Raw genomic sequence first — 52,686 nt, 5'->3', positions numbered from 1 at the left:
CGCCGATCACCGTCCACACCAGTCCGCACAACGAGGGCGGGCTGATCGCCCAGCAGGTGCTGCGGGAGGAGGGCGTCAACCTGACGAAGGTGGTCATCGGCCACTCCGGTGACACCACCGACCTCGCCTACCTCACCAAGCTGGCCGACGCCGGCTCGCTGCTCGGGATGGACCGGTTCGGCCTCGACGTGCTGCTGCCGTTCGAGCAGCGGGTCGACACGATCGTCGAGCTGGTGCGGCGTGGGTACGTCGACAAGGTGGTGATCGCGCACGACGCGGCCTGTTTCATCGACTGGTTCGACCCGGTCGCCAAGGAGCAGGTCCAGCCGCGGTGGAACTACCGCCACATCAGCGAGGACGTCATCCCGGCACTGCTCGAGAAGGGGGTCACCGAGCAGGACCTGCACACGATCCTGGTCGACAACCCTCGCCGCTGCTTCGAGTAGGCGTCAGATCCCGAGGAAGCGGCCGATGATCTCCTTCTGGATCTCCGTGGTGCCGCCGTAGATCGTCTGGATCCGGCTGTCGACGTACGCCTTGGCGATCGGGTACTCGTTCATGTAGCCGTAGCCGCCGTGGAGCTGCACGCCCTGGTCGGTGACCTTCTTCTGCAGCTCCGTGCACCACCACTTGGCCATCGAGGCGAGGGAGGTGTCGACCTGGCCTGCGTTGAGCTTGAGGATGCAGTCGTTGATGAAGACCCGGGCGATGTGGGCCTCGGTCGCCATCTCGGCGAGCAGGAACCGCGTGTTCTGGAACTTCCCGATCGGCCGGCCGAAGGCCTCGCGCTCCTTGGCGTAGTCCAGGCAGAGCTCGAGCACCCGCTCCACGCCGGCGACGCCGATCGTCGCGACCGAGACGCGCTCGCGCGGCAGCTCGGTCATGAGGTGGATGAAGCCGCCGTTCAGCTCACCGAGGAGGTTCTCCTTCGGGACGCGGACGTTGTCGAAGAAGAGCTCGGCGGTGTCCTGGGCCTTCATGCCCATCTTGTCGAGGTTGCGGCCCCGCTCGAAGCCCTCCATGCCGCGCTCGACGACGATCAGCGAGATGCCGTGGGCGCCGGCCTCGGGGTTCGTCTTGGCGACCACGATGACCAGGTCGGACAGGATCCCGTTGGAGATGAACGTCTTCGAGCCGTTGAGGACGAAGTGGTCGCCCTCCTCGACGGCGGTGGTCCGGATGCCCTGCAGGTCGCTGCCCGCGCCCGGCTCGGTCATGGCGATCGACGAGATCAGGTCGCCGCTGGCGAGGCCCGGGAGCCAGCGCTGCTTCTGCTCCTCGGTGCCCAGGTGGGTGATGTAGGGGACGATGATGTCGGTGTGGACCGGGAAGCCGAGGCCGCTCGCGCCGACCCGGGTGATCTCCTCCGCGAGGACCGCGTTGAAGCGGAAGTCGTCGATGCCCGGCCCGCCGTACTCCTCCGGCACGTCGAAGCAGAGCAGGCCGGCCTCGCCGGCCCTCTTCCAGATCTCCCGGTCGACCTGGCCGTCCTTCTCCCACTGGTCGTGGAAGGGGACGACCTCCTTCTCCAGGAAGGCCCGCGCGGTGGCGCGGAAGTCCTCATGCTCTGCTTCGCAGATCGACGGCCTCTCGGGCATGACACTCCTTGGCACCTCGGCATTCGGATGACAGCGTCACTGTGACAGCATGACTGGCACAGTGCAAGGTCGTCGGCTGCTAGCCTCCGCCCCATGACCCAGGACGTCGAGCAGGCAGGCCTGACGATCGACGAGCTGTCGGCGGTCACCGGGCTCTCGGTCCGGACGACGCGCTACTACGCCAGTCTCGGCCTCATCCCGCCGCCCGAGCGGCGTGGCCGGATCGCGGTGTACGGCGCCGCCCACCGCGCTCGCCTGGAGCTGGTCACTGCGCTGCAGGACCACGGCTTCACCCTGAACGCCATCGAGCGCTTCCTGGCGCGCATCCCGGTCGACGCCACGCCCGAGGACCTCGCCGTCCAGCGCACGTTGATCACGTCCTGGACCTCCGAGGCGCCGGAGGACACCGATGCCCGGCTGCGCTCGGAACTGCTCGACCTCGGGCTGCGGCCAGATGCGCTGGACACCGCGGCCGACGCCGTACACCGCCACATGGGCGCCCTCGCCGACGACCTCACCGCGATCCTGCTCTCCGACATCATCGAGCCGTTCCGGCGCACGCCCCACACGCCCGAGGAGGCCGCCCGGCTGCAGGAGGCGCTCCCGCGGATCCGTCAGCTCGTCCTCGAAGGCATCGTCGCCGGCTTCCAGGCCTCGGCGAACGCGATCATCACGCGGTCCCTCGAAGGCGAGTGAGCAAAATAAGTGACCCGCTGGTAACCGTGACAGTTCTAGTGTCACAATCGGCTCATGGCTGAAGCATTCATCTACGACCACCTGCGCACTCCGCGCGGACGTGGCAAGAAGACCGGGGCGCTGCACGAGGTCAAGCCCGTCGACCTGGTCGTCGGTCTGCTCGACGAGGCGCAGAAGCGCAACCCCGCGCTCGACACCGACCGGATCGACGACGTCGTGCTGGGCGTCGTGTCGCCGATCGGCGACCAGGGCATGGACATCGCTCGCACCGCCTCCCTCGTCTCCGGGCTCCCCGAGACCGTCGCCGGCGTCCAGCTCAACCGGTTCTGCGCCTCCGGCCTGGAGGCGGTCAACCAGGCGGCCGGCCGCGTCCGGTCCGGCTGGGAGGACCTCATCATCGCCGGCGGCGTGGAGTCGATGAGCCGCGTCCCGCTGGGTGCCGACGGCGGTGCCTGGGCGATGGACCCGATGACCTCCTTCGACACCAGCTTCGTCCCGCAGGGCATCAGCGCCGACCTGATCGCGACGATGGAGGGCTTCAGCCGCACCGACGTCGACGACCTGGCCGCCGAGTCGCACGCCCGGGCGCACCACGCCTGGGAGTCCGGCTACTTCAAGGACGCCGTCATCCCGGTGCACGACCGCAACGGTCAGGTCGTGCTCGACCACGACGAGCTGATCCGTCCTGGCACCACGGTCGAGTCGCTCGCCGGCCTGAAGCCGTCCTTCGCCGACCAGGGCCGCGACGCCGGCTTCGACGACGTCGCGCTGGCGAAGTACCACTGGATCGAGAAGATCAACCACGTCCACCACGCCGGCAACTCCTCCGGCATCGTCGACGGCGCCGCGATCATGCTGATCGGCAACGAGCAGGTCGGCAAGGACTACGGACTGACCCCGAAGGCCAAGATCACCTCCGCCGCCGTCATCGGCTCCGAGCCGACGATCATGCTCACCGGTCCGGCGCCGGCCGCCCGCAAGGCCCTCGCCAAGGCCGGCCTGACCCCTGCGGACATCGACCTGTGGGAGATCAACGAGGCCTTCGCCGCGGTGGCGCTGCGCTTCATGAAGGACATGGGCATCTCCCGCGACGTCACCAACGTCAACGGCGGCGCGATGGCGATGGGTCACCCGCTGGGCGCCACCGGCGCGATCATCCTCGGCACCCTCGTCGACGAGCTCCAGCGGCAGGGCAAGCGCCGCGGCCTCGCCACGCTCTGCGTCGGCGCCGGCATGGGCATCGCCACGGTCGTCGAGATCGTCTGAGCCACGCGAGAGCGACCGAGAGAGCGACAGAGAGCACTGACATGACTGACGTTGTGAACTACGACATCGACGCCGACGGGATCGTCACCCTCACGATCGACGACCCCAACCAGGGCGCCAACACGATGAACGACGACTACGCCGCCTCCATGGCGGCGGCCGTCGAGAGGCTGTACGCCGAGGCCGCCAAGGATGAGCAGAGCGTCACCGGCGTGGTCGTCGCCTCCGGCAAGAAGACCTTCTTCGCCGGCGGTGACCTCAAGAACATGATGAAGGCGACGCCGGCCGACGCCGGTGAGATCTTCGCGCAGGTCGAGGGCATCAAGGCCACGCTGCGCAAGCTGGAGACCTTCCCGAAGCCCGTCGTGGCCGCCATCAACGGCGCGGCCCTCGGTGGCGGCCTCGAGATCGCGCTCGCGACCAACCACCGCATCGCGGTCGACGACCGCTACGACATCGGTCTGCCCGAGGTCTCCCTCGGTCTGCTGCCCGGTGGTGGCGGCGTGACGCGCACGGTCCGGATGTTCGGCATCATGACCGCGCTCATGGACATCCTCGGCCAGGGCACGCGCTTCAAGCCGGCCGCCGCGAAGGAGAAGGGCCTGGTCGACGAGCTCGTCGGCAGCCAGGAGGAGCTGCTCCCGGCCGCCAAGGCTTGGATCAAGGCCAACCCCGACGCGTCGGCCCAGCCGTGGGACCAGCCGGGCTACAAGCTGCCGGGCGGTGCGCCGTCGTCGCCGAGGCTCGCCGCCTTCCTGCCGGCGTTCGCGCCGATCCTGCGCAAGCAGATGAAGCAGGCCGACTACAAGGCGCCCAAGGCGATCCTCGCCGCGGCCGTCGAGGGCGCGCAGGTCGACTTCGACACCGCGCTCCGCATCGAGTCGCGCTACTTCACCTCGCTCGTCACCGGCCAGCAGGCGAAGAACATGATCCAGGCGTTCTTCTTCGACCTGAACTCGATCAACTCCGGGGCGCTGCGTCCGGACGGCTTCGACAAGTACGTCCCGACCAAGGCGGTCGTGCTCGGCGCGGGCATGATGGGCGCCGGCATCGCCTACGTCCTGGCCCGGGCCGGCGTCGAGGTCGTCCTCAAGGACGTCTCCGTCGAGGCTGCCGAGAAGGGCAGGTCCTACACCGCCGGCCTTAACGAGAAGGGCGTCTCCCGCGGCAAGATCACGCAGGAGCTGGCCGACGAGATCCTGGGCCGGATCACCGCGACCGCCGATCCGGCCGATGCGGCGGGAGCCGACCTCGTCGTCGAGGCGGTCTTCGAGGACGTCGCGCTCAAGCAGAAGGTGTTCGCCGAGATCGCGCCGTACCTCGCCGACGGCGCTCTGCTCTGCTCCAACACCTCGACGCTGCCGATCACCGACCTCGCCAAGGGCATCGACCGGCCGGCCGACTTCATCGGCCTGCACTTCTTCAGCCCGGTCGACAAGATGCCGCTGGTCGAGATCATCTGTGGCGCCGAGACCTCCGACGAGGCGCTGGCGAAGGCCTACGACGTCGTCCAGGTCATCAAGAAGACCCCGATCGTCGTCCAGGACGCCCGTGGCTTCTACACCTCGCGCGTCATCGGCACCCAGATCGAGGAGGGCCTGGCCCTGCTCAAGGAGGGCATGGAGCCGTACTCGCTCGAGCGTGCCGCTACCTCCGCCGGCTACCCGGTCGGCCCGCTCCAGATCGCCGACGAGCTCAACCTGGAGCTGATGGTCAAGATCGCCAAGACCACCCGTGAGGCGGCCGGCGAGGAGACCCTCACCACGACCGAGCAGGTCTGCGGCGCGATGATCGAGGCCGGCCGGCCGAGCAAGCTCAAGGGCGCCGGCTTCTACGAGTACGTCGACGGCAAGCGCACCTCGATCTGGACCGGTCTCGGTGAGCTGTTCCCGGTCGCCGACGACCAAGTCCCGTTCGTCGACGCGAAGGAGCGCATGCTCGTTCGGGAGGCGATCGAGACGGCGAAGTGCTTCGAGGAGGGCGTGCTCACCTCGGCGGCTCACGCCAACATCGGCTCCATCTTCGGCATCGGCTTCCCGCCGATGACCGGTGGTGCGGCGCAGTTCATGACCGGCTACGAGGCCGCCGACGGCTCGATCGGGCTTGACGCGTTCATCAAGCGCGCCGACGAGCTGGCCGACAAGTACGGCGAGCAGCTGCGGCCCACGCCGTACCTGCGCGACCTGGCGGCGAAGGGCGAGACCTTCCCCGCCTGATCCGGCGGTGGCGCGGCTGGTCCGAGCGGGCGGGGGGCCTCGTCCGTTCGGACCATTCCGCGCCGATCGGCTGCAGGGCCGTGGCGCGGCGGCGACGATGGGAGCGTGACCACCGAACCCGCCGTCGACGTCCGCGGCCTCCACGTCCGCTTCGCCGAGGTGGAGGCGGTGAACGGCGTCGACCTTGTCGCGTACGCCGGCCAGGCGACCGCCCTGCTCGGCCGCAACGGTGCCGGGAAGTCGACGACCATGCGCGTCCTCGCCGGCGTCGTGCCGCCGAGCGCCGGCTCGGTCCGGGTGGCGGGGCTCGACGTCCGGGCCGACGTCCTCGCGGTGAAGCGCCGGGTCGGCTACTGCCCCGATGTCGGCGGGCTCGTCCCCCGGGCGACCCCGTGGGAGCACCTCCAGCTCGCCGCCCGGCTGCGCCGGCTCGACGGCTGGGAGGGCCGGGCCCGGGACCTGCTCGAGCTCTTCGGGCTCGGCGACGTCGCGCACCGCGTCACCAGCGGCTTCTCCCACGGGATGGGACGACGGCTGTCGGTGTTGCTCGCGGCGTTCCACGAGCCGGAGGTGCTCCTCCTCGACGAGCCGTTCGACGGCGTCGACCCGGTCGGGGTCGAGGCCACCCTGGAGATCGTCAGCGACGCGCGTGCGCGGGGCGCCTGCGTCCTGGTCTCCACACACCTGCGCGAGCTCGCCATCGAGGCCTGCTCGTCGGTCACCGTGCTGCGCGGCGGCTCCCGGGTCGCGAGCGTCGCCGCCGGTGAGATGGCGGGGGAGGAGGGGGCGCGTGCCTATCGCAGCCTCCTCGACTGAGCGCCTGCGCCGTGAGGCGAGGGCGGTCGCCGACGTGGCGCACCTGCTGCGGTTCCGGACGACCACGCTCTCCGGCCGGCGCCGGGCGGTCCTGGTCGGGGCGTTCGCCGTCCTGACGGCCGCGGCCGTCGTCGTACCGCTGTCGCTGCCGGGCGCCGGTGACTCCGCTCGGGCGCTCGACGTGCTCACCCTCCTCCCGACCGCATACGCCGGCTTCGCGCTGCTCGCGATCGTCTCGGGCGTCGCCTCGGGCGGCGGTCGAGAGCTCGTCCCGCACGAGGAGCTCGTCGCCTATCCGGTCAGTCCGACGACCGACCACCTCGGTGCGCTCCTGCTGGCGCCGCTCAACGTCGCCTGGCTGCTCCAGAGCTGGACCCTGCTCGGCCTCGTCTCCTACGGCGTCGGGGGGATCCACCTGCTCGCCGCGCCCCTGCTCGGGGCGGTGCTCTGGATCGCCGCCGCCACCGCGATCGGCCAGGCGGTGGCCTGGCTCGTCGAGGGCGTACGCCGCCGGCGGCACGGCCTCGGCGTCGTACGCCTCCTCGCGGTCGGTCTGGTCGGCACCGGCGCGGTCCTCCAGGTCAGCCACCGGCTGGCGCCCATGCTCGACGCGCTGCCCACCCGATGGCTGGTCGTGGGTGGGCTACACGGGTTCGACCGCCGGTGGTGGTTGACGATCCTGGTGCAGCTCGTGCTGCTCGCCGGCGCGGTGGTCGCCGGCGGCATACCCGCCCATCTCGCCGCGCGCCTCGTGCCCCGTGACGAGCTGCGCGCGGAGAGCGGGTCGCACGCGCCGCGGCGTACGCCCCGCTCGGACCTCGGCGTCCTGCTCCGCATCGACCGTGCCTCGGTGTGGCGGGCGGTGCCGATGCGTCGCGGGCTCGCCGTCCTGGCGGTCGCGCCGGGGCTGATCGCGCTCGCGGGGGCGCTGGCGTGGGAGCAGCTGTTGCTCCTGCCGGGCCTGGTCGCGTCGGGCGGCGCGCTGCTGTTCGGCGTCAACGCCTGGTGCCTCGACGGGCGGGGCGGCCTGTGGCGCGAGTCGCTGCCAGTCGGGCCGGGCACGGTCTTCGCCGCGCGCGCGATCGTGCTCGCGGAGTTCCTGGTCGTCGCATCGGGCGTGACACTCGCCCTGGGCGCGCTCCGGGCCGGCGTCCCGACCATCACCGAGCTCAGCGCGACCGTCGCGGTCTGGCTGCTCGTGACGCTCCAGGTCGTCGGTGGTGCGCTGCGCTGGTCACAGCTGCGGCCCTACGCCGTCGACCTGCGCTCCGCCCGGGCGACGCCGGCACCGCCGCTGGCGATGCTGGGATACTCCACCCGGCTGGCCGTCACCACGACCTTCACGTCGGTGGTCTTCCAGCTCCTCGCGCGGACCGACGCGTGGGCGGCGCCGCTGCTACTCGCTGCCGCGTTGGGCTGTTGGTCGGGCCTGCGCCTGCTGCGGACCCGGGATGCCTGGGTCGACCCGGTCGTCCGCGCCCGGGTCGTCACGACCGTCGCGCTCTGAGCGGCGCCGGAACCGACCGGGCTAGTCCACGCAGAGGCAGAACGGGTGCCCGGCCGGGTCGAGGAACACCCGGAAGGACGTGCCGGGCTGGTGGCCGGCCTTGGTGGCGCCGAGCTCGAGGACGGCCTTCTCGCCGGTGTCGAGGTCGTCGACCATGACGTCGAGGTGGGTCTGCTGCGGGACCTCCTGGCCGGGCCACTGCGGGGCGCGGTAGTCCTCGACCCGCTGGAAGGCGATCGGCGGGTAGGGCTCCCGCGATGTCGCCTCGGCCCAGCCGCCGTCCTCGTCGACGCTCACCTCCCAGTCGAGGAGGGCGCCGTAGAAGGTCGCAAGGGCCCGGGCGTCGGGACAGTCGATGACGAGGGACGGGAATCGTGCGATAGCCATGACAACGACCGTAGGGCCGGTTCCGGACGGAATCCGTCCTCACGTGGTGATGGTCCCTCCTCGGCAGCTGGGGTCGGGAGACGTGGCATGCAATTAAAAGTCAGGCTTGACTGTTTGTTGGGGGGCCGACAGGCTGGCCGGGTGACCGCCAGCACTCGCGTCCCCCAGGAGGAGCGCACGCGCCTCATGCGCGCCCGGCTCCTCGACGCGACGGTGGAGCTGCTGGTGGAGCGTGGCTTCGCCGGCACGAGTACGACGCTGGTGTCGCAGCGGGCCGGGGTGTCGCGCGGAGCGCAGCTCCACCACTTCCCGACGAAGAACGACCTGGTGGTGGCCGCGGTCGCGCACGTGACCGAGGCCCGGGGCGCGGCGCTGGAGCAGGCCGCGGCGCGGATCGCCGACGGCGCCGGACGCACCCGGCGCGTCCTCGGCATGCTCGCCGACCATGTCACCTCACCGGTGTTCACCGCGGCGCTCGAGCTCTGGGTCGCGGCGCGCACCGACCCGCCACTGCTCGCCGCGGTCGGCCCGCTCGAGCAGCGCATCGGCCGCGAGCTCCACCAGCGCACGGTCGAGCTGCTCCACGCGGACGAGTCGCGGGCCGGCGTACGCGAGCTGCTGCAGGCGACCCTCGACCTCGTCCGCGGTCTCGGCCTGGCCGCGACGCTGTCCGACGACACTCGCCGCCGCGACCGCATCCTCGACGAGTGGGCCGAGGTGCTCGACCGTGAGCTGGCCTTGACGCAATCGCACGAACCCACGGAGTCCCACGAGCACCAGGAGACCGCATGACCCTGTTGGACGACCTGCTCGGCGACCTGGCCCTCGAGGGTCTCGAGCTGCGGGAGGTGGTGGCCGGCCTCGGCGAGGCCGGGTGGCGGACGCCGACACCCGCCGCGGGCTGGGACATCGCCACCCAGATCGCCCACCTGGCCTGGACCGACGAGGCGGCTGTTGCCGCCGCGGCGGCCGTGAGCGGCGACCCGAGCGCCTGGGACGAGCTGGTCACCGAGGGGCTCGACGACCCCGAGGGGTTCGTCGACACGGAGGCCAGGGCGCTCGCAACGCTGCCCTCGACCGACCTGCTGACCACCTGGGACGCGGGACGGCAGACGCTCGCCGAGGCGCTCCGCGCGGTGCCCGAGGGCCAGCGGCTGCCGTGGTTCGGCCCGGCGATGTCGCCGGCGTCGATGGCGACGGCGCGCTTCATGGAGACCTGGGCGCACGGGCTCGACGTCCGCGAGGCGCTCGGGCTGGACTACGCGCCGAGCGACCGGATCCGACACGTGTGCCACCTCGGCGTCCGCACCCGCGACTTCGCCTACGTCGTCCGCCGGCTCGACCCGCCCACCGAGGAGTTCCGGGTCGAGCTCACCGCGCCGTCCGGTGAGGCCTGGGCCTGGGGTGCGGAGGACGCGAGCCAGCGCATCCGCGGGTCGGCGTACGACTTCGCCCGGCTGGTCACCCAGCGCATCCACCGCGGCGACACCGACCTGGTGACGACCGGTGACGACGCCGAGCAGTGGCTCGGCATCGCCCAGGCGTTCGCCGGGCCGTCGGGAGAGGGGAGGGCCCCTCGTGACTGACCCGGTGCGGATCGGCAACTGCTCCGGCTTCTACGGCGACCGGCTCTCCGCCATGCGCGAGATGCTGCGGGGCGGACCGCTCGACTACCTCACCGGCGACTACCTCGCCGAGTTGACCATGCTCATCCTCGGCCGGGACGCGATGAAGGACCCCGCGGCCGGCTACGCCCGGACCTTCCTGCGTCAACTGCAGGACTGCCTGGACCTCGCGCTCGAGAAGGGCGTGCGGATCGTCGCCAACGCCGGCGGCCTCAACCCGCGCGGGCTCGCCGAGGCGGTCGAGGCGCTCGGGACGGGCGCGAGGATCGCCTACGTCGACGGCGACGACCTCCGCGGGCGGCTCGATGACCATCCGGGGGCGCTGACCGCGAACGCCTACCTCGGTGCCTTCGGAATCGCGCGTGCGCTCGAGGAGGGCGCGGACGTCGTGGTGACCGGCCGGGTGACCGACGCGTCGCTGGTCGTGGGTCCGGCGATCGCCCACCACGGCTGGACCCGCGAGGACCTGGACGCACTCGCCGGCGCGGTGGTCGCGGGGCACGTCGTCGAATGCGGCACGCAGGCGACGGGTGGCAACTTCTCCGGCTTCCTCGAGGCCGGGCTCGGTGGTCCTGCCGCCCTCGGCTTCCCGCTCGCCGAGGTTGCCGCCGACGGCAGCGTGGTCATCACCAAGCACCCCGGCACGGGCGGGGTGGTCACGGTCGACACCGTCACCGCGCAGCTGCTGTATGAGATCCAGGGACCCCGCTATCTCGGCCCCGACGTCACGGTCGACCTCGCCTCGGTCCGGCTCGAGCAGGCGGGCGAGGACCGGGTCGCGATCTCCGGCGTCCGTGGGGAGGCGCCGCCGGAGCGGCTGAAGGTCGCGGTCAACGAGCTCGGCGGCTTCCGCAACGCCGTCGAGTTCGTCCTCACCGGCCTCGACATCGACGCGAAGGCGGCCTGGCTGCGCGCCCAGCTCGAGCCGGCGCTGCCCGAGGGGCCGGACTACCACTGGTCCACTTCCCGGGTGCCGGCGCCGGACTCGCCGACCGAGGAGGGCGCCGCCTGCCTCCTCCGGCTGACCGCGCGGGCCGCCGACGCCGACCTCGTCGGCCGGGCCTTCACCGCACCCGCCATCGAGCTGGCGCTCGCTTCCTACCCGGGCTTCCACGTCACCGCGCCGCCGGGGCGGCCGTCGCCCTACGGCGTCTACCAGGCGGCGTACGTCGCCCGCGACCGCGTCACCGAGACCGTCCACCTCCCTGATGGCAGGGTCGAGGAGATTCCCCCTCCCGCCGAGACGTCAGTCCTTCCCGCCGAAGCGTCAGTCATGCCCGCCGAGGAGTCGATGATTCGGGAATCAGCGACTCCTCGCGCGGGACGGGTGACCTCTCGGCCGCTGGGGGAGCTGGTCTACGCGCGGTCGGGCGACAAGGGCGGCGATGCGAACCTCGGGCTGTGGATCCCACGGCACCGACCGGACGCGGCGGTCGACTGGCTGCTGGCGACGGCGAACCCTGACTGGATCCGGGCGCTGCTGCCGGAGACCGCGGCCCTCGAGGTCGAGGTCACGCCGCTGCCGAACCTGCGTGGCGTCAACGTCGTGATCCACGACCTGCTCGGGCGCGGGGTGGCGGAGTCCACCCGGTTCGACCCGCAGGCGAAGGCACTGGGCGAATGGGCGCGGAGCCGGTTCGTCGACATCCCGGAGGAGCTGCTCGATGACCGACCGTGACGACCTGTTCGCGCTGGGCGCGGAGTTCACCCGCCGGGAGGTCGTGCCGCATCTGCAGGAGTGGGAGGACGCCGGCGAGGTGCCCCGCAGCCTGCACGTGGCGGCCGCGAAGCAGGGACTGATCGGGCTCGGCTTCCGCGACGAGGTCGGGGGGCAGGGCGGCAACCTGGGTGACGTGGTCGCCCTCAACGAGGGGATGCTCGCCGAGGGGGCATCGTCGGGCCTGCTGGCGGCCCTCTTCACCTCCGGCATCGCGCTGCCCCACATCGCGGGCCACGGATCGCCCGCCCTGGTCGACCGCTACGTCCGCCCCACCCTCGCCGGTGAGGCCATCGGCAGCCTCGCGATCACCGAGCCCGACGGCGGCTCCGACGTCGCCCACCTGCGCACGACGGCGGTGCGGGACGGTGCCGACTACGTCGTCAACGGGGCGAAGACCTTCATCACCTCCGGCGTGCGCGCCGACTTCGTCACCACGGCGGTGCGCACGGGCGGCCCGGGCGCGGGCGGCATCAGCCTCCTGGTCATCGACAAGGACACCCCCGGCTTCACCGTCACCCGGAGCTTGCGCAAGATGGGCTGGCACTGCTCCGACACCGCGGAGCTCGCCTTCGTGGATGCGCGCGTCCCCGTCGCGAACCTCGTCGGCGCGGAGAACGCCGGCTTCGGCTACATCGCCGAGGCGTTCGTGACGGAGCGGATCGCCCTGGCCGTCCAGGCATACGGCATCGCCGCGCGCAGTCTCGCGCTCACGGCCGCCTACTGCCGGGATCGGACCACCTTCGGCACGCCGCTCATCGACCGCCAGGTGGTGCGCCACAGGCTCGTCGAGATGCACCGCCAGGTCGAGGTCGCGCGGACCTACACGCACGCCGTCGTGGACCGGTACGACGCCACCGGCGTCACCGCCGAGTCGATCGCAGAGGCGGCGCTCGCCAAGCAGACGGCCGTCGAGGCCGCGGCGTACGTCTGCGACCAGGCCGTCCAGCTGCACGGCGGGACGGGCTACATGCACGGGACCGAGGTCGAGCGCCACTATCGCGACGCCCGGATCCTGCCGATCGGAGGAGGAGCCACGGAAGTGATGACCGACCTGGTCGCCAAGCTGCTGGGGTACGCCGGATGACCGCCGCGACCGGGGCACCGAGCGAGCGTCGTACGGCCATGCTCGCCAAGATCGCCGAGCTTGAGGCCGAGCTGGCGAAGGCAGTGGCTGGCGGCGGTCAGAAGTACGTCGAGCGGCACCGTGCGCGGGGCAAGTTGCTGGCGCGCGAGCGGATCGAGCTGCTCATCGACGAGGGCAGCCCGTTCCTGGAGCTGCAGCCGCTCATCGGCTGGGGCTCGGACTTCGCGGTCGGCGGCTCGCTCGTCACGGGCATCGGCATCGTCGAGGGCGTCGCGTGCCTGATCGTCGCCAACGACCCGACGGTGAAGGGCGGCGCGCTCAACCCGTACTCGCTCAAGAAGTCGTTCCGCGCGGCCGAGATCGCCGAGCAGAACGGCCTTCCGACGATCAACCTCACCGAGTCCGGCGGCGCCGACCTGCCCACCCAGAAGGACATCTTCATCCCGGGCGGGCGCGGCTTTCGTGACCTCACCCGCGCCTCAGCGGCGAAGCGGCCCACCATCTCCGTGGTCTTCGGCAACTCCACCGCCGGCGGCGCCTACGTGCCGGGGATGAGCGACTACGTGATCATGGTCAAGGAGCAGGCGAAGGTGTTCCTCGCCGGTCCGCCGCTGGTCAAGATGGCCACCGGCGAGGAGACCGACGACGAGTCCCTCGGCGGCGCTGAGATGCATGCCCGGGTCTCGGGCTCGGCCGACTTCCTCGCCGTCGACGAGTACGACGCCCTCCGGCTCGCCCGCCGCGTCGTCGCCCGGCTCGACCGGCCGCGGATCCCCGCCCGCCCGTTCGCGGAGCCAGACCTCGATCCCGAGGGCCTGCTCGACCTGATCCCGACCGATCTCAAGGAGCCGTTCGACCCGCGTGAGGCGATCCTGCGGATCGTGGACGGGACCGGTCCCGGCAATGTCCCAGGAAGTCCGCAGAGCGCGTTCGACGAGTTCAAGCCGCTCTACGGCTCGGCGCTGTGCACCGGATGGGCGAGCCTCTTCGGCCACCAGATCGGGATCGTCGCCAACGCGCGCGGGGTGCTGATGAGCGAGGAGGCGCAGAAGGCCGCCCAGTTCATCCAGTTGGCCAACCAGAAGGACACGCCGCTGCTCTTCCTGCACAACACGACCGGCTACATGGTCGGTGCGGACTACGAGCAGGGCGGCATCATCAAGCACGGCGCGATGATGATCAACGCGGTCTCCAACTCGACGGTCCCGCACCTCACGGTGATCATGGGGGCGTCCTACGGCGCCGGCAACTACGGCATGAACGGCCGCGCCTACGACCCGCGCTTCCTCTTCACCTGGCCGTCGGCGAAGTCCGCGGTCATGGGGCCGCAGCAGCTCAGCGGCGTGATGGAGATCGTCGCCCGGCAGTCGGCCGAGTCGAAGGGCCAGCCGTTCGACGCCGAGGGCTTCCGGGGTGTGAAGGACATGGTCGAGACCATGGTCGAGGAGCAGTCGCTCCCGTTCTTCCTCTCCGGCATGGGGTACGACGACGGCGTGATCGACCCGCGCGACACCAGGACGGTCCTCGGGCTCTGCCTCTCCGTCATCCACACCCGACCGGTCGAGGGCGCCATGAGCTTCGGCGTCTTCCGGATGTAGAGAGAGGCGCCCCGTGATCACCCGACTCCTGGTCGCCAACCGCGGCGAGATCGCCAGCCGCGTCTTCCGCACTTGTCGCCGCCTCGGCATCGAGACCGTGGCGGTCCACTCCGACGTCGATGCCGAGCTGCCCTACGTGCGCGAGGCGGACCTCGCCGTACGCCTGGTGGGCAACGCTCCGGCGGAGACCTACCTGCGCATCGACCTGCTGGTCGACGCCGCCCGCAGGACCGGCGCCGACGCAGTCCACCCCGGCTACGGGTTCTTGTCGGAGAACGCCGACTTCGCGCGCGCCGTCCAGGCCGCCGGCCTCGTCTGGGTCGGCCCGGAGCCCGACTCGATCGAGCAGATGGGCTCCAAGATCGAGGCGAAGAAGCTGATGGAGGCGGCCGGCGTCCCGGTGCTCAGCGCGCCGGCGGAGCCGACCGCCGCCGACCTGCCGCTGCTCGTCAAGGCGAGCGCCGGGGGTGGCGGTCGAGGCATGCGGATCGTGCATGACCTCGCCGTACTCCCCGCGGAGATCGAGGCGGCCCGGGCCGAGGCCGCATCGGCGTTCGGCGACGGCACCGTCTTCGTCGAGCCCTACCTCGAGCGCGGCCGCCACGTCGAGGTCCAGGTGCTCGGGACGCCCACAGGCGTGCTCGTCCTCGGCGAGCGCGACTGCTCGGTCCAGCGCCGCCACCAGAAGGTCGTCGAGGAGGCCCCGGCGCCGGCGCTGCCGGAGGCGACCCGCGCGGCGCTCCACGCCGCGGCGCAGGCCGCCGCGGAGGCGATCGACTACCGCGGCGCGGGGACCGTCGAGTTCCTCTACGACGTCGCGTCCGACCGCTTCTTCTTCCTCGAGATGAACACCCGGCTCCAGGTGGAGCACCCCGTCACCGAGCTCGTCCACGGCGTCGACCTCGTCGAGCTGCAGCTCGCGGTGGCGGAGGGACGCGAGGTTGTGAGTGCCAGCGAGGCCCATAGCCCGCGCTGGCACTCACAAGGTCATGCGATCGAGGTGCGCCTCTACGCCGAGGACCCGAGCCGGGACTACCAGCCGCAGTCCGGCCTGCTCACCCGGCTCACCTGGCCGGACGGCGTCCGTGTCGACGCCGGATATGCGTCCGGGACGACGGTGAGCACCTACTACGACCCGATGATCGCGAAGGTGATCGCGCACGCGCCCACCCGTGACCAGGCGGTCCGCACCTTGGTGGCGGCGCTGCGGAGGGCGCGCATCCACGGCCTGGTCACCAACCGCGACCAACTCGTCGGGATCCTGACCTCCGCGGAGTTCACCGGCGGCCTGGTCAGCACGGACCTCCTGGCCGAACAGAACTTCGTTCAGCCGGTCGACGACCCCGGCGCTCCGGTCGCCGCGGTGCTCGCGCTCGCCGAGCGGGCCCGCCGCCCGGGCGTTCCGGTCGCGTGGCGCAACGTCACCAGCCAGCCGCAGCGCACGACCTTCACCGCGCTCGGCGCGGACGAGACGGTGGTCGAGTGGTACGGCACCCGCGACGGCTACACCGTCGAGGGGTGGCAGGTCGTCTCGGCCGCTGCTGACCGGGTCGTCCTCGAGCGCGACGGCGTGCGGGCGACGTACGAGGTCGCGGTCACCGGTGAGCCCGGGCAGGAGCGGTGCGACGTCGACGGCCCCCGTGGCCACAGCGCGCTGCGGCGTACGCCTCGCTTCGTCGACCCCGCCGACCAGGTCGCCGAGGGGTCGCTGCTCGCGCCGATGCCGGGCACGGTGGTCAGCGTCGCCGTCGCGGCCGGCGACCCGGTCCAAGCGGGCCAGCCGTTGCTGGTCGTGGAGGCGATGAAGATGCAGCACACCGTGAGCGCTCCGGTCGACGGGGTGGTCGCACAGATCGATGTCGAGCCGGGGGCGCAGGTCGCCGCCGGTCAGGTCCTGGCGGTCGTGGAGGAGCAGGGATGAGCGCGTTCAGTGAGTCCGAGGAGCGCCGGGCGCTCCGCCAGGCCGTCCGTGGCCTGGCCGGGAGGTATGGCCAGGACTACGTCCGGGAGAAGTCGCGCGCCGGGGAGAAGACCACCGAGCTGTGGGCCGACATGGGCAAGCACGGCTTCCTCGGGGTCAACATCCCCGAGGAGTACGGCGGCGGTGGTGGCGGCATCGGCGACCTCGCGGCGGTCCTCGAGGAGGCTGCCGCGGCGGGCGCACCGATGCTGCTCATGGTCGTCAGCCCGGCCATCTGCGGCTCGATCATCGGCCGCTACGGCACCGCCGAGCAGCGGCGCCGCTGGCTCCCGGGGATCGCCGACGGCTCCTTCACCATGGCGTTCGCGATCACCGAGGCCGACGCCGGCTCCAACTCCCACAAGATCACCACGACCGCACGGCGCCTCTCGGACGGGGGCGACGGCGACGGCTGGGTGCTCACCGGCCAGAAGCAGTTCATCTCCGGGGTCGACGAGGCCGCCGCCGTCCTCGTCGTCGCGCGGGCCACCGACGCCGAGACCGGGAGGCTCAAGCCGTGCCTGTTCGTCGTGCCGACGGACTCCGCCGGGCTCGAGGCGACCCCGATCCCGATGACCATGCAGATGCCGGAGAAGCAGTTCACCCTGTTCTTCGACGACGTCCGGCTGCCGGGCGACGCGCTCGTCGGGGACCCCGACGACGCCGACGCAGGCTTGGCCCAGCTCTTCGCCGGGCTCAACCCGGAGCGGATCATGGGGGCGGCGCTGTCCAACGGGATGGCGCGCTACGCCCTCGACAAGGCGGTCGCCTACGCCCGGGACCGGGCGGTCTGGAGGGACACCCCGATCGGTGCCCACCAAGGCATCGCGCACCCGTTGGCGAAGGTCAAGATCGAGCTCGAGCAGTCCCGGCTGCTGCAGCAGAAAGCGGCCGAACTCTACGACGCCGGCGACGACCTCGGCGCGGGGGAATACGCCAACATGGCGAAGTACGCCGCCGGCGAGGTCGCCTGCACGGCGACCGACGTCGCGGTGCACACGCACGGTGGCAACGGCCTGACCGAGGAGTACGGCCTGGCCAACATGCTCCTCGCCGCGCGCCTGGGGCGCATCGCGCCGGTGAGTCGGGAGATGATCCTCAACTTCGTCGCGATGCACACCCTCGGGCTGCCGAAGTCCTATTGAGCCCACGTACGCTTCAGTCGGCCTTCGGGCGCGGCCCAGACCGCTACTTCTTCTCGACGATGACCACCGTGCCGACCACCTTGTCGGCGAACGTCTGGCGCTTCTGGTCCCACAGCGGCCACAGGAAACCGAGGTAGCAGGGCAGCTCGTCGAGGATGTGCAGGATCTGGCGACCGAGGGCGAGCCAGGGGCCCACCGGCCGGCCGGTCGACTCCTTGACCAGCTTGATGCCGAGGACGCCCTTGCCGATCGAGTAGCCCGTGCGACCCTGCTTCAGCATGATGTTCCAGACGCCGAAGGCGAGGGACGTGAGGACGCCGAGGAGGATGAGCGCCAGCGCGGCGTGCCGCACCCCGTCGGGGACGTAGCTGTACTCATAGGTCTCCCCACCACCGAAGTCCATCGTCTCGGTCTTCTGGCCCGCGGCGATCATGATCTCGCCGATCCAGACCGGTGCCGCGGCGATCGCGCCGAGCAGCCCGTCGATGAGGAATGCCCCGAGGCGCTGTCCCCAGTGCGCGTAGCGCCCGGCGGCGACCGGCGGCGCCGGGTAGCCCGGCGGGGTGCCATAGCCCGGCGGCGGGGGCGGCGGGGCGCCGTACGGCTGGTTCTGGGCGGGCGTGGAGAACGGGTCCGGCGGCGTGCCGTAGTGCGACATCACAGGGCCTTTCAGGCAGAGGGCCCGAGCGGTGCGCTCGGGCGGCTGCCTGCGTCCTGCCCACGATGACGGGTTCCAAACCAGATCACGGGTAGCCTGAACCCGTGGCCGGCGTGGTGCAAGCGGTGGACCGGGCTCAGCGCCGGGTCCCTCTGATCGCGTTCCCGCTCGGCGTCATCTACAAGTTCTTCGACGACCAGGGCAACTACCTCGCCGCGATCGTCACCTACTACGCGTTCATCGCGATCTTCCCGCTGCTGCTGCTGGGCTCCTCGATCCTCGGCTTCTTCCTGCAGAGCAACCCGCACCTGCAGGACGAACTGCTCAACTCGGCGCTCAGCCAGTTCCCGATCATCGGCGACCAGCTCGGCCGCAAGGCGCTGCACGGCTCGACCGGCGGTGTGATCGTCGGGGCCGTCACCGCGCTCTACGGCGCGATGGGGCTGGGCCAGGCGATCCAGAACACCGTCAACACGGCCTGGTCGGTGCCGCGCAACAGCCGTCCCAACCCGTTCCTGCTGCGCCTGCGCAGCCTCGTCCTGCTCGCGACCGCGGGCGTCGCCGTTCTCGGCGTCTCGGTGCTCTCCACACTCTTCGGGCAGACCGAGGCGTTCGGCACCCGGGCCGACGAGGTGACCCGCTGGCTGGTCACCATCGGCACGGTCGCCATCGTCACCGCGATGCTGACCGTCCTGTTCCGGCTGGCGACCACCCGCGACCACTCCTTCCGCAACGCGTTGCCGGGCGCGCTCACCTTCGCGGTGCTGTGGCAGACGCTGCAGTTCTTCGGCACGATTTACGTCAGCCGGGTCATCGGCGCGACGGCGGGCATGAACAAGACCTTCGCCTTGGTCCTCGGTCTGGTCGGCTTCATCTACATCGCCGCGGTGATGGGAGTGCTGGCGATCGAGGTCAACGTCGTCATCGCCCGCCACCTGTGGCCACGCGCGCTTCTCACCCCGTTCACCGACCGGGTCGACCTGACCGAGGCCGACCGGCGCGCCTACGCCGGCTATGCGCTGATGCAGCGTCACAAGGGCTTCGAGACGGTGTCGGTCACCTTCGACCAGCGCGACGGCCACACCCACGAGATCGTCATGGACCCCTCGTGGCTGCAGAAGAACACCCGCAAGATCCGCACCCGGTCGATGGACGAGCTCAGCCGCCCGCCGGGCTATGCCACCGAGCCGGGCGTGGCGCCCGACCCCGGCAGCGGGCGGGCCGCCGGGCCGACGCCGTCGGGGCCCACCGGGCCGCCGCCCACTCGTCGCGCCCACCTCCGGCCGCTGCCCAAGCCGCCCGAGGACCCCGAAGACCCGCGCCTGCGCAAGCGCGGCTGACCGAGCCCGCATCGACCCCGGGTCAGCGCAGCGGCACGAAGCGATACCACCCGTGCTCGCTGGTGCGCACCTCGCCGCCCTCACGCTCGACGAGCAGCAGCCGCCCGTGGACCGGGACCACCATCCGGCCGGTCTCGCTCAGCTGGTCGACCAGCTCCTGCGGCAGCGTCGCGGTCTCGGCGGAGACGAGGATGCGGTCGTACGGCGCCCCGTCCGGCCACCCGAGCACGCCGCCACGGGCCTGCTCGATCCGCGCCCAGGGACGGCCGGAGGCGGCGAGGTTGGCCTGTCCGAACGCCACCAGGTCCGGCTCCAGCTCCACGCCCACGACGGACCCGTTCGGGCCGACCAGCTCCGCGGCGATCGCCGTCGTCCAGCCCGAGCCGGAGCCGACGTCGAGGACCCGCTGGCCGGGCTCGACCGCAAGCAGGCGGAGCGTGTCCGCGACGGTCCGCGGCTGGGAGTTCGTCTGGCCGTGGCCGATCGGCAGCGGTCCGTCGTACGACGCCCGCGACCGCTCGCTCGCCGGCAGGAAGCCCTCCCTCGGGACGGCCGCCATGGCCTTCTCCACGGCATCCATCCACCCAGTCAAGCACTGTGGCAAGGTGCAGGCCATGACCTCCGAAGCGACCGGCGAGCTCGTGCACTACGACGTGTCCGAGGGCGTCGCGACGATCACCCTCGACTCCCCGCACAACCGCAACGCGCTGTCGCAGCGGCTCGTCACGGAGCTCTTCACGGCGCTGCAGTCCGCCGACAAGGACACGGCCGTGAAGGTCGTCGTGCTGCAGGCGGCGGGGAAGGTCTTCTGTGCCGGCGCCGACCTGTCAGAGGCGGCGACCACCGGCATGGAGGAGGGCGCCCGCACGATCGTCCGGCTCCAGCGCACGATCGTCGCGCTGACGAAGCCGGTCGTCGCGAAGGTGCAGGGACCGGTCCGGGCCGGCGGCCTGGGGCTGGTGGCCGCCGCCGACATCGCGGTCGCCGCCGACACGGTCAGCTTCGCGCTCACGGAGGTGCGCCTCGGCCTCGCCCCGGCGGCCATCTCGCTCACGATCCTGCCGCGGGTCGACGCCCGCGCGGCGTCGTACGCGATGCTGACGGGGGAGCCCTTCGACGCCGCCAAGGCGGTCGAGATGGGCCTGCTGACGCAGGCCGTCCCCGCCGACGTCCTGGACGAGACCGTCGCGGGGATCGTCGCCGCCCTCGGCGCCGGCTCCCCGCAGGGGCTCCGCGAGACCAAGCGGCTCCTGGTCCGCGACCTGGTCCAGCACATCGACGCCCGGGGCGAGGACATGGCCCACCTCTCCGCCCGGCTCTTCGGCTCCGACGAGGCGCGCGAGGCGATGACCGCGTTCCTCACCCGGAAGAAGTAGGCCCCGCGGTCTCGTCCCTCGCTCGCGGTAGGCTTGAGCACTTGCCGCCCGCGCACGCGCGCGGGCGAGCGTCCGGTCCTGCGAGGTGGGGGAACAGTCGGCGTTGAGTGACGAGCTGATCGAGCGCGAGATCGCGCATGAGCAGGAGTTCGTGGATCGGGTCTACGCCCAGCTCGAGGAGTCGGCCAAGGCGGCGCAGCAGTTGGCCAAGGAGGGCCACGACCGCGGCCGCCTCGGTCACGAGGGCGGCTTGGTCGAGCGCGACGCGATGGTCTTCCAGGCCGCGCGCCGCATCGCCCAGCTCGACGCCGCCCACGAGGGGCTGGTCTTCGGCCGTCTCGACCTCGACCCGGAGGTCGACGGCGAGCCGCGCTACATCGGCCGGATCGGCCTCCGCGACGCCAACCGCGACTCCCTGCTCGTCGACTGGCGCGCGCCGGCCGCGGCGGTGTTCTACCAGGCCACCGCGGTAGAGCCGCGCAGCGTGGTCCGGCGCCGCGTGCTCCGCTCCGACGGCCAGCAGGTCGTCGGCGTCGAGGACGAGCTGCTCGACGCGGAGGCCGCCGAGCGCGCGGCCGAGCGCGGCGTGGAGCTGCCGATCGTCGGCGAGGGCGCGCTGATGGCGCAGCTGTCCCGGGCCCGCGACCGGCAGATGCACTCCATCGTCGCCACCATCCAGGCCGAGCAGGACAAGGCGATCCGGGCGCCCGGCAAGGGCGTCACGATGATCTCCGGCGGCCCGGGCGTCGGGAAGACCGTCGTCGCGCTCCACCGCGCGGCCTACCTGCTCTACACCGACCGGCGGCGCTACGAGTCCGGCGGCGTGCTCATCGTCGGCCCGAGCGGCGTCTTCATGCGCTATATCGAGCGCGTCCTGCCCTCGCTCGGTGAGACCGCGGTGGCGCTGCGCTCCCTGGGCGAGGTCGTCGACGGCGTACGCGCGACGCGGCACGACGAGTCCGCCGTCGCCGACGTCAAGGGCTCGGTCCGGATGGCCGAGGTGCTGCGGCGTACCTCCCGCCAGCAGGCCCCGGGGTCGCCCACGGAGTTCCGGATCTTCTACCGCGACGACGTCCTGCGGCTCGACCGCGGCCGGCTCGGGCAGCTGCGTCGCCAGCTCATGGGCCAGGGCCGCCGCAACCAGCAGATCCGGCGCGTCCCCGGCGCGCTCCTCGACATCCTGTGGCGTCAGGTCCGCAGCGACCGCGGCCGCGAGCGCGGCAAGGAGGCGTTCGTCGAGGAGATGCTCGACCAGGACGAGTTCGTCCAGTTCGCCGCCGCCTGGTGGCCGCCGCTCGAGGCCCGGGAGGTCCTCGGCTGGCTGCACGAGCCGGAGTTCCTCGCCCGCGTCGCCGACGGCGTCCTGTCGTACGACGAGCAGCAGCTGCTCCTCAAGAGCTGGTCGGGCCGCACCACCGCCGACGCGGACCTGGCGATCGAGGACGTCCCGCTGCTCGACGAGCTGCGCTACGCGATCGGCGACGTGCCGGAGCAGGCCGCCGACGAGCGCGACCGTGACGACAGCGGGATCGACATCGGCGAGCTGCTGACCGCGGCCGACCGGGAGTATTCCTCCGGTCGCGCCTGGACCCCGCCGACGTACCGCCTCGACGACGACCCGTTCGCCCACGTCCTCATCGACGAGGCGCAGGACCTGACGCCGATGCAGTGGCGCATGGTCGGTCGACGGGGCCGGACGGCGTCCTGGACGATCGTCGGCGACCCGGCGCAGTCGTCCTGGCCGGTGCCGGAGGAGGCTGCCGCTGCGCGCGACGCCGCGCTCGAGGGCAAGCCGATCCACCGGTTCCACCTCTCCACGAACTACCGCAACAGCGCGGAGATCTACGCCTTCGCCGCCGCCTACGCCGAGCGGGTCGGCCTCGACGCCGACCTGCCGACCGCCGTCCGGTCGACCGGCGTCGAGCCCGTCGCGCGCGAGGGCGTCCCGGACCTCGAGGCGGCCACCCGGGAGGCGGTCGCCGAGATCGCCGGGCAGGTCCCGGGCACCATCGGCATCGTCGTCCCGGTCGCCCGGCGCGCGGAGGTCAACGGCTGGCTCGCCTCCTGGCCGGAGTTCGCCGCCGACGCGCCCTCGGCCGCGGCCTCCGCCGCAGACGCGGCCTCCGTGCCCTCGGGCGAGGACCGCATCGTCGTCCTCACCGGCCTCGACACCAAGGGTCTGGAGTTCGACGGAATCGTCGTCTGCCGCCCGCAGGAGATCGAGGACGAGTCCGCCACCGGCCGTGCCACGCTCTACGTCGTCCTCACCCGCGCCACCCAGCTCCTCACGACGCTGTCCTGAGGCCGCTCCGCGCCCGCACGACGGAACACCTCGTCGCCCGATGGAGGCGGCCGATTACGCTCGTCCCATGACCGCCCAGAGTGATGTCCGCACCGCGATCGACGCGCTCCTGGGGCACGAGGCGTGGGCGATGGTGCGGCGCTCCACGCGCGCGGGCGACCGCGCGACGGTCGGGCTGCTGGGCGGGACGCGCTCGGTGGTGGAGTCGCTGCTCGACGTCCCCCTCGAGGACGGAGTGCCGCCGGAGGGTCGGCTCTGCGACCGCCTCCTGGCGGTGCCGTTCCGGCAGGTCGCCGAACGCGGGTTCGAGGCGCACGACGACGGCACACCGCTCGTGGTGGTCGACGTCGAGTCCGAGCAGGAGTTCTCCGTCGCCGAGATCGTCGAGGCGATCGACGACGTCGAGATCACGTTCGCCGACCGCGGCGGCTTCGAGACCGACGACGCGGCGTACGCCGATGTCGTGAAGTCGATCATCGAGGAGGAGATCGGCCAGGGCGAGGGCGCCAACCTCGTCATCGGCCGCCACTACCGTGCGCAGGTCGAGGACTGGGACCACACCAAGGCGCTCGCGGTCTTCAAGCGTCTGCTCGAGCGCGAGCGAGGTGCCTACTGGACCTACGTCTTCTTCACCGGCGACCGCTACCTGATCGGCGCGAGCCCGGAGCGCCACGTCAGCGTGCACGGCGGCGACGTCCGGATGAACCCGATCTCCGGCACCTTCCGGCTGCCGAAGGAGATCCCGGCCGAGGTGTCCACCGGCGCCACCGGCGACGCGACCGCGCTGAAGAGCCAGCTCCTCGACTTCCTGCGCGACGAGAAGGAGATCTACGAGCTCTTCATGGTCGTCGACGAGGAGCTCAAGATGATGTGCGACCTCTGCGACGAGGGCGGCCAGGTGCTCGGGCCGTTCCTCAAGCCGATGTCGCGCCTGATCCACACCGAGTATCTCCTCGCCGGGCGCACCACCAAGGACCCCCGCGAGGTCCTGCGCGACACGATGTACGCCGCCACCGTGACCGGCTCGCCGGTCGAGAACGCCTGCCGGCTGATCAAGAAGTACGAGCCCGAGGGCCGCGGCTACTACGGCGCCGCGCTCGCCGTCCTCGGTCGTGACACCGCCGGCGCGCCGGTGGTCGACAGCCCGATCGTCATCCGCACCGCCGACGTCTCGCTCGACGGGCGGCTCAAGGTGACCGCGGGGGCGACGCTGGTGCGCGACTCCGATCCGGCGTACGAGGTCGCCGAGACCCACGCCAAGGCCGGCGGCATCCTGAGCGCCTTCGGCCTCGTGCCGCCCGCGGCCGCGCTGGCCCAGGACGTCTCCGAGCTCGTCACCGACGACGACGTGCTCGTCGCGCTCAACGCCCGCAACCGCCGCCTCTCGACGTTCTGGCTCACCGACCAGGCCGAGGAGGACCACGACGAGCCGCCGTACGCCGGCAAGCGGGTCGTCATCCTCGACGGCGAGGACGACTTCGTGAAGATGCTGCGCCACATCCTGCGCGTGATCGGTCTGGAGAGCACGGTCGTGCGCCACGAGGAGTACGCCCCCGGCGCGTTCGACGACGCCGACCTGGTGATCGTCGGGCCGGGTCCCGGTGACCCCCGCGACGATGCCGACCCCAAGATGCGCCAGCTGCGCGCGGCCGTGGACGAGCTGCTCACGACGCGGAGGCCGTTCCTGGCCGTCTGCCTCGGCCACCAGGCGCTGTGCCACGAGCTCGGGATCGAGTTGCACTACAAGGACATCGTCTTCCAGGGCACCCAGTCGCCGGTGCGGCTCACCGCGACGACCGGCGCGGCGCGCACCGAGCGGGTCGGGTTCTACAACACCTTCGTCGGCCGGGTCGCCACCGACCGGCCGGACGGCGGCCTCCCCGACGGCGTCCTCGTCGACGCAGACCCGGCGAGCGGCGACATCCACGCGATCGCGGGTCCGCACTTCCGCGGGATCCAGTTCCACGCCGAGTCGATCCTCACCGAGCGCGGCTACGACCTGCTGCTCGGCCTGGTCAACGACGTCCTGTCGTCATGAGTTCGTCATGAGCACGCCCCGCGTCGTGGTCGTCGACCACCGCGACTCCTACGTCTGGAACCTCGTCCACCTCGTCGCCGAGGTCACCGGCGAGCTGCCGGACGTGGTCGAGCACGACGAGGTCACGCTCACCGACCTGGCGCGCTACACCCACGTCGTACTCTCGCCGGGCCCCGGCCACCCCGACGAGCCGCGCGACTTCGCGGTCGGTCGGGAGCTGCTCCGGCTCCAGACGTTGCCGACCCTCGGCGTCTGCCTCGGCATGCAGGGCCTGGTGACGGCGTACGGCGGCCGCGTCGACCGCGTCACGCCCGTCCACGGCGAGGTCGCCACCGTCACGCACGACGGCCGGGGCGTCTTCGCCGGGCTGCCGTCGCCGCTGGGCGCCGTGCGCTACCACTCGCTGGCGGCCACCGCGCTGCCGGACTGCCTCGAGGTCACCGCCCGGAGCGAGGACGGCGTCGTCATGGGCGTCCGTCACCGGACCCGTCCCCTCGAGGGCGTGCAGTTCCACCCCGAGTCGGTCCTGAGCGAGGCCGGCGCCCGGATGGTCGCCAACTTCCTCGCCGCCACGCCGGCGGCGCTGGCGTGACCTGGGCCGCGGGTGGCGCCCGAGGCGCGGCCAGCGCCGCCGGCGCGGCGCGCTACGCGATCGCCGCTGGTCGGCGCTTCGAGCTGGCCGACGACGACGTCTCGCTCACCTTCGACGCCGGTCGGCGCGAGGTGACCCGCCACACCGACGGTCGCTCCGAGGTCGTCGGCGACGACATCTGGGACGTCCTCCGCGACCACCTCACCGAAGGGGTCACCGCCGTCGGCTACCTCGGCTACGCCTGCCGGACCGACCTGCCCGCGCTCAGCGGCGGCGACGTGCCGGACGCGGTGCTGCTGCTCGCGACCGGGACGCCATCGCAGGTTGTGAGTGTGAGCGAGGCCTATGGACCGCGCTCACACTCACAACCTCCGCCCCCCGTTCCCGCCTGGTACGCCGCCGCGTTCGCCGAGGTCCAGGAGGCGCTCCACGCGGGCGACACCTACGAGACCAACCTGACCTACCGGCTGACGGTGGACGCCGACGTCGACCCCGCGGAGGCGTTCGCCCGGCTCAGTGCGGCCAACCCGGCGCCGTACGCCGGATTCCTGCAGCACGACATCCCCGGGGCGCGGGCCTGGCTGGTGGGCAGCAGCCCGGAGCGCTACGCCCGGATCGCCGACGGCTGGGTCGAGACCAAGCCGATCAAGGGGACGACGCCGCGCGACGCGGATCCGGAGCGGGACGAGCACCACGCCCGCCAGCTCCGGACGGACCCGAAGTTCCGCAGCGAGAACCTCATCGTCACCGACCTGCTGCGCAACGACCTCTCCATCGTCTGCGAGCCGGGGACGGTGACGGTCCCGATCCTGATGGGGGTGGAGTCCTATGCGAGCGTCCACCAGCTCGTCACGACGGTCCGCGGCCGCCTCCGGGCCGGCATCGGCCCGCTCGACGCCGTGCGTGCGCTCTTCCCGGCCGGCTCCATGACCGGCGCCCCGAAGGAGCGGACGATGGCGCTGATCGCCCGCGCCGAGCAGACGCCGCGCGGGGCCTACGCCGGCGCTTTCGGCACCATCTCGGCCGACGAGGCCGACCTGGGCGTCGTCATCCGGAGTACGACGACGGCCGGCGACGGGCGCTGGACCATCGGCACCGGGGGCGGGATCACGGTGCGCAGCGACGTCGCGGAGGAGTGGGCGGAGTCGTGTTGGAAGGCCGAGCGGATCGTCGGCGTACTGTCGTCGGGTCGCTCGCCGGTGTGAGCGACACCGGCCACCGACTGGTTGGCCGGTGGTTGAGGGAGGTAATACCGTGGACAGCACCATGGCAACCACTGACGAACGGTCCCAGGACCGGGCACAGCCCCACGTCATCGTGCTCTTCGGCGCGACCGGAGACCTCGCGCGCCGCAAGCTCCTGCCGGGGCTGCTCCGGCTCTTCGAGGCGGGGCTGCTGCGTGACGCGATGATCGTGGGCACCTCCCTGGAGACGATGGCGGACGAGGACTTCCTCAAGCTCGCCCGGCAGGCGTGCGAGGAGTTCGGCAAGGGCACGATCACCGACGCCCGGTGGGAGCCCTTCGCCCAGATGCTCACCTACGTCTCCACGGCCGAGGGCCCGCACGAGCTCGCCGACGCGGTCAAGGCCGCGGAGAAGAAGCTCGCGACGCTGGGCCGCGACGTGCGCCGGCTCCACTACCTCAGCGTGCCGCCGAAGGCCGCGCTCGACGTGATCCGCCAGCTCGAGGAGGCCGACCTCGTCGAGAACGCGCGGATCATCATGGAGAAGCCGTTCGGCACCGACCTGGAGTCGGCGAAGGTCCTCAACGCGAAGATCCACGAGGTCTTCGCCGAGGAGCAGATCTTCCGGATCGACCACTTCCTCGGCAAGGAGGCGGCGCAGAACATCCTGGCGTTCCGCTTCGCCAACGGGCTGTTCGAGCCGATCTGGAACCGCAACTTCATCGACCACGTCCAGATCGACGTCCCCGAGACGCTCGGCCTCGAGGGGCGTACGGCGTTCTACGAGTCGACCGGCGCCTACCGCGACATGGTCGTCACCCACCTCATGCAGATCCTCGCCTTCATGGCGATGGAGCCGCCGACCTCGCTGGCCCCCGGCCCGATCTCGGATGAGAAGAACAAGGTCTTCCGGTCGATCCGGCCGCTCGACCCGAAGAACGTCGTCCGCGGGCAGTACATGGGCTACCGCGGCAAGGAGGAAGTCGCCGACGACTCCGACACCGAGACGTTCGTGGCGCTCAAGGTCATCATCGACAACTGGCGCTGGGCCGGCGTGCCGTTCTTCCTCCGCACCGGGAAGAAGATGGCCGAAGGCGCGCGGATCATCTCGATCGCGTTCAAGGAGCCCCCGCTCACGATGTTCCCCGCCGGCTCCAACGCCGGCACCCAGGGCCCCGACCACCTCACCTTCGACCTCGCCGACCAGTCGAAGATGTCGCTGTCGTTCTATGGCAAGCGGCCCGGCCCCGGGATGAAGCTCGAGAAGCTCTCGATGCAGTTCGCCACCTCGGACACCTCCTCCGCGGGCAGCGTGCTGGAGGCCTACGAGCGGCTCATCCACGACGCGATGCGCGGCGACCACACCCTCTTCACCACCGCCGAGGGCATCGAGACGCTCTGGGAGATCTCCCAGCCGCTGCTCGACGCGCCGCCGCCGGTCCGGCTCTACGCCCCCGGCTCGTGGGGGCCCAACGCGATCCACCAACTCATCGCGCCGCATGCCTGGCGGCTGCCGTTCGAGCGGTCCTGGCGCGAGACCAACACGACCTCGCGCTGACGGGGCTCAGGCGGACGGCGAGGCGCTGGCCGACGCCCCCGGCGTCGGCTGGTCCTTCGGCGCGCCCGCGGACAGCTCGCCGAGGAGCACCAGCGCGGCCCGGCGCATGCGGGTGGCGTCGTACGGCGCCAGCGCGAGGCCGTTGAAGGACTGGATCAGCGACCCGTTCTGCACGAATCCGCTGACGTAGAACGCCTTCTTCGTCCGGTAGACGACCAGCCGGGTGGCGTCGGCGCCCTTGACGCGCGGGCGGGTGACGGCGCCCGGCGGCGCCTGGATGGTGTTCCAGGCGGCGTCGAGACCGCCGGGGAACCACAGATAGTTGAGCTCGTACGTCGGCCCGCCGTCCTTCGTGGGCAGCAGCGCACAGCGGGCGTTGGTGCTCGTGCCCTTGTCGACCTTGAGCGACCAGCCCAGCGCCTGCGCCACCGGCGCCGGGTCGAGCCCGTCGCACGGGTTGATCGTCGGCCACTGTGTCGACCCGGACGCCGACCCGGACGCCGCCCCGGACGCCGACGGGCTCGCCGAGGGCGACGACTCGGCGGACGGCGTCGCGCCGCCACAGGCGACCAGCGCGGGCAACAGGGGCAGCAGGGCGATCGCCGTCGTCGGCAGGGCGCGACGGATCAGGGCGGCGCGGCGTCGGGACGTCACGGGACGTGGACTCCCAAGGGTCGAGTGGTGGGCATCGGATGGGGTGAGCCGGGCAGCCGGAGGGCGAGCCGGGCTCCACCGTACGGCGAGCGCTCCGCCTCCACCGAGCCGCCGTTGCGCTCCGCGATCTGGCGCACGATCGCCAGACCGAGCCCGCTACCGGGCATGCCGCGGGACTCGGCCGAGCGGTAGAACCGGTCGAAGACGTGCGGCAGGTCCGCCTCGTCAATCCCCGGTCCCTCGTCGTCGACGGTGAGCGTGCCGGCGTCGAGCGCGACGTGGACCGTGCCGGTCTGGGGGCTCCACTTGGCGGCGTTGTCGAGCAGGTTGGTGACGGCGCGCTCGAGGCCCGCCGCCTCCCCGAGCACCCACCAGTGGTCCACGTCGACCTGCCAGCGGACCGACGGCGCCCGGAGCCGGACCCGGGCGAGGGCCTGGTCGACGACGTCGACGAGGTCGACGGCCTCGACGACCGGCATGGGCGGTTCGTCACGGGCCAGCTCGACCAGGTCGCCGATGAGCGTCGTGAGCTCCTCGATCTGGGCGTGGACGTCACCGAGCAGCTCACGCCGCTGGCCGCGCTCGAGGGACTCGTCGGCCTCGGTGAGGAGCTCGATGTTGGTCCGCAGCGACGTCAGTGGCGTACGCAGCTCGTGCGACGCGTCCGCGACCAGCTGGCGCTGCCGGTTGCGCGACGCGGCCAGCGCGTCGAGCATCCGGTTGAAGGACGTCGCGAGGCTGGCGATCTCGTCGTCCCCCTCGACCGGGAGCGGGGTGAGGTCCTCCGTGCGCGCCCGCTGCTCCATGGCGCCCGTCAGGCGGCGTACGGGCCGCAGGCTGCCGTTGGCGACGCCCCAGCCGGCCAGGCTCGCGGTGATCACGCCGGCCGCGCCGAAGAACAGCATGACGAGCCCGAGCCGCTTGTAGACGTGCTGCTGGGCGTCGAGGGACTCGGCGACCAGCAGCGCCGTACCGGGCTGGTTGGTCAGCGGCACGGCGGCCACGCGGTAGGTCGCCTGCGCCGTCGGGACGGTGCGGATCGAGTAGTTCGCCTTGCCCTCGGCGACCGCGACCTCCGGACCCGCGGGGTGCGGGAAGGCGGTCCGGTCCTCATTGGCCACCCACCAGCCGTTGGACTGGACCAGCCCGACCTGGATGTCGCCCGCGTGCAGCAGCCACGACGGGGGGACGTAACGGACGTCGTCGCCGCTGGTCTGCACGGCGGCGACGTCGGCGGCTGCGCTCCGCGCGCGCGAGAGGAGCGAGTCGTCCATGGCGGCCTGGAACTGCAGGCGTACGACGAGGTAGACCCCGATCGCGATGAGCGCGACGACCATCCCCACGGCGATCGTGGTGAGGAGGGTGATCCGGCTGGCGAGCGACCGGCGGTAGTGCCAGCCGGCGGGGTGGAGCGTCATGAGTCCTTCAGCACGTATCCGATGCCACGGACGGTGTGGATCAGGCGGGGCTCGCCGGCGGCCTCGGTCTTGCGGCGCAGATAGCCGACGTAGACCTCGAGCGAGTTGGCCGTCGTCGGGAAGTCGTAGCCCCAGACCTCCTCGAGGATGAACGCCCGCTCCAGCACGCGGCGCGGCCGGCGCAGGAACATCTCGAGCAGCGTGAACTCCGTCCGGGTCAGGTCGATGCGACGCTCACCGCGAGTGACCTCACGGGTCGCGACGTTCATGGCGAGGTCGGCGAAGGTGAGGACCTCGTCGTCGGCGCCCTCGGCCGGCACGGCACGGCGCAGCAGCGCTCGGAGCCGGGCCAGCAGCTCCTGCAGCGCGAACGGCTTGGTGAGGTAGTCGTCGGCGCCCGCGTCGAGCCCCTCGACGCGGTCGCCGACCGAGTCGCGCGCGGTGAGGACGATGATCGGGACGTCGTTGCCGGCGGCCCGCAGCGCCTTCGTGGTCTCGATGCCGTCGAGCCTCGGCATCATGATGTCCATGACGACGACGTCGGGGACGTGACCGGCGATCCCGGCGAGCGCCTCGGCCCCGTCACCGGCGAGCGCGACGTCATAGCCGTTGAACTCCAGCGACCGGCGCAGGGACTCGCGCACCGCCTTGTCGTCGTCGACGACGAGGACGCGAGGCTTGTTCACGGCACTGGTCACGCCCCAAGCGTGCCATCCCAGGCTGAGGTCGCGCTGAGAGTGGGACGCGAAACGGCATGGCCTAGCCTCTCGTCATGACCTCGTGGTTCTCCTCGCCGTCCGACGCCGCGCAGCGCCTCGAGGGCGTGGGCTACCTCGCCGACGCGGCGACCGCGACGACCGCCTACCTCGCCGGGGCGCTGGAGAAGCCGGTCCTCGTCGAAGGGCCCGCCGGGGTGGGCAAGACCGAGCTGGCGAAGGCGGTCGCGCGCGCGACCGGGGCCGAGCTCGTGCGGCTGCAGTGCTACGAGGGGCTCGACGAGGCCCGGGCGCTCTATGAGTGGAACTACAAGAAGCAGCTCCTCCGGATCCAGGCGACGTCGTCGGCGGTGCTCGACCGGGAGGGCGCCTGGGAGCAGACCCACGACGACATCTTCAGCGAGGAGTTCCTGCTCACCCGGCCGCTGCTCACCGCCATCCGCCGGGAGGAGCCGACGGTCCTGCTCGTCGACGAGGTCGACAAGACCGACGTGGAGGTCGAAGGGCTGCTCCTGGAGGTGCTCAGCGACTTCCAGGTGACGATCCCCGAGCTCGGCACCGTGGCCGCCGTACGACGCCCGTTCGTCGTCCTCACCTCGAACGCCGCCCGCGAGCTGTCGGAGGCGGTCAAGCGGCGCTGCCTCTACCTCCACCTCGACTACCCGGGTGTCGAGCGGGAGCGGTCGATCGTGACGTCGCAGGTGCCCGACCTCGACGACAAGGTCGCCGCGCAGCTCGTCGCCGTCGTCGCGCGGCTCCGCGAGCTCGAGCTCAAGAAGGCGCCCTCGATCGCCGAGTCGGTCGACTGGGCGCGCACCCTCATCGCGCTCGAGATCGACGACCTCACCGAGGCCGCCATCGGCGAGACGCTGGGCGTCGTCCTCAAGCACGTCTCCGACCAGGAGCGCGCGATCAAGGAGCTCCGGCTGCGATGAGGCCGCGCGGATGACCCTCCTCGACCGCCACCTCGCCTTCCTCCACGCCCTGCGCGGCGCCGGGCTGCCGGTCTCGCTCGCCGAGGACCTGGACGCGGTGGCCGCGATCTCGGCGATCGGCTGGTCCTCCCGCGAGACGGTGCGTGACGCGTACGCCGCCGCGCTGGTGAAGAAGCAGTCGCTGCGTCCCACGTTCGACGCGGTCTTCGAGCTCTACTTCCCGCGCCTGGTGGGCGAGGGCGCCGCGTCGCTCGGGGACGCTGACGAGGCCGGCGACGAGGGCGAGCCGCCACCGGTGAAGGACGGTCCCGAGGCGCTCGACGCGTTCCGCGGCGAGCTGGAGGAGGCGCTGCGCGCCGACGACACCGAGCGGCTCCGGGCGCTGGCTGCGGAGGCGATGGCGCGGTTCGGCGCCATGCCGGGTCGTGGGCCGGGGCTGAGCTCGTGGTCGTCCTACACCGCCCTGCGGCGCGTCTCCCCGGAGGAGCTGGTCGCCAGCCTGGTGGCCGGCCTGCGCCTGGCTGGCTGGACCGCGGAGGAGGCCGAGCGGACCGTCGGTCGGAGGGTCGGCGAGTTCAGCGGGATGGTCGAGGCCGACTCCCGTCGGCGGATCGTCGAGGAGCGCGGACCTCAGCACCTCGTCAACGTCCACGTCACGCCGACCCTCGACCGACTCGACTTCCTGCACATGCGGCGCGCGGACGTCGACCGGCTGCGGCGCGAGATCTACCCGCTGGCGCGACGGCTGGCGGCCCGGCTCGCGCGCGAGCAGCACACCCGGCGCCGTGGTCCGCTCGACATGCGCCGTACGATCCGCTCCTCGATCGCCTCCGGCGGGGTCCCGCTCGAGACGCGCCACAAGCCGCGGCGGCCCCACCGCACCGAGCTGGTCGTGCTGTGCGACGTGTCCGGCTCGGTCGCCAACTTCGCCTCCTTCACGCTGCTCCTCGTCTTCGCGCTGCAGGAGGTGTTCAGCAAGGTGCGGGCGTTCACGTTCGTGGACACGGTCCATGAGGTCACGCCGTACTTCCGCCCGGGCGGCGACCTCGCGGACACCATGACGCGGCTGGTGCAGGCGTCCGAGCACGCCGCACTCTTCGGCCGGACGAACTATGGTCGCGCCTTCGCGACGTTCGCCGAGGAGTACGCCGACGCGTTGACCCCGCGCTCGTCGTTGCTGATCCTCGGCGACGCACGCAACAACTACTCCGACCTCCGGCTCGACGCGCTCCGCCGCATGGTCGACGCGTCGCGGCACGCCTGGTGGCTCAACCCCGAGGCGCGCCGGCAGTGGGACACCGGCGACTCCGAGGCCGCGCGCTATGGCGCGCTCGTGCCGATGGTGGAGTGTCGCAACCTCACCCAGCTCTCGGAGTTCGTGCACGACATCGCGTAGGCGGCGAGCCCGAGGCCGCGCGCTCAGGCCACGAGGCCCTTGTCCTCGAGGTTGACCCGCGCGTTGTGGGCCGACCGCGCCGTGAGCGCGTCGTAGATCGGGATGCCCCCGAGGAGCCGGGCGAGCAGCATCGCGAGCGCGACCGCGCCGAGCATCGGCGGAAGCCAGGTGACCGAGCCGGTCATCTCGGTGGCGAGGATGAGTCCGGTGACCGGCGCCTGGACGCTGGCGGTGAAGAACGCGGCGAGCCCGGTCAGGGCGAGGGCTGCGGCCATCCCCGGCGCCAGCGTCGTCACCTTCGCCGCGACCAGCCCGACCAGGAGACCGCTCTCGGTGCCGAGCACGAGCATGGGAGCGAACAGCCCGCCTGGCGTGTTCGCGGCGTAGGAGACGACGCCGAGGGCGAAGCGCACCGCCAGCATCAGGACGACGGTCGCGACGGCCCCGTGACCGAGGAGCGCGTCCTGGGTCAGGTTGTCGCCGCTCCCCACCCAGCCCGGGGCGAGCCAGGCGAGCAGCCCGACCGCGGCCCCGATGGCGAGCGAACGGACGACCACCGGGACGCGAGTCGTGTCGACGAACCGCAGCCCGGCCATCACGGCGCGGTTGTAGGCGACGCCGAGCACTCCGCAGAGCAGCGCGACCATGACCACCAGCGGCGCCTGCGACAGCGACGGGGCAGGCAGCGTCGGCATGGTGAAGACGAGGTCGTCGGCGTGGAGCAGGTGAGTGGCGGCGAAGCCGGAGCCCGACGCGGCGAGCGTCGCCAGCGATGCGCGCGGGTCGAACCGCTTGAAGAGCTCCTCGAGGACGAAGACGCCACCGGCGATCGGCGCGTTGAAGGCCGTCGCAAGACCGGCGGCCGCGCCGCCCGCGACCACCATGCGGAGGTCGTCGCGACCGAGCCGGGTGACACGGGCGCACACGGAGGCGACGACCCCGCCCATCTGCACCGACGGCCCCTCGCGCCCGAGGGCCAGTCCTCCGCCGATCGCGAGCAGCCCGCCGACGTACTTCACCGGAAGGATGCGGGCCCGGCCGGGATCGGCCCGGCCCTCCACGATCGCCTCGACCCGAGGGATCCCGCTGCCTTCGGCATGGGGCTCCATCCGGTGGACCATGAGCGCGGCCGCCGTCGTCGTGGCGGCCACCACGAGGAGGAGTACGGCGAAGCCCAGCACGGACCGGTCGTGCGCCCACCCGATGAGGTCTCCGCGGAGGCTCGCGGCATGCTCGAGCAGCAGGCCGAACGTCGAGGCCACGACCCCCGTCGCGGCGCCGGCGATCGACGCGACGACGACCAGCCGGAGGGTTCCCGCGCTCGGCCGATCCGCGCCCTCAACCACCCTGACGACCACGATCCACCCATCCCGACGCGGCCATCAACACGGCAGGAGGATATCGACTCGCCTCAGGATCGACCGCCTCAGGATCGGCTCCCTCAGCGTCGGCCCTCTCAGCGTCGGCCCTCTCAGGCGGCGTCGGCGAGGCTCAGGTCGACGAGCCACTCCACCGGCGCCACGTCATCGGTGTAGACCCGGCCGCCTCGCAGCCCCGGCTCGAGACGGTCCGCGGTCGCGCCGACCACCTCACCGAGGTCGTGCGGGATCCGCGGGACGGCGGCGCGGAGCCGGTCGGCGGGCGCCGGGCCGGTGCTGCCGACGAGCACGGAGTTGGTCGGCTCCGACGGGTCGCGCCAGACATGATCGGAGCCGAAGGCGGTCGCCATCGTGGCGGTCAGCACCTTCTCGAGGGTGTCCGACCGCTCCGGATGCGCGGAGTTGACCACGAGGACGCCGCCGGGCGTCAGGTGGGCCTTCGCGAGCGCGAAGAACTCCCGCGTGGTCAGATAGAACGGGATGTAGGGCTGTCGGTAGGCGTCGACCATGATCACGTCGAACTTCCGGTCGGTGGTCTCCAGCCAGGGCCGGGCATCGGCGGTGTGGGTGTGGAGGCGCGAGCCGCGCAGGTCGAAGAGCCGGCGACCGACGTCGGTGAGCGCGCCGTCGATCTCGACGGCATCCACGCGGGTCTCCGGCAGGTAGTGGCCCAGCTGCCGCGCCGTCGTCCCGGCGGCACTGCCGAGGATCGCGACGGAGCGGGGCATCCGGGCGCCGGCGTACGCCATCGCGAGCATCTCGTCCCAGTAGTTGCCCGTCAGCCACTGGCCGGGGCGATAGACGGAGTGCACGGCGTGGCCCTCGTTGAGCTCGAGGAAGCGGGTGCCGTCGGGCTCTTCGACGACGCGGGCGTACTGGTAGTCCGTCTCGCCCTCCCAGATCACCTGCTCGTCGCCGCCGGCGGCCTTGACCGTGCCGGTCGGGAGCGCGAGGAGGCCGAGGATCACCAGGGGTACGACGGCCGCGACCGCCCAGCGTCGGGAGAGGTGCGGCAGCGCGGCCAGAGCCATGGCGGCCGCGAAGATCAGGAACGTCCGGCGAGTGCCGACGACGGGGATGAGCAGCAGCGCCGCCAGGAACGTCCCGACCAGCGAGCCGACGGTGGAGATCGCGTAGAGCCGGCCCGCCGTACGACCAGCGTCGGCGACGGCGTTGACCCGCAGCCGGACGGCGTACGGCGACGCCATGCCCAGCAGGAGGAGCGGGATCGCGAGCAGGACGCCCACCCCGACGAGCGATCCGACGAAGGTGGCCGCGCTCAGCTGGTCGACGGCGCGCACGGCCTGCCGCAGGAACGGTCCGCTCACGAACGGCACGACGGCGAGGAGCGCCGAGGCGACCAGCACGATCCGCGCCAGTCCGGCCGGGTTCGGGTTGCGGTCGGCCAGCCTCCCGCCGAGCGAGTAGCCCACCGAGAGCGCCACCAGCACGATCGCGATCGTGTTCGCCCACACGATGGTGCTGGCCCCGAACCAGGGCGCCAGCAGCCGGGCCGCGGCGATCTCGGCCCCCAGCGTCCCGGCGCCCACGGTGAAGACCAGGAGCTCCAGCGCGCGTCCTCGCAGCCTCATGCTCGTGAACCTATCCGTGGGGTGGCTGTCGCGCTGGGCGGTGCGGGTCTTGGACCGAAAGCGCGGGCTCGGGTTTCGGGCGCCGTTACGCCGGGGCCGTGGCCGGTGCGAACTCCCTCCACAAGGCGTCGAACACCTGTTCACAAAAGCTGACGATGGGCGTAGGATCGGGCCATGGCCCAGGGCCAGGGTGCTGGCCGGTGAGGTGCCGGCCTGGAAGGCGAGGCTGGTCGCGCAGCGCACCAAGGCGTTGTGCCCCGACGCGGCCGCGTTCGTCGACGTGGCGGTCGCCCCGCGTGCGGAGCGGTTCGGCTATGCCCGGCTGGACCGGCTGGTGGCCGAGGCTGGCGCCCGGTTCGCCCCCGACCTGAGCGCCCTGGCCGATGCCGAAGCCGCCCAGGGTCACCACGTCACCCTCACCACCCGGCCCGACCCGGGCATCGGCGTGGACACCATGGCCGGGCACGCCTACCTGGAGGCCACCCTGGATCCGGCCGACGCCCTCGACCTCGAATCCGCGGTCGCCGCCATCGCCCACGGCCTCCTCGAGGACCAGCAGGCGTCGAACCTCACCCTGGATCAGCGCCGCGCCCAGGCGCTCGGCGTCCTGGCGCGGCACTACACCGCCGGCCAGGCCGGCGGGGTCGCGCGGGTGGTGCACCTGTACTGCCACCTGTCTCCCGGGGAGGGCACCGGGCTGGTCGCGGTGGACAACCTGCAGACCGTGGTGCCGCTGGAGCGGGTCGAGGCGTGGGCCACCACCCCGGGCACGGTGGTCAAGCCGGTCACCGTCATCGACCTCAACCAGTCCCTGACCCACGACGGCTACGCGCCCTCGGCCCGGCAGCGCGAGCAGGCCTACCTGATCGCCGGGGTCTGCGCGTTCCCCGGCTGCGAGAAGCCCGCGATCCCCACCGGGCGGCTCGATCTGGACCACATCACGGCCTTCGACGCCGGGGGCCAGACGAGCACCGAGAACCTCGCGCCCCTGTGCCGCGGGCATCACCGCGCCAAGACCCACGACGCTTGGAGCTACACCCAGATCCACCCCGGCGAATACCTCTGGCGCTCACCCCACGGAGCGCACTACCTCCGACACCACGGCGGCGGCACCACCACCATCACCACCGCCGACACCGGCTGACGCGTCGTAGGGTCAGCGGGTGCCCGATGCTCGCCACGTCATCACGGAGCGACTCGACCTGTCGGCCATGTCCCTGGACGACACCGAAGAGCTCTTCCCGATCTTCTGCGACGAGCGCACCTGGTGGTACGACCCGCCCGGCCGCCATATCGACATCGAGCAGACCCGCCGTTACGCCACCGTGGCCGCCGAGCGCTGGAGCGCAGGACTCAGCTACTGGACGGTCAGGCTGCGGGCGACCGGCGCCGTGATCGGGTCGGGCGGCGTCCAGCGCCACGAGGCTTGCAGCTGGAACCTCAACTACCGGCTGGCGCCCGACGCACAGGGTCACGGCTATGCCACAGAGCTGGTCCGCGCCGCCCTCGACGCGGCCCGCGCCGCCGACCCGAACAGCGCAGTGATCGCCTGGATCGACGCCCACAATGTGCCGTCACGACGCGTCGCTGAGCGTGCGGGTCTCATCGATCACGGTGTGCGGCCGACCCCGAACGACGGGCGGCTCCGGGTGGCGTACGCCGACCGTGCGCTCGAGCGCGAGAACGATCCGACGCGGCGAGAGGCCCAGGCTTGACCTTCCCCCGGCGGCAGACCCGAGTGTGAGCGCATGACCGACGATCCACGCCCCGGCGAGCTGATGGCCATCGGCGACTTCGCACGCGCCTCCGGGCTCACGCCCAAGGCGCTGAGGTTGTACGACGACCTGGGGCTGCTCCGCCCCACGCGGGTCGATGCGTTCACCGGCTACCGCTGGTATGCGCCCCGTCAGCTCGAGGCGGCTCGGCTGGTGGCGTCGTTGCGGCTCGTCGGCATGCCACTCGCGCGGATCCAGACCGTCATCGGCCTGCCGCCGGCGCGCGCAGCGGAGGAGCTCGAGTCCTACTGGCGGCAGGTCGAAGCCGACACCGCGTCGCGTCGGCAGGTCGTCAGCGACCTGCTGGCACGGCTCGGGAAGGAGACCAGCATGCCCAGCACCACCACGACCCTCGCCGCGGCGATCGGCGTCAGCCACCGGCAGGGTGGCCGGCGCAGCCAGCAGGACGCCGTCCTCGCAACGCCGGAGATCCTCGCCGTCGCCGACGGCTTCGGGGACCGGGACGACCTCGCCGGCGCGGCGCTCGACGCCTTCGCCACCGGTGGCTTCCCAGCGGCGCGCGCGGTCGCGTCGAGCGCCGGACCGGCCTCCGGGACGACGCTGACCGCCGTACGCCTGGACGGCACGACCGCGCGGCTCACGCACGTGGGTGACGGCCGGGTGCATCTCGTCCGGGACGGTCAGGCCACCGTGCTGACCCGTGACCACACCATGGTCGCCGCACTGCTCGAGGCCGGTGAGCTCACCGAGGACGAGGCGCGGTCACACCCGCACCGCAGCCTGCTCAACCGCGGGCTCGGCGGCGGTGCCGGGGCGGAGGACGCGGCGGAGGACGGTGTCGAGGTCGTCGCCGACGAGGCGCTTGTCGACCTGCGGTCCGGCGACCGGCTCGTGCTCACCACCGACGGCGTCCACGCCGTCCTGGGGGCTGACCCGTTCCGCACGCTGCTGATGGCCGAGGCGACGGCGCAGCAGGTCGCCGACGCCCTGGCCGCGGCCGTCGAGAGCGCCGGTGCTCCCGACAACCACAGCGTCGTGGTGGCCGACCTCAGCGAGGCTCAGGCGAGGTAGCCGAGCTCGCGGATCCGGTCGAGCTCCGCCCGCAGCTCGGGGTGCGGCGCGGAGTCGGCCGCCCGCGCGCCCAGGACATACGGGCTCTCGTCACGCGCCGCGGTGCCGTCGTAGACGACCGTCAGGCGATGGGAGGACCCCGCGTTGATCAGGCCGCCGAGCAGGGCGACCGGGTCGGCGCGGTCCTCGAGCGAGAGCACGCGGGTCGACTCCGGCACCCGGGGCGCCGCGGCAGACGGAGCGCCCACGGTCACCACCTGGTCGATGTTGTACGACGCCGGCGGCTCGGCCGCGAGCGCGGCCGCCGTGGCACCACCGGCCGCGGCGCCGACCAGCATGACGTGGGCCCCCGGGGTGACGGCCTTCTCGATGGTGCGGGCCGCCTCGGCGGCGTACGAGCTGACGTCGCCCGACACGAGGCGCAGCCGACGCTCGGCGCCGTGGGCATGGGGCCCGGGGAGGTAGGCGATGTAGCGTCCCGACGCGGTCGGATGGACCGACACGGCGGACGTGACGCCCTCGAGGGTCGTCATGAGCTCCTCGAGGGAGCGAGGCACGGCGAGCGCATCGTCGGCCGGGGAGGGGGCGGCCGGGGCGGCCGGAGAGGCGTCGGACGTCGGGGCCGGGTCGCTGACGAGCTCGCCCGCGATGTCGCGGACCGCGAAGCCGATGTCGGCGGCGAAGGGCTCGACCGAGGCCGCCCGCAGCCCACCGGCGGCAGCGAGCGCGGCGTCCTCGCCCTGCGGCAGCCCGGTGGTGAGCAGCGAGCGCAGCTGCAGGGACTCCAGGAGTCCGCCACCGGACGCGATGTGGTCCATGAGCTCGGGATGCTCCTCGGCGAGCTCGCCGAGGTAGGCCGTGACCCCGTCACGGTCGAGGGCATCGGTCTCGATGAGGCCGGCGGACACGAGCGACCCGCCGAGCTCGACCTCGGGAGCGAGGTAGCCGATCGCGCGGCCGGCGACGGCGCCGAGGCTCTTGTAAGCCGCGGTCTGCAGCTCGTCGATCCACTGATAGGTCAGGACGGTGGCCCGGACGACGAAGGCGTCCGCGTCGAGCTCGACACCGCGGTTGAGGAGACCGTGCTTGCCCGAGGTCGCCGCCAGGATCTCCTCCTCGGCCACGGCCCAGGTCTTGGGGGAGAGCTCCGCGGAGTCGCTGACGTCGGGATCGCGGAGGATCTCCGGTCCGAGCTTGGCCCAGGAGCGCACCTGCTCACCGGCGGCGTCGAAGGAGTCGGCCAGCCGGAGCATCGCGTCGTACTTGTCGAACGGCGGGGTCGGTGGCGTGGTCATCGGATCACCTCCGCGAGGACGGGAGCGAGCTCGGGGCCGAGGTCGGAGGGCTCGACGCGGGTGACCGTCAGCATCGGCTCGCCGTCGCGGACGACGGGACGCAGCGCGCGCCATCCGTCGCCGACCAGCGTCCACGACACGACGCCGATCGGCGCCGACTCGGGATCGCTGACCGAGGCGACGATCGCCCGGAGCCGCCCACGCGACTCGCTGGTGAGTGCGGTGAGGACGGTCGTGAGCGTGGCGTCGCCGGAGGTGAGCACCGGAACGAGATCGCCACGCCCGGCCCGGGTCGCCTCGAAGACGGCGTCGGCCAGCCCGAACGGCACCTCGAGATGATCAGGGACCTGCGAGGTCGTGAGCGAGATGTCCTCCGGGAGGGCCGGGGTGCGGCCGAGCTCACCGGACCAGCCGTCGGCCGGGAACCACGACAGCTCGAAGACCAGACCGTCGGAGGTGGCCAGGGTCGCCACCACGTCACCACGCCGGCGGTGCCAGGCGTGCGCACGGAGCCCGGCGATCGTGACGTCGAGGTCGATCGCCACCTCCGGCGCCGCGAGCAGCCCCAACGCCCCGGCGAGGCCGGCGTCGAGGGCGGCGCCGTCGAGCAGGCCGCGGCGCGTGAGGGAGGCCGCCGGGTCACCCAGCGCAGCCGTCGCCGCCGCGAAGGCGTCATCCTGCCGCGACGAGCGACTCTGACCGAGCCGGCCCTCGAGCCCCCCGCCCTTGGTGGCGGCGACCACCTCGAAGGGGAGCGGCGCGTCGAGGACGGAGCAGGCGTGGGTGAGCTCGGGCAGGGTGAGGGCGATCCGGCGAGGTGCGCCGGCCCAGGGTTCGTCGGGCAACGCCGGCCGGGCGGGCCCGAGGTCGATCGTCGTCACGCGAGCTCCACCTCCAGCCACGCCTTGTGCCCGGCGGCGGGCAGCGTGCGACCAGCCAGGCGGCCATCGGCCAGCAACGCCTCGGCGCGCTTCTGGGCGGCCGCGATCGTCTCCTTGGTCCGATCCACGTCGAGCAGGTGCCTCTCGAGCGCATCAGCGGCCGTCTCGTGACGCTCGGCGATGGCGCGGAGCGCCACCGCCCGCTCCTTGATCCGGACGCGCATCGCCGCCGCGGCACGGCCGGACCACGCCACGCTCTCCGCGCGCGCCACCAACCCGTCGGCGGTGGCCCTGATGTCGCCGGCCTGCTCCCTCAGCCGGTCGACACGATGACGCATCACGTCGGTGTCGCCGTACATGCTCCTCCTCTGGACGGACGCCGTGCGGAGTCCCTACCCCGCTGCTCCCACACTGAAACCAGGAAACCTGAGGTGATCTGGACCGCCGTCGCTCACGGCCCGAGGACCGTCGAGAGCCGGTCCAGCGCCGCCGTGATCTCCGCGGCCGCGCCGGCGAAGGAGAGCCGCACGAAGCGGTGCCCCTCCACGGTGTCGAAGTCGATCCCCGGGGCGACCGCGACGCCGGTCTCGTCGAGCAGCCGGTGGGACCACGCCATCGTGTCCTCGGTCCAGCGGCTCACGTCGGCATACACGTAGAACGCGCCATCGGCGGGAGCGAGGTCGGTGACGCCGAGGTCGCGCAGGCCGTCGAGGAGGAGCCGCCGGTTGGCGGCGTACCGCGCGACGTGGCCGTCGAGCTCGGCGTACGCCGCCGGGGTGAACGCCTGCACGGCGGCGTATTGCGCCAGGGCGGGCGGGCAGATCGTGAAGTTCCCGACGAGGACATCGACGGCCCGGCGCAGCCGCTGCGGGACGAGCATCCAACCGATCCGCCACCCGGTCATGGAGAAGTATTTGCTGAAGCTCCCGAAGACCACCGCCTCGCGGCTCGTCTCCCACGCGCTGCGCCCGCGCAGGCCGTCGACGTCGTCCGCGGTCGCCGCGGTGTCGTAGCTGATGCCGTGGTAGATCTCGTCGGAGATCAGCTGGATGCCGGCCTCCTCGCAGTACGCCGCCAACGCGGCGAGCTCCGCCGGGAGCAGCATCGTGCCGGTCGGGTTGGCCGGGCTGGCGACGACCAGGCCCGCCAGACCGACCCGCTCGTGCAGCTCGGCGACCTGCTCGACGCTCGGCTGGAAGCGGGTCGCCGGGCCGGTCGGGATCTCGACGACCTCGCAGCCGAGCGCCACGAGCACGTTGCGATAGCAGGGGTACGTCGGCCGGGCCAGCGCCACCTTCGCGCCGGTGTCGAACGCCGCGAGGAACGCCGCCAGGAAGCCACCGCTCGCACCGGTCGTGACGACGACCTCGTCGGGGTCGACGTCCAGGCCGTGCCAGGCGCGGTGGTGATCGGCGATCGCCCGGCGCAGCTCAAGGATGCCCGTGGCCGGCGTGTAGCCGAGCGGGTCGCCGCTGTGCAGCAGCCGGACGGCCTCGTCGGTCACCGCACGAGGCGCCCCCGTGGACGGCTGGCCGGCCATGAGCGAGACGGCGTCGCCGTACGTCCGCTGCCGCTCGGCCGCCCGGGCGATCATGTCCATCACGTGGAACGGCGGCACGTTCGCCCGCTGCGCGACACCGAGCCGTCCGCCGAGGTCCACCTGATGCATGCCTGCAACCTACGCCGCGCCGATAGACTTCGACCCCGCCACCCCGACTGATGAGGTGACATGAGCTTCGACGCCCACCAGCTCGACGAGTTCGTGCTGGTGGGCGCTGCCGTGACGCTGCTCGCGATCATGGCGGTCCGGCTCTCGTCGAAGGCGGGCCTGCCGTCGCTGTTGATCTACCTGCTGATGGGCGTCGCGCTGGGGGACTCCGCGATCGGCATCCGCTTCGACGACGCCAACATGGCCCACGCGCTCGGGTTCGCCGCGCTTGCGCTCATCCTGGCCGAGGGCGGCATCACCACCGACTGGCGCGAGGTCAGGCCGTCGATGCCCTTGGGGCTGACGCTCGCGACGCTCGGCGTCGTCATCTCGATCGCCGTCGTCGCGGTCGGAGCCCACTTCCTGCTCGGTCTGGGATGGGAGCTCGCCGTGCTGCTCGGCGCGGTCACCTCGCCCACCGATGCGGCGGCGGTGTTCTCGGTCCTGCGCGTCGTCCCCCTGCCGCGGCGCCTCACCGGCGCGCTCGAGGCCGAGTCCGGGCTCAACGACGCCCCGACCGTCGTCATCGTTACCCTCATCGCCGAGGGCGGCATCCACGAGCACGCCCCCTGGACGATCGTCGGCATCGTCGTCGGCGAGCTGGCGCTCGGCATTGCCTGCGGTCTGGTCGCGGGCTTCGGCGGCGCCTGGCTGATGCGCCGCGCCGCGCTGCCGGCCTCCGGGCTCTACCCCTTGTCCGTGCTCACCCTGACCTTCCTGGGGTACGGCGTGGCGGCCGCGCTGCACGGCTCCGGCTTCGCCGCGGTGTACGTCGCCGGCCTGGTGCTCGGCAACTCCGAGCTGCCCCACCGCGGGGCCACCCGGTCGTTCGTCGAGGGGGTCGCCTGGTTGGCGCAGATCGGCCTTTTCGTGATGCTCGGGCTGCTCCTCTCGCCCGATCGGATCACGGTCTCGACGGTCGGCCTGGCGCTCCTCGGCGGACTGATCCTCACGTTCGTCGCGCGCCCGCTCTCGGTGCTCGCCAGCACCGTCGTCACTCGCCTGTCCTGGCGCGAGGTGACCTTCCTGTCCTGGGCCGGACTGCGCGGCGCCGTGCCCGTCGTCCTCACCACGATCCCGCTCGCCGAGGGGGTCGCCGGTGCGCAGCGGCTCTTCGACCTGGTCTTCGTGATGGTCGTCGTCTATACGCTGCTCACAGGCCCGACACTGCCCGCGGTCGCGCGGATCCTCGGTCTCGCCCGGCCGAGCGACCCGCGCTCGCTCGATCTCGAGGTGGCGCCGTTGGAACAGATCGCCGCCGACCTCATGCAGGTCAGGATCCCGTCGGAGTCGATGCTCCACGGCGTCGAGATCGGCGAGCTGCGGCTGCCCCGCGGGGCGTCGGTCTCGCTCGTGATCCGCGACGGTCAGACGCTCGTGCCCGAGACGCGTACGGCGCTGCGCGCCCGCGACGTGCTGCTCGTCGTCGTACCCCGGACGCTGCGGGAGCAGACCCAGCGTCGGCTCGAGCAGGTCAGCCGGCGCGGGCGGCTCGCCCAGTGGCTCGGTCGCTGAGGAGGGTGGCCGTCAGTCGACCGGGGGGCTGCAGATCGTCGTGTCGTGGGCGACCTTGACCTGCTTGCGACCGCCGGAGACCTCCGAGAAGCCTTGGCCGACGACCACGACGACCCCCGGGTGCGTCGTCGCCTTCTTGACGATCGTCGGCCGGTGGAGCCAGCTCGCGACCAGCCGCACCGCGGGGTTCGACGGGTCGGTCGTCCAGATCTGCACGCGCTTGACGCCGGACTTGCCCGGTGCGTTGCCGCTGCCCGCCGCGGAGAAGCCCTGGTCGGTCAGCGCCGAGATCGTCCGCCCGGCGAGCCCCTCACGCCGGCTCGCGTTGAGCACCGTCACGACCACCTGGGCGGGGAAGATCTGCTCGCCCCGGTGCACCGTGGTGTCGACGCAGGTGGCGGCGTCGGCCTTGCCGGGGAACGGGCGTGTCATCGCATGCCAACCCCACGCGGCCGCGATCACCAGGACGACCGCGACACAGGCGAGCACGACGAGGGTCCGGAGGCCGGAGGCGGCGTTGCTCAGCATGACTGGACCCTATCGGCGCAGTCAGGTCGGCATCGTGTGGACGCGGGCGTGGAGCACGGTCCGCTGCTGCAGCGCCGCGCGCAGCGCCCGGTGGAGCCCATCCTCGAGGTAGTACTCGCCCTGCCACTCCACGACGTGGGCGAAGAGGTCGCCGTAGAACGTCGAGTCCTCGTCGAGCAGGGAGCCCAGCTGGAGCGTGTCCTTCGTCGTGACGAGCTCGTCGAGCCGGATCTGCCGAGGTGGGAGCGCCGCCCATGACTTCGCGGTCAGCCCGTGGTCCGGATAGGGACGACCGACACCGACACGCTTGAAGATCACGGCGACGACTGTATCGCCGCCCCGGAAGGGCACATAGGCTGCGGCCCATGACCGACGCTGCTGCACTGTCCCAGGCGGTGGGTCCCGGCTACGTGTTCGACGGGCCCGCGCTCGAGCTCGGGGGCCTGATGGCTGATGCCGAGACCCTCACCGACGTCCGCATCAAGATCCCGATCGGCATGCTCAACCGCCACGGCCTCGTCGCCGGTGCCACCGGGACCGGGAAGACCAAGACGCTGCAGCTCATGGCGGAGCAGCTCTCCTCCGCAGGGGTCCCCGTGTTCGCGGCCGACATCAAGGGCGACCTCTCCGGCCTCGCCGGCCCGGGGCAGTCGAGCGACAAGCTCCTGGCGCGGACGGCGTCGGTCGGTCAGGAGTGGCAGGCGAAGGGATTCCCGGTGGACTACCTCGCGCTCGGCGGCGAGGGCACCGGCATCCCCGTGCGCGTCACGATGGCCGACTTCGGGCCCACCCTGCTCAGCAAGGTGCTCGGGCTCAACGACACCCAGGAGTCCTCCCTCGGCCTCGTGTTCCACTACGCCGAGCAGGCGAAGCTCGAGCTCGTCGACCTCGCGGACCTGCGGGCCGTGCTGCAGCACCTCGTGTCGGACGAGGGCAAGGCGGACCTGAAGGGCCTGGGCGGCCTGTCCGCGGCCACCGCCGGCGTGATCCTGCGCGACCTCATCGCCTTCTCCGACCAGGGCGCCGACGCGTTCTTCGGCGAGCCGGCGTTCGACACCGCCGATCTGCTCCGCAGCGAGGGTGCGCAGGGCGTCATCTCCCTGATGGAGCTGCCGAACCTCCAGGACCGTCCGGCGATCTTCTCGACCTTCCTGATGTGGCTGCTCGGTGATCTCCACCGCAAGCTCCCCGAGGTCGGCGACGCCGACAAGCCGAAGCTGGTCTTCTTCTTCGACGAGGCGCACCTCCTCTTCGACGATGCCTCCGACGCGTTCCTCGATCGGATCACGCAGACGGTCCGGCTCATCCGCTCCAAGGGCGTCGGCGTGTTCTTCGTGACGCAGTCGCCCACCGACGTACCCGAGGAGGTGCTCGGGCAGCTCGGCTCTCGCATCCAGCACCAGCTCCGGGTCAACACGCCCAACGACGCGAAGGCGCTCAAGCTGACGGTGAACACCTATCCGACGTCGTCCTACGACGATCTCGGCAAGGTCATCCAGACGCTCGGCATCGGCGAGGCGATCATCACCGTGATGAACGAGCGTGGCGCACCGACGCCCGTCGCCTGGACCAGGCTGCGGGCCCCGGAGTCGCTCATGGGCCCCAGCGACCCGGCCACGATGTCGGCGGCGGTCGCCGCCAGCCCGCTCGCGGCGAAGTACGCCGCCGGGGTGAACCGCGAGTCCGCTGCCGAGCAGCTCGGCGCCAAGGCGCAGGCCGCGGCGCAGGCCAAGGCGGCTGCCGAGGCCCAGAAGGAGGCCCAGAAGGAGGCCGAGAAGCAGGCGCAGCGGGAGGCCCGGAAGCCGGCGTCGCGTACGTCGAGCACGAGCCGCTCCCGCAAGGACGACTCGGTCCTCGAGCAGGTCGTGAAGTCGTCGGCGTTCAAGAACGCGGTCAACACGGCGGCGCGTGAGCTGGTGAAGGGGCTCTTCAAGCGCCGCTGACGAGTTCCGTCTCCGCCGGACGTGACGAGGGCCGGATCCGTGCGTGACGGATCCGGCCCTCGACGTCTGGGGTGGCGGTCAGGCTGACCAGCGGAGCGAGTCGTCGACGAAGTCGGCGAGGGCGTGCACGCCGCGCAGGTCTTGCCGCTCGTCCATGAGCTTGGCGAGCCTGCTGGCGTGTCGGAACTTCAGGCTGACGCGCTGGGTGATGACGCGGTCGAGCGCGACGTCCCGGTCGGTCGTGGTGGGGTTCTCCATCTCGGCCTCCTGACGAGTCGTGTGGTGGAAGGTGCTGTGGCATCAGCGTGCGCCAAGCACATCGCAGGCACGTTGTTGGAACGTTACAAGCGAGTATCCAACAAGAGAACACTAAGTCTAGTGATTTAGATGACTTCAGGCGCCCCGCGCCGGATGCGGCTCAGGCGGGGCTCACAGCGAAGGCTCGCTCCACGCCAGCTGGACGACCTCGACGCCGCGGTCGCGGGTGAGGAGACGTCCGCGGCCGGGCGGTGCCGGGACCGGTCGGAGGTTGCCGACCAGGGGGCCCTCCTCCGGCGAGCCCGAGAGCAGGAGACCCGGCATCGCGAGATCGCGCATCGACTGGATCACCGGCTCGTAGAGCGACCGCGACGCACCGCCGGAACGGCGCGCCAGGATGAGGTGGAGCCCGACGTCCCGGGCCTGCGCGAGCAGCGGCTGCAGGACGTGGACCGGCGAGCCCTGCTGGGTCGCGACCAGGTCGTAGTCGTCGACCAGCACGAACACCTCGGCCCCCTTCCACCACGACCGGTTGCGCAGCTGCTCGGGGGTCACGTCGGGACCCGGGATGCGGTTCTCGAGGTAGGCCGCGAGGTCGCTCAGCGCCGGCTGCGCCTGCGTGGCGGACGTCAGGTAGTTGAGGAGGTAGTCGTCCGGGATCTCGCCGAGGAGCGAGCGGCGATAGTCGACGATCGCGATCTGCGCCTCCTTGGGCGTCCGCGTCCGCATGATCTCCCGGGCCAGCGCCCGCAGCAGCGAGCTCTTGCCGGACTGACCGTCGCCGAAGACCAGCAGGTGGGGCTCGGAGTCGGGATCGAGCCCGACCGGCGCGAGCTCCTTCTCGTTGACGCCGAGCAGCAGCCGGCTCCCGGGGTTCTCCTCGGTGGTCCCGGCCTGGACCCGCAGGTCCTCGAGGCGCAGCTGCGAGGGCAGCAGGCGCAGCTTCGGGCCCGCCGGGCCGGTCCAGGCGGCGCTGATCCGGGTGATGAGGTCGTCGACACCGTCACCCAGCGTGGCCGGCTGGGGCGAGCCGTCCACCCGCGGGAGCGCGCCGAGGAAGTGCAGCTTCTGTGAGACCAGCCCTCGTCCCGGGCGCCCGGAGGGCACGAGAGCAGCGACCTTGCGGTCGATCTCGGAGTCGAGCGGGTCGCCGAGTCGCAGCTCGAGACGGGTGCCGAACATGTCGCGCATCGCCGAGCGGAAGTCGGCCCAGCGGGTGGCCGCGGCGACGATGTGGACGCCGAAGGTGAGGCCGCGCGGCGCGATCTGCTGGATGGCGTACTCGAGGTCGTCGAAGTCGGCGCGGAGGGTGCCCCAGCCGTCGATGACAAGGAAGACATCGCCCCAGCCGTCGTCGGCGCGCCCTTCGGCACGCCGCGCGCGGTAGGTCTCGATCGAGTCGATCCCCGTGCTGCGGAAGTAGGCCTCGCGACGGTCGATGATGCCGTTGACCTCGGCGAGGATGCGGTTGACGATGTCGGGCTCCGCACGGCTCGCGACGCCGGAGACGTGTGGGAGCCTCGCGAGCGGGGCGAAGGTGCCGCCACCGAAGTCGAGGACGAAGAACTGCGACTCCTGCGGCGTGGTCGTCAGCGCCATGCTGGTGACGATCGTGCGCAGGAGCGTGCTCTTGCCGCTGCGAGGGCCGCCGACGACCGCGACGTGGCCGGCGGCGCCGCCCAGGTCGATGGTGAGGGTGTCGCGACGCTGCTCGCGCGGCCGGTCGACCGTGCCGAGCGGGATCACGAGTCCGCCGGCGCTGCGCCACGCCGGTGAGACGAGGCCGAGCCGGGGGTCGACGGTGAGATCCGGCATCAGCTGGTCGAGCGTGTCGGGCACGTCGAGCGGCGGCAGCCAGACCTGGTGGGCGGGCAGGCCGTGCCCGGTCATCCGGGCGACGGCGATGTCGAGGAGCGAGGGCTGGTTGGCGTCGGGCTGCGCCTGCGCCGGTGCGGTGACGTCCGCCTCCGGCTCCGGCAGCTCGAGCTGGCGCACCTCGGCGATCGTGAACGGCAGGATCCCTTGGAGGTGGCCACCTTCGTCGCGGCGGACGCGGCTGCCGCCCGCCGGCGGCCCGGAGACGTACGCCGCCTTGAACCGCTGCATCGACGTCGGATCCGGCTTGAGATAGCCGAGCCCCGGCACGGCGGGCAGCTCGTAGGCATCGGGCACACCGAGCACCGCCCGCGACTCCTGGGCGCTGAACGTGCGGAGACCGACCCGGTAGGAGAGATGGGACTCCAGCCCGCGGAGCCGGCCCTCCTCGAGCCGCTGAGAGGCGAGCAGCAGGTGGAGGCCGAGCGACCTCCCGAGCCGGCCGATCGCGACGAACAGGTCGATGAACTCCGGCTTCGCCGAGAGCATCTCGGAGAACTCGTCGACCACGAGGAACAGCGACGGCAGAGGAGGCATCGACGGGTCCGTCGTACGCGCCCGCTCGTAGTCCTTCAGCGAGGCGAAGTTGCCGGCCTCGCGGAGCAGCTCCTGGCGCCGCACCATCTCGCCGGACAGCGCGTCCTGCATGCGGTCGACGAGGGTGAGCTCGTTGGCGAGGTTGGTGATGACCGCGGAGACGTGGGGCATCTCGGCCATGCCCGCGAAGGTCGCGCCGCCCTTGAAGTCGACGAGCACCATGTTGAGCTGCTCGGGGGAGTGGGTGAGCGCGAGCCCGAGGACGAGGGTGCGGAGGAACTCCGACTTGCCGGAACCGGTCGCGCCGATGACGAGCCCGTGGGGGCCCATGCCCTGCTGGGCCGACTCCTTGATGTCGAGGTGGATCGGGGTGCCGCCGTCGCCGAGCCCGATCGGGACGCGCAGCCGGTCACGGGCCGGGCGCGGCCGCCACGAGACGGCGGGGTCGAGCGCGCGCACGTCACCGAGTCCGAGCAGCTCCATGAAGTCGGTCGGGCCCGCGATCTCGGCGGGACCGGCCTCGGCGGGACCGGAGCTGCCCGGCGTGATGACGTGGAGCGGGGTCAGGCGCCGCGCGTAGGCCTCCGCCACCGGCAGCGCGAGCTGGTCGACGCGGACCCGGATCGACTCGGCCCGAGCACGGACCACCTGGGCGCGCCAGGAGGTCTCGTCACCCTCGGCGTCGTCCTCGGGCGCGAGCAGCAGGCGGAGCTGGCTGGGGTCGACGAGCTCGTCCCAGCGCGCCGGCAGGTCGATGACCGTGACACCGTGGACGCCGTCCTGCGGGATGACGTGGTTGCCGGGCGGCACCCGGCCGCCGTCGACCACCACCACGATGTGCGGGGTCATGGGCCGCTCGTCGGCGCCGAAGCGCGGCCGGTCGACGAGGTCGGCCGGCAGGAGCGCGGCGAGGTCATCGAGCGAGGTGGCCACCATCCGCATCGGACCCACGGCGTCGAACTCGCGCGCGCTCTGGGCGTGGGGCAGCCACTTGACCCAGTCCCACTCGGCGAGGTGCTCCTCCGAGGTGAGGACGGCGACGAGCAGCTGCTCGGGGGAGTGGAACGCCGTGGCCGAGCAGATCAGCGCGCGGGCGGTGGCCCGGGCCTGCTCCTCGGCGCCGCACACCTCGATCCGGTCGAAGGCCCGCAGGTCGACGGCGGCGGGCAGGTCCGGCTGGAGCCGGTGGACGACGAGCAGGCGGTGCAGCGCGCTCGCCGACGCCGGGTCGACCTGGTCGATCGGGGCGCTCTCGGGCGGGATCAACTCCAGGGACAGCGGTTGGCTGCAGGTCCCGTAGCGCACCTGGAGCAGGCGGGAGTCACCGCTGCCGCGCTCCCACAGGCGCGACCGCTCCTCGGCGATCGCCGGCAGCGAGTGGGGGGCGGGGTTGTGCCAGGTCAGCGCCCGGCGCTGGCGGTCGCCGGCCTCACGGGCCGTGGCCCGGACGCCGGCGAGGTAGCGGAGATAGTCGGTGCGCTGGCCACCGACGCTCTGCTGGCGCTGCTTGCGCTGGCGGTCGATCTGGACGAAGACGAACCCGAGCGTGGCGAAGAGGAACATCCCCGCGGAGATGAACTGACGGCCGCTCGCGCCGGCCTGCTGGCCGTTCATCGTCGCCACCAGCACGATCGAGCCGAGGCTGCCGAGCATGGGGATGGCGTTCATCATCACGCCGCTCGCACCCTCGGACTGCTCGATCGGCGGCGGCGGCTGCAGGACGAGCTCGCCCTGCGGCATCTCGGGCACCTCGGCACGGCCCCCACGCAGGGTGGTCGAGATCGTCACATGTCCCCCTTGACTGCGCTGCCCGGAACCAGTCGACCACCGGTCCAGCGGCCCGATGGTCGCTTGATGATAGAGCCAGGCGCTGACAGCCTCTACCCTGCAACGGGCCGCTCCGTGGGGTGAGCCGCCTGACGTCGTACGCATCCGGGAGGCGCGATGACCCGACAGTCCGCGATGGTGGGCGGGGCCCTGGCCGTGACGGTGCACGGGCCCGACGGGGTGCTCGATCTCGTCGTCCCCGCCGACGCCGAGGCCTCGGACGTCGCCCGGGAGTACGCCGCCCAGCTCGGCCTGTCCGCGGTCCCGACGCTGCGCGACTGCCGCGGTGAGCGGTTCTCGCCGTCCGAGGAGCTGTCCGTCCGCGGGGTGACCAGCGGCGACGTGCTCGTCGTCGAGAGCGGCGCGGCCGCGCCCCGTCGTACGCCGCGGCGGCGCCCCGCCGACCCGCAGAGCCAGGGCCCGGCCGAGGCGCTCTCCGCGCTCTGGGTCGCGCTCGCCGCCGGCGTCGCCGGTCTCGCCGGCTGGGCCGGCGCCCACAGCAGCGGCGCACGCCACGACACCGCGGTCGTGCTCCTCGGGATCGCCGCCCTCATCGGCCTCGTGCCGAGCGGAGCGCTCGGCCCCCGGCGTGCCGTCGCGGCGCCGGTCTTCGCCGGTGCCGCCGCGTTCGTGGTGGCGTGGAGTCCGGATCCGGAGCGCGCCCCCACCGTCATCGGGGTGTCCGCGCTCGTCGCCGGCGTCGTCGCGGCGCTCGCGCGTGCGGTCGACCGGCGCGCCGAGGAGGCGCTCCGGGTG

45 protein-coding genes (1 of these 45 running past the window's edge) are annotated in these 52,686 nt (G+C 72.1%); 28 read left to right on the top strand and 17 right to left on the bottom strand.

What is annotated here, in order from left to right; all coding sequences use genetic code 11:
• On the top strand, positions 1 to 446 hold a 446-nt coding region (locus AB3X52_RS10160; protein ID WP_496559905.1), incomplete at its 5' end, for a phosphotriesterase family protein.
• A gap of 3 nt (positions 447 to 449) precedes the next feature.
• Here the strand turns inward: AB3X52_RS10160 and AB3X52_RS10155 are convergent.
• Complete coding sequence (locus AB3X52_RS10155) at positions 450 to 1,598, bottom strand: acyl-CoA dehydrogenase family protein (protein ID WP_367993877.1); 1,149 nt, start codon at positions 1,596 to 1,598, stop codon at positions 450 to 452.
• A gap of 93 nt (positions 1,599 to 1,691) precedes the next feature.
• On the opposite strand from AB3X52_RS10155, the gene AB3X52_RS10150 reads away from it, so the two are divergent.
• The 5 genes from AB3X52_RS10150 (at position 1,692) to AB3X52_RS10130 (ending at position 8,099) form a co-directional block, all read left to right on the top strand.
• A complete protein-coding gene (locus AB3X52_RS10150) occupies positions 1,692 to 2,294 on the top strand; it encodes a MerR family transcriptional regulator (RefSeq protein WP_367993875.1) in 603 nt (200 codons plus the stop codon).
• 54 nt (positions 2,295 to 2,348) lie between these two features.
• Positions 2,349 to 3,560, top strand: a complete 1,212-nt coding sequence (locus AB3X52_RS10145) for an acetyl-CoA C-acetyltransferase (protein WP_367993873.1) — start codon at positions 2,349 to 2,351, stop codon at positions 3,558 to 3,560.
• Between the two features lie 41 nt (positions 3,561 to 3,601).
• Positions 3,602 to 5,776 carry a 3-hydroxyacyl-CoA dehydrogenase NAD-binding domain-containing protein gene (locus tag AB3X52_RS10140; protein WP_367993871.1) on the top strand — a complete coding sequence of 725 codons (2,175 nt, stop codon included), beginning with the start codon at positions 3,602 to 3,604 and terminating at the stop codon, positions 5,774 to 5,776.
• Positions 5,777 to 5,881: 105 nt separating this feature from the next.
• Complete coding sequence (locus AB3X52_RS10135) at positions 5,882 to 6,592, top strand: ABC transporter ATP-binding protein (RefSeq protein WP_367993869.1); 711 nt, start codon at positions 5,882 to 5,884, stop codon at positions 6,590 to 6,592.
• The gene (locus AB3X52_RS10130) at positions 6,567 to 8,099 is read left to right on the top strand and encodes an amino acid adenylation domain-containing protein (protein ID WP_367993867.1); all 1,533 of its coding nucleotides are present in this window, start codon (positions 6,567 to 6,569) and stop codon (positions 8,097 to 8,099) included. Before AB3X52_RS10135 ends, AB3X52_RS10130 begins: the two co-directional genes overlap by 26 nt.
• Positions 8,100 to 8,120: 21 nt before the next feature.
• Here the strand turns inward: AB3X52_RS10130 and AB3X52_RS10125 are convergent, their stop codons facing one another.
• Entirely contained in the window at positions 8,121 to 8,486 is a 366-nt protein-coding gene (locus tag AB3X52_RS10125) for a VOC family protein (protein ID WP_367993865.1), read from the bottom strand.
• Positions 8,487 to 8,627: 141 nt separating this feature from the next.
• Between AB3X52_RS10125 and AB3X52_RS10120 the strand changes: the two genes are divergently transcribed.
• From AB3X52_RS10120 to AB3X52_RS10090, 7 genes are read left to right on the top strand one after another with little or no spacing between them, the layout of a single operon-like run.
• Positions 8,628 to 9,278 carry a TetR/AcrR family transcriptional regulator gene (locus AB3X52_RS10120; RefSeq protein WP_367993863.1) on the top strand — a complete coding sequence of 217 codons (651 nt, stop codon included), beginning with the start codon at positions 8,628 to 8,630 and terminating at the stop codon, positions 9,276 to 9,278.
• On the top strand, positions 9,275 to 10,072 hold the full coding sequence (locus AB3X52_RS10115; RefSeq protein ID WP_367993861.1) for a TIGR03084 family metal-binding protein: 798 nt from the start codon (positions 9,275 to 9,277) through the stop codon (positions 10,070 to 10,072). The genes AB3X52_RS10120 and AB3X52_RS10115 overlap by 4 nt, the downstream gene beginning before the upstream one ends.
• Positions 10,065 to 11,789: an acyclic terpene utilization AtuA family protein gene (locus AB3X52_RS10110; RefSeq protein ID WP_367993859.1), complete on the top strand. Its 1,725-nt coding sequence runs from the start codon at positions 10,065 to 10,067 to the stop codon at positions 11,787 to 11,789. The genes AB3X52_RS10115 and AB3X52_RS10110 overlap by 8 nt, the downstream gene beginning before the upstream one ends.
• On the top strand, positions 11,776 to 12,915 hold the full coding sequence (locus AB3X52_RS10105; protein WP_367993857.1) for an acyl-CoA dehydrogenase family protein: 1,140 nt from the start codon (positions 11,776 to 11,778) through the stop codon (positions 12,913 to 12,915). Before AB3X52_RS10110 ends, AB3X52_RS10105 begins: the two co-directional genes overlap by 14 nt.
• The gene (locus AB3X52_RS10100) at positions 12,912 to 14,513 is read left to right on the top strand and encodes an acyl-CoA carboxylase subunit beta (RefSeq protein WP_367993855.1); all 1,602 of its coding nucleotides are present in this window, start codon (positions 12,912 to 12,914) and stop codon (positions 14,511 to 14,513) included. Before AB3X52_RS10105 ends, AB3X52_RS10100 begins: the two co-directional genes overlap by 4 nt.
• Positions 14,514 to 14,526: 13 nt before the next feature.
• A complete protein-coding gene (locus tag AB3X52_RS10095; protein ID WP_367993853.1) occupies positions 14,527 to 16,434 on the top strand; it encodes an acetyl/propionyl/methylcrotonyl-CoA carboxylase subunit alpha in 1,908 nt (635 codons plus the stop codon).
• Positions 16,431 to 17,618 carry an acyl-CoA dehydrogenase family protein gene (locus AB3X52_RS10090; RefSeq protein ID WP_367993851.1) on the top strand — a complete coding sequence of 396 codons (1,188 nt, stop codon included), beginning with the start codon at positions 16,431 to 16,433 and terminating at the stop codon, positions 17,616 to 17,618. The genes AB3X52_RS10095 and AB3X52_RS10090 overlap by 4 nt, the downstream gene beginning before the upstream one ends.
• 43 nt (positions 17,619 to 17,661) lie before the next feature.
• Here the strand turns inward: AB3X52_RS10090 and AB3X52_RS10085 are convergent, their stop codons facing one another.
• Positions 17,662 to 18,276, bottom strand: a complete 615-nt coding sequence (locus tag AB3X52_RS10085; protein WP_367993849.1) for an RDD family protein — start codon at positions 18,274 to 18,276, stop codon at positions 17,662 to 17,664.
• 104 nt (positions 18,277 to 18,380) lie between these two features.
• Between AB3X52_RS10085 and AB3X52_RS10080 the strand changes: the two genes are divergently transcribed.
• Positions 18,381 to 19,616 carry a YihY/virulence factor BrkB family protein gene (locus AB3X52_RS10080; protein WP_367993847.1) on the top strand — a complete coding sequence of 412 codons (1,236 nt, stop codon included), beginning with the start codon at positions 18,381 to 18,383 and terminating at the stop codon, positions 19,614 to 19,616.
• Positions 19,617 to 19,638: 22 nt separating this feature from the next.
• Here the strand turns inward: AB3X52_RS10080 and AB3X52_RS10075 are convergent, their stop codons facing one another.
• Complete coding sequence (locus tag AB3X52_RS10075; protein ID WP_367993845.1) at positions 19,639 to 20,196, bottom strand: protein-L-isoaspartate O-methyltransferase family protein; 558 nt, start codon at positions 20,194 to 20,196, stop codon at positions 19,639 to 19,641.
• A 34-nt stretch (positions 20,197 to 20,230) separates the two neighbouring features.
• Here AB3X52_RS10075 and AB3X52_RS10070 point away from each other — a divergent pair, with 34 nt between their 5' ends.
• From AB3X52_RS10070 to zwf, 6 genes are all read left to right on the top strand, one after another.
• On the top strand, positions 20,231 to 20,992 hold the full coding sequence (locus AB3X52_RS10070; protein ID WP_367993844.1) for an enoyl-CoA hydratase family protein: 762 nt from the start codon (positions 20,231 to 20,233) through the stop codon (positions 20,990 to 20,992).
• 103 nt (positions 20,993 to 21,095) lie between these two features.
• Positions 21,096 to 23,294 (top strand): HelD family protein, encoded by a 2,199-nt coding sequence (locus AB3X52_RS10065; RefSeq protein WP_367993842.1) that lies wholly within the window; start codon positions 21,096 to 21,098, stop codon positions 23,292 to 23,294.
• Positions 23,295 to 23,361: 67 nt separating this feature from the next.
• Positions 23,362 to 25,332 (top strand): anthranilate synthase family protein, encoded by a 1,971-nt coding sequence (locus AB3X52_RS10060; protein WP_367993840.1) that lies wholly within the window; start codon positions 23,362 to 23,364, stop codon positions 25,330 to 25,332.
• 7 nt (positions 25,333 to 25,339) lie between these two features.
• On the top strand, positions 25,340 to 25,924 hold the full coding sequence (locus AB3X52_RS10055) for an anthranilate synthase component II (RefSeq protein ID WP_367993838.1): 585 nt from the start codon (positions 25,340 to 25,342) through the stop codon (positions 25,922 to 25,924).
• Complete coding sequence (locus AB3X52_RS10050) at positions 25,921 to 27,129, top strand: anthranilate synthase component I family protein (RefSeq protein ID WP_367993836.1); 1,209 nt, start codon at positions 25,921 to 25,923, stop codon at positions 27,127 to 27,129. Before AB3X52_RS10055 ends, AB3X52_RS10050 begins: the two co-directional genes overlap by 4 nt.
• A gap of 61 nt (positions 27,130 to 27,190) precedes the next feature.
• A complete protein-coding gene (gene zwf / locus AB3X52_RS10045; RefSeq protein WP_367993834.1) occupies positions 27,191 to 28,666 on the top strand; it encodes a glucose-6-phosphate dehydrogenase in 1,476 nt (491 codons plus the stop codon).
• A gap of 6 nt (positions 28,667 to 28,672) precedes the next feature.
• Here zwf and AB3X52_RS10040 read toward each other — a convergent pair whose 3' ends face one another.
• From AB3X52_RS10040 to AB3X52_RS10030, 3 genes are read right to left on the bottom strand one after another with little or no spacing between them, the layout of a single operon-like run.
• Positions 28,673 to 29,320, bottom strand: a complete 648-nt coding sequence (locus AB3X52_RS10040) for a hypothetical protein (protein WP_367993832.1) — start codon at positions 29,318 to 29,320, stop codon at positions 28,673 to 28,675.
• Positions 29,317 to 30,738: an ATP-binding protein gene (locus AB3X52_RS10035; protein ID WP_367993830.1), complete on the bottom strand. Its 1,422-nt coding sequence runs from the start codon at positions 30,736 to 30,738 to the stop codon at positions 29,317 to 29,319. The genes AB3X52_RS10040 and AB3X52_RS10035 overlap by 4 nt, the downstream gene beginning before the upstream one ends.
• Positions 30,735 to 31,436, bottom strand: coding sequence for a response regulator transcription factor (locus AB3X52_RS10030; protein ID WP_367993828.1), 702 nt, complete (start codon positions 31,434 to 31,436; stop codon positions 30,735 to 30,737). Before AB3X52_RS10030 ends, AB3X52_RS10035 begins: the two co-directional genes overlap by 4 nt.
• 74 nt (positions 31,437 to 31,510) lie before the next feature.
• On the opposite strand from AB3X52_RS10030, the gene AB3X52_RS10025 reads away from it, so the two are divergent.
• A complete protein-coding gene (locus AB3X52_RS10025) occupies positions 31,511 to 32,389 on the top strand; it encodes an AAA family ATPase (RefSeq protein ID WP_367993826.1) in 879 nt (292 codons plus the stop codon).
• Positions 32,390 to 32,399: 10 nt separating this feature from the next.
• Positions 32,400 to 33,785, top strand: a complete 1,386-nt coding sequence (locus tag AB3X52_RS10020; RefSeq protein ID WP_367993824.1) for a VWA domain-containing protein — start codon at positions 32,400 to 32,402, stop codon at positions 33,783 to 33,785.
• Positions 33,786 to 33,808: 23 nt separating this feature from the next.
• Here the strand turns inward: AB3X52_RS10020 and AB3X52_RS10015 are convergent, their stop codons facing one another.
• Positions 33,809 to 35,131 (bottom strand): chloride channel protein, encoded by a 1,323-nt coding sequence (locus AB3X52_RS10015; protein ID WP_367993822.1) that lies wholly within the window; start codon positions 35,129 to 35,131, stop codon positions 33,809 to 33,811.
• A 125-nt stretch (positions 35,132 to 35,256) separates the two neighbouring features.
• Positions 35,257 to 36,756, bottom strand: a complete 1,500-nt coding sequence (locus AB3X52_RS10010) for a spermidine synthase (RefSeq protein ID WP_367993820.1) — start codon at positions 36,754 to 36,756, stop codon at positions 35,257 to 35,259.
• 205 nt (positions 36,757 to 36,961) lie between these two features.
• Between AB3X52_RS10010 and AB3X52_RS10005 the strand changes: the two genes are divergently transcribed.
• Genes AB3X52_RS10005 through AB3X52_RS09995 form a run of 3 tightly spaced genes read left to right on the top strand, consistent with a single transcriptional unit; the run spans position 36,962 to position 39,563 of the window.
• Positions 36,962 to 37,900 carry an HNH endonuclease signature motif containing protein gene (locus tag AB3X52_RS10005; RefSeq protein ID WP_367993818.1) on the top strand — a complete coding sequence of 313 codons (939 nt, stop codon included), beginning with the start codon at positions 36,962 to 36,964 and terminating at the stop codon, positions 37,898 to 37,900.
• Between the two features lie 19 nt (positions 37,901 to 37,919).
• On the top strand, positions 37,920 to 38,471 hold the full coding sequence (locus AB3X52_RS10000) for a GNAT family N-acetyltransferase (RefSeq protein ID WP_367993816.1): 552 nt from the start codon (positions 37,920 to 37,922) through the stop codon (positions 38,469 to 38,471).
• A gap of 33 nt (positions 38,472 to 38,504) precedes the next feature.
• Positions 38,505 to 39,563 carry a MerR family transcriptional regulator gene (locus tag AB3X52_RS09995; protein ID WP_367993814.1) on the top strand — a complete coding sequence of 353 codons (1,059 nt, stop codon included), beginning with the start codon at positions 38,505 to 38,507 and terminating at the stop codon, positions 39,561 to 39,563.
• Here AB3X52_RS09995 and AB3X52_RS09990 read toward each other — a convergent pair.
• The 4 genes from AB3X52_RS09990 to AB3X52_RS09975 all read right to left on the bottom strand — a co-directional run bounded on the left by AB3X52_RS09990 (position 39,551) and on the right by AB3X52_RS09975 (position 43,408).
• The gene (locus AB3X52_RS09990) at positions 39,551 to 40,858 is read right to left on the bottom strand and encodes a hypothetical protein (RefSeq protein ID WP_367993812.1); all 1,308 of its coding nucleotides are present in this window, start codon (positions 40,856 to 40,858) and stop codon (positions 39,551 to 39,553) included. The genes AB3X52_RS09995 and AB3X52_RS09990 overlap by 13 nt on opposite strands.
• On the bottom strand, positions 40,855 to 41,739 hold the full coding sequence (locus AB3X52_RS09985; protein WP_367993809.1) for an ESX secretion-associated protein EspG: 885 nt from the start codon (positions 41,737 to 41,739) through the stop codon (positions 40,855 to 40,857). Before AB3X52_RS09985 ends, AB3X52_RS09990 begins: the two co-directional genes overlap by 4 nt.
• The gene (locus tag AB3X52_RS09980) at positions 41,736 to 42,098 is read right to left on the bottom strand and encodes a hypothetical protein (protein ID WP_367993807.1); all 363 of its coding nucleotides are present in this window, start codon (positions 42,096 to 42,098) and stop codon (positions 41,736 to 41,738) included. Before AB3X52_RS09980 ends, AB3X52_RS09985 begins: the two co-directional genes overlap by 4 nt.
• 92 nt (positions 42,099 to 42,190) lie before the next feature.
• Complete coding sequence (locus AB3X52_RS09975) at positions 42,191 to 43,408, bottom strand: aminotransferase class I/II-fold pyridoxal phosphate-dependent enzyme (protein WP_367993805.1); 1,218 nt, start codon at positions 43,406 to 43,408, stop codon at positions 42,191 to 42,193.
• Positions 43,409 to 43,468: 60 nt separating this feature from the next.
• Between AB3X52_RS09975 and AB3X52_RS09970 the strand changes: the two genes are divergently transcribed.
• Positions 43,469 to 44,962: a potassium/proton antiporter gene (locus tag AB3X52_RS09970; RefSeq protein ID WP_367993803.1), complete on the top strand. Its 1,494-nt coding sequence runs from the start codon at positions 43,469 to 43,471 to the stop codon at positions 44,960 to 44,962.
• A 12-nt stretch (positions 44,963 to 44,974) separates the two neighbouring features.
• On the opposite strand, the gene AB3X52_RS09965 is transcribed toward AB3X52_RS09970, so the two are convergent.
• On the bottom strand, positions 44,975 to 45,490 hold the full coding sequence (locus AB3X52_RS09965; protein WP_367993801.1) for a LytR C-terminal domain-containing protein: 516 nt from the start codon (positions 45,488 to 45,490) through the stop codon (positions 44,975 to 44,977).
• Positions 45,491 to 45,511: 21 nt separating this feature from the next.
• Positions 45,512 to 45,808, bottom strand: a complete 297-nt coding sequence (locus AB3X52_RS09960) for a type II toxin-antitoxin system VapB family antitoxin (RefSeq protein WP_367993799.1) — start codon at positions 45,806 to 45,808, stop codon at positions 45,512 to 45,514.
• Between the two features lie 47 nt (positions 45,809 to 45,855).
• Between AB3X52_RS09960 and AB3X52_RS09955 the strand changes: the two genes are divergently transcribed.
• Positions 45,856 to 47,433 carry a helicase HerA-like domain-containing protein gene (locus tag AB3X52_RS09955; protein WP_367993797.1) on the top strand — a complete coding sequence of 526 codons (1,578 nt, stop codon included), beginning with the start codon at positions 45,856 to 45,858 and terminating at the stop codon, positions 47,431 to 47,433.
• Between the two features lie 78 nt (positions 47,434 to 47,511).
• Here the strand turns inward: AB3X52_RS09955 and AB3X52_RS09950 are convergent, their stop codons facing one another.
• Together AB3X52_RS09950 and eccCa are read right to left on the bottom strand one after the other, a co-directional pair.
• On the bottom strand, positions 47,512 to 47,691 hold the full coding sequence (locus AB3X52_RS09950) for a hypothetical protein (protein WP_367993795.1): 180 nt from the start codon (positions 47,689 to 47,691) through the stop codon (positions 47,512 to 47,514).
• 171 nt (positions 47,692 to 47,862) lie between these two features.
• Positions 47,863 to 51,891, bottom strand: coding sequence for a type VII secretion protein EccCa (gene eccCa, locus AB3X52_RS09945; RefSeq protein WP_367993793.1), 4,029 nt, complete (start codon positions 51,889 to 51,891; stop codon positions 47,863 to 47,865).
• Positions 51,892 to 52,047: 156 nt separating this feature from the next.
• On the opposite strand from eccCa, the gene AB3X52_RS09940 reads away from it, so the two are divergent.
• On the top strand, positions 52,048 to 52,686 hold the 5' end (the start) of the coding sequence (locus AB3X52_RS09940; RefSeq protein WP_367993791.1) for a hypothetical protein. 729 nt of this gene lie beyond the right edge of the window; only the first 639 of its 1,368 coding nucleotides appear in the window; it begins with the start codon at positions 52,048 to 52,050; its stop codon lies beyond the right edge, outside the window.

Origin of the sequence: Nocardioides eburneus, assembly GCF_040838215.1 — a bacterium.
Taxonomy (GTDB): domain Bacteria; phylum Actinomycetota; class Actinomycetes; order Propionibacteriales; family Nocardioidaceae; genus Nocardioides; species Nocardioides eburneus.
This window is presented reverse-complemented; position numbering and strand designations above follow the sequence as displayed.

Excerpts from the sequence above, each read along its gene's own strand:
- AB3X52_RS10155 (WP_367993877.1), bottom strand. The coding sequence starts at position 1,598 with ATGCCCGAGAGGCCGTCGATCTGCGAAGCAGAGCATGAGGACTTCCGC.
- AB3X52_RS10150 (WP_367993875.1), top strand. The coding sequence starts at position 1,692 with ATGACCCAGGACGTCGAGCAGGCAGGCCTGACGATCGACGAGCTGTCG.
- AB3X52_RS10145 (WP_367993873.1), top strand. The coding sequence starts at position 2,349 with ATGGCTGAAGCATTCATCTACGACCACCTGCGCACTCCGCGCGGACGT.
- AB3X52_RS10140 (WP_367993871.1), top strand. The coding sequence starts at position 3,602 with ATGACTGACGTTGTGAACTACGACATCGACGCCGACGGGATCGTCACC.
- AB3X52_RS10125 (WP_367993865.1), bottom strand. The coding sequence starts at position 8,486 with ATGGCTATCGCACGATTCCCGTCCCTCGTCATCGACTGTCCCGACGCC.
- AB3X52_RS10115 (WP_367993861.1), top strand. The coding sequence starts at position 9,275 with ATGACCCTGTTGGACGACCTGCTCGGCGACCTGGCCCTCGAGGGTCTC.
- AB3X52_RS10105 (WP_367993857.1), top strand. The coding sequence starts at position 11,776 with ATGACCGACCGTGACGACCTGTTCGCGCTGGGCGCGGAGTTCACCCGC.
- AB3X52_RS10100 (WP_367993855.1), top strand. The coding sequence starts at position 12,912 with ATGACCGCCGCGACCGGGGCACCGAGCGAGCGTCGTACGGCCATGCTC.
- AB3X52_RS10090 (WP_367993851.1), top strand. The coding sequence starts at position 16,431 with ATGAGCGCGTTCAGTGAGTCCGAGGAGCGCCGGGCGCTCCGCCAGGCC.
- AB3X52_RS10085 (WP_367993849.1), bottom strand. The coding sequence starts at position 18,276 with ATGTCGCACTACGGCACGCCGCCGGACCCGTTCTCCACGCCCGCCCAG.
- AB3X52_RS10075 (WP_367993845.1), bottom strand. The coding sequence starts at position 20,196 with ATGGATGCCGTGGAGAAGGCCATGGCGGCCGTCCCGAGGGAGGGCTTC.
- AB3X52_RS10070 (WP_367993844.1), top strand. The coding sequence starts at position 20,231 with ATGACCTCCGAAGCGACCGGCGAGCTCGTGCACTACGACGTGTCCGAG.
- AB3X52_RS10060 (WP_367993840.1), top strand. The coding sequence starts at position 23,362 with ATGACCGCCCAGAGTGATGTCCGCACCGCGATCGACGCGCTCCTGGGG.
- AB3X52_RS10055 (WP_367993838.1), top strand. The coding sequence starts at position 25,340 with ATGAGCACGCCCCGCGTCGTGGTCGTCGACCACCGCGACTCCTACGTC.
- zwf (WP_367993834.1), top strand. The coding sequence starts at position 27,191 with ATGGCAACCACTGACGAACGGTCCCAGGACCGGGCACAGCCCCACGTC.
- AB3X52_RS10035 (WP_367993830.1), bottom strand. The coding sequence starts at position 30,738 with ATGACGCTCCACCCCGCCGGCTGGCACTACCGCCGGTCGCTCGCCAGC.
- AB3X52_RS10025 (WP_367993826.1), top strand. The coding sequence starts at position 31,511 with ATGACCTCGTGGTTCTCCTCGCCGTCCGACGCCGCGCAGCGCCTCGAG.
- AB3X52_RS10020 (WP_367993824.1), top strand. The coding sequence starts at position 32,400 with ATGACCCTCCTCGACCGCCACCTCGCCTTCCTCCACGCCCTGCGCGGC.
- AB3X52_RS10010 (WP_367993820.1), bottom strand. The coding sequence starts at position 36,756 with ATGAGGCTGCGAGGACGCGCGCTGGAGCTCCTGGTCTTCACCGTGGGC.
- AB3X52_RS09995 (WP_367993814.1), top strand. The coding sequence starts at position 38,505 with ATGACCGACGATCCACGCCCCGGCGAGCTGATGGCCATCGGCGACTTC.
- AB3X52_RS09990 (WP_367993812.1), bottom strand. The coding sequence starts at position 40,858 with ATGACCACGCCACCGACCCCGCCGTTCGACAAGTACGACGCGATGCTC.
- AB3X52_RS09980 (WP_367993807.1), bottom strand. The coding sequence starts at position 42,098 with ATGTACGGCGACACCGACGTGATGCGTCATCGTGTCGACCGGCTGAGG.
- AB3X52_RS09975 (WP_367993805.1), bottom strand. The coding sequence starts at position 43,408 with ATGCATCAGGTGGACCTCGGCGGACGGCTCGGTGTCGCGCAGCGGGCG.
- AB3X52_RS09970 (WP_367993803.1), top strand. The coding sequence starts at position 43,469 with ATGAGCTTCGACGCCCACCAGCTCGACGAGTTCGTGCTGGTGGGCGCT.
- AB3X52_RS09965 (WP_367993801.1), bottom strand. The coding sequence starts at position 45,490 with ATGCTGAGCAACGCCGCCTCCGGCCTCCGGACCCTCGTCGTGCTCGCC.
- AB3X52_RS09955 (WP_367993797.1), top strand. The coding sequence starts at position 45,856 with ATGACCGACGCTGCTGCACTGTCCCAGGCGGTGGGTCCCGGCTACGTG.
- AB3X52_RS09950 (WP_367993795.1), bottom strand. The coding sequence starts at position 47,691 with ATGGAGAACCCCACCACGACCGACCGGGACGTCGCGCTCGACCGCGTC.